The sequence below is a fragment of the Mesorhizobium sp. WSM3864 genome, from assembly GCF_002294955.1.
GTDB lineage: Bacteria > Pseudomonadota > Alphaproteobacteria > Rhizobiales > Rhizobiaceae > Mesorhizobium.
The window spans coordinates 1-55,013 of sequence record NZ_NSGD01000018.1; the positions used below are offsets into that span (position 1 = coordinate 1).

The following is a 55,013-nucleotide window of genomic DNA, read 5'->3' on the forward strand; positions in this document are numbered from 1 at the left end:
TCGTTAGACTGCCTGTCCAAAGAATCCCTTCTCAGGCCAACTTCAAGTCCCAAAAAACCATATGCGATTCCCCTGCCCACAAGGGGGAGAAAAGGCGCCGCGCTGTCCTCGACGCTAGTTGCCAACGCTTAAGATCTACGGGAGCGCTGATGCGGCGCGCTATCTTCCCGCTTGTGGGGGAGAAAGCATTTTCCTGTATTTGCGAGCGGGCTTGTCCCCGAGCAAGTGCTTGGAAAATGCCACAGAGTGGATTTCGTAGGGCGTCACCCGATTACCCCTTCTTCGCGAACGCCCAGACCATCACCGGATACTCCTCGTCGTTGCTCAGGTCCCGCCAGAGCCCGTACGCCCGAACCGGGCCGCCAATATGGGCCCTGGCGCAGGCCTTGTTGCCCCAGCCGAAGGCCTGCACGTCGTCTTCGGCGAAGCCGCCTTCGACCATCAGCTGCTTGAGCCCCGCGGGCGTCCAGCGACTGTAGTCGTGCGGGCGGGCATGCACGCGAAACAGGAAGGGCGTGGCCACCATCGCCCAGCCGCCGGGCCTCACCATGGCGTGGATGTTGGCGGCCGCCGCCAGCGGGCGCTGCACATGCTCCAGCACTTGGTCGGCAATGACGATGGAGTATTGCTCGTCCGTGCGATCCTTGCAGATGTCGAAGTCGGGGAAATCGAGTGACCGGTAGTCCGGGCACATCGCCCGCCAGTAGCGGTTCCAGCCCGGCGAGATCTCGATCACGTCGCGCGACTTGCGGTTGGCCGCCTCGAGGAAGGTCGTGAAGGCCTCGATCTGGCGGATGCGCAGCCAGTTGCGGCTGTCGTAACCGATCAGCCGCTTCACTGCTTGTTTGCTTCGGGTTTTCAGCGCGCCGGCAAGGCTCATTCTCGACCTCCCTCGTGCCCGCCGCATTCGGGTGTGTAGCAACCAGAAGTGCGCAAAAGATGACATGAAGAGGTTATCTCCCCCCGTGTGGGGGAGATGCCCGGCAGGGCAGAGGGGGGCGCTGTCCCGCCGGCTTCTCCATCGTTTCGCTTACCAGTTTCCCGGCCAGGTGTTCTGGCTGACTTCATCGAGAAGCGGCGCTCTACGGCGCCCCCCTCTGTCCTGCCGGACATCTCCCCCACGAGGGGGGAGATTGGCAGCTCCGGCCGCTCCGCCAAACAAGCGAGATCCCCATGACCGATTCCCGCGCCCGCGATATCCTGTCGCGACAGGCCGAACTCGAGACCGAACGCGCCGCCTATGAGCCCGTCTGGGAAGCAGTGGCGGAGTTCTGCGATCCCGATGCGCCCGACATATGGACCGGCCGCCGCACCAGCCGCGGCGAAAGCCAGGCCGAACGGCAGGAGCGGCGCGGCTCTCGCGTCTACGCCAACACCATCAACTCCGCCGCCAACCGGCTCGCCGCCGGGCTGGAAAGCCTAATCATCCCGCAGTCGGAGAAGTGGCACGGACTGACCACCGCCGAGATGGACGATGAGGAGACGGACGAGGAGAAGGAGTGGGCGGAAGCCTTGCGCGATTTCCTGTTCGCGCTGCGCTATTCGGCCAACTCCAACTTCGTGCCGGCGACGCAGGCCTGCCTCAGGAATGTCGTGCGCTACGGCCCGGCCTATCTCTATGCCGAGGAAGGTTTTGGGGGCACGCTGATCCGCTATGCTTCCATTCCCGTGGTCGAGGGTTATCTCAGCCGCAACCGCTGGGGCCAGGTCGACACATTTCATCGCCGCTACGAGCGCACGGCGCGCCAGGCGGCGCAGCTGCTCGGCTACGAGAAATTGCCGGCGCGCATCAAGGCGTTGGTCGACGACCCCGCCAAATGCGAGGGAAAGGTCTCGCTGATCCAGTGCGTCCAGCCGCGCGACGAGCGGCGCATGTATCGCTCCGGCGGCTCCTACCAATATCTCGACGCGGCGTTTGCCTCCTACCACGTCATCGAGGACGAGGAGGAGATCGTGCGCGAGTCGGGCTTCCGCACTTTCCCGGTCTCGATCTTCAACTGGCGCCGCTACGAGGGCGACGCCTACGGCATCTCGCCTTCCATCGAGGCGCTGACCACGGTGCGCGAGGAAAACGCGGTGCGTCGCTCCGGGCTTCGCGCCCTGCAGCAGATCACCGATCCGCCGACGGCGTCCAAGGCCAGGCTCGACTATGTGCCGGTGCTCAATCCCGGCGAAAATTATCCGGGCCTGATCGACGACAATGGCCGGGCGCTGATCCAGCCGATCGCGACCGGCCAGAACCCCAGCTATGCCTTCGACTATGCGGCGAGCCGCGCGGAGGAGATTCGCGACATGATGTTCGTCAATCTTTTCCAGACGCTGGTGCAGAACCCGCAGATGACCGCCACCGAGGCGCTGATCCGCCAGGAGGAGAAGGGCGCGCTGCTCGGGCCGTCGGGTTCGATCATCCAGGCCGGCTTTGCCGCAAATCTCGACCGCGAGCTTTCGATCCTGGAAGACAAGGGCCTCTATGACGAGGACAGCCGCTTCGCGCCGCCGGAGAGTCTTGCCGGCAAGACGGTGCGGCCGACCTTCACCGGCCCGCTCGACGTGCTGCGCCGCTCGGCCGAAGCCCGCGACACCATCCAGGTGGTGACGACCGCCATGCAGATGGCGCAGTTCGATCCCGGCATCATGGACAATATCGACGGCGACGAGGCGCTCCGCGTCGTGCAGAGCGCCGGCCGCAGCCCGCAGCGCATTTTTCGACGCAAGGACGAGGTCGAGGGCCTGCGTGGAGCCAGGGCGCAAGCGCAACAAGCGCAGGCCGGCATGGCCGCGATCGCCACCGCCGGCAAGGTGGCGAAGGACGCCGTTCCGGCGGCAGTGCAAGCGCGCGACAGCGGCCTGCTCGACAGCCTGCAGGCGATGATGCAGGGCGGCCAAGGCGGCGCGGCTGCCGGTGGCGCGGCTGGTGCTCCTGCCGCTGCTCAAGGCGCGATGCCTGCCGGCGCCGCCAATGGTGGCGCATGAGCCGCAAACGCTTTGCCCGCCCATCCGACGCCGGCGGCCCCTTGGCCGCGCGCGCGGCGCTGACCAAAGCCTATCGCCGCGCCTTTTCCGGCGAGGACGGCGAGATGGTGCTCGCCGACCTCACCGCCACCACCGGCCATTATCGCCGCCCGTCCTACGGCGACTGGCTGGCGCGCACCAAGACGCCCGAGGGCTTCGAACTGCACAGTGCGCTGAGCAACGCGCGCGCCGAAGTGGTGCAGCACATCATGGGTTTTCTGATGCTGGAAGATGGCGAGCTCGCCGCACTCGAAAAGGCGGCGCGGGCCGAGGAGAGATGAGGCGCTAGAACTGCCAATCTCCGCCCAAGTGGGGGAGATCAGCAGCTTCGCTCCCACCGCCAATTCTGCAGCGTTGGTGATTGGCGAAAGCATGCATGCAGCCAATCTCCCTCCTTGAGGCCCCTTGAGGGGGGAGATGTCCGGCAGGACCGAGGGGGGTGCCTCGCGCCTGCCTGCCGTGATCTGCCACGCCGCGGTCGCGTCAACGCCAGCCCGGTCGCACGAACCACGTCGCGATCCCTCCGCCATCCGGCTCCACCCGAAACTCACCACCCGCACCGCCAACCGGCCGCCATCCCCGGCGGTCCGTCACTGCACGCGTCTCAAAACTGCCTGGGCAGGAAACAGCCAATGGTCCACGTCATTCCTCTCTCCGTCGCCCTGCGCCGGCTCGATACCGGCAGCGCCGTGCAGTACCCCGACTCCTCGCCGGTAGGCGAGGCGGTCCAGCAGCTTGGCGACCGCTGGCAGGCTGCCGCCGAGCGCTACGAGCAGCGCAAGGCGCAGCAGCAGGCCTTCGACACCGAGATCGCCGCCCGCCGGCTGAACGGCGAGATCGCCAAGGCCGAAGCCGATGCCGTGGTCAATGCGCCCGCCGACGGCGCCGGCCTGCACGAAGCCATGTACGGCCAGGTTAATGCGTACACCGGCCAGGTGGTGAAGACCGGCCTGTTCGACACGCTGTTCGGCAATTTTCTGAAGCAGGCGCCGAGCGAACTGCGTGCCGGCCTCGCAGGCCGCAAGGAAGCGTTACGCGAGGCAGGCTCGATACGCTTGGCACTCCAGCAGATTCAGCGCCGCAAGCAATATGAGCAGGACCAGGTGTCGGAGGTTCACACCGCCGAGCTCAGCAATATCGCGCGGAGCGATCCGAACGACACCGCCGCCTTCGAAGTCTCCCGCCAAGTCGGTCTCGATCTCATCGCCAAGATGGACCTCGACCCGCAGATCAGGCTGCAGGCCGAAGCCGACTGGCGGGCCAGCACCGCGAAGGCGCGGATGCAGGCCCTGATCGCGCAAGACCCGCGCCGCGCCGCCGAGATGCTCAGCGCGGGGAAGGTGGCGAGTGACGGGATGGGCGAGACGGTGCGTTTGCAGCTTGCTGGCGGTGCTCGGAACGAAACAACGGAAGCAAACAGCCAAAAAACGCCGGATGAAATGGTCGCACAGGCGTTCGGCGAACGGCCGTCGCGGAATGACCCAGCAACCATTCCTCTCGACGCCGTCACCTACCTGAAGCCGGGCGACATCGGCGCGCTGAAGGCTCAGGCGAACAACGCCACCGCGGCTCAGATGGTCAGTGCGAATGCGAGGGTCATGTTTGCCGAGCAGAACGCCCCGGCGGTCATCGCCATCACCGGCAGATACCCCGAGGAAGAGCCGACCGAGCAGGACTTCGTCAAGGTCTACGGCGCCGACCTGGGGCCACAACATTTCGAACAATTTCGGATCAAAACCGGTGTCGCCAAAGCCTACTCCGACATGCATGCGGCGCCGAACCAGGCGATCCATGCAGAGCTTCGCGATTCCGAACCTGGACCGAGCGGTTCGCCGGAACAGCGCAAACGCTACGAGATAAAGGCCGGCGCCGCCCAGCTGATCATGGCCGCCCGCGAAGCCGATCCTGTCGCTTACGTCAGCCAATTGTTTCGCGGCGACGCTCCGGACTGGAGCAAGGTCAAGACGCCTGAGGAATTTCAGGCGGCCGTCAACTGGGCCAGGGCTGCCCAGCAGCATCTGGGTTTCAGCACAGTATTGGCCGTTCCGCAGGAATTCTCGGACAGCCTTGGCGCCAGATATGTCGATGACAGCGTGCCGCTGCAGCAGCGCAACATCGAACTGAGCGACATTCTGAAGGCGGTGCGCGACCCCGAGGCGCGCGTCGCATTGGCCGGACAGGTTTTCCAATCCGCTCTGGCTCGCCTCCGCCAGAACGCGGCGGATGATCCGAAGATCACGCCGGCGGAACTGGAAGCCCAGGCAAAGAACCTCCAGTCCGATCTGATCAACATGGCTGCGCATCCGGCACGCGCGCGGTTCGACGCCGGCCCATGGTGGCAAAAGCCGTTCGCCGCCACGAACGACGTCGTCAGGCTGATGGCCAACGGCGCAACTTTCGAACAGGCCGACAAGTTCGCTGCCGGGATGAACTGGCTTTTCTCCGACAAGAGCTACGACGAGCTGCTGGCGGCCAAGCAAGCCGAAACCGAAGACGCCGAGGACCGTGCCGGATCGGCTGCCATAGGCGCAAACCTGCTCGGCGCTTTCGTCACCGGCCATGGTCTTCAGAGCGTCGGCCTTACCTTCACCGGAAGATTCGGAGCTGAGGCTCTCAAGGGCGTGCCGGGCCTGTTCGCGCGAAGCGCGACCGCAGCCGCCGACGGCGCCATGCTCAGTGGCATCGACGCCGCGCTCAACGGGCGGGACATCGTGCGGGAAATGGGCTCCGGCGCGATTTTGGGTGCCGGTGGAAATGCGCTCGCCGAGGGGATTAGTGCTGTCGGCAGCCGGGTCGTGGCAAGGCTCACTGGTGGCCAAACCGAGGTCCCGTCCAATGCAGCGCTGGAGGCTCCGGCTCCTTCACCTTCCGAGAGCATCACAGCGCCTCCAGAGGTCGAGGCCGGAGGTACTATCGCCGGCGTCGATGGATCTACTGCCGGCCACGATCTCCATCTCTACTACATGCCTGAATGGGATGCCGCGCAACGGGCTGCGGCGGATCTCAAAGTTAAGATATTGACCGAAGCCGACACTGTGGTTAGCCGTGCTGTGCGGCTGTTTGGATCGGCGCGTAGGAGGTTTATAGCCGCTGGCAACCAGGTTCTTGCCGGCAGCCATGTGGACCACCGAGTCGATTTGCAGCTTGGAGGTTCAGATACAATCGACAATATGGCTCTGCTTGACGCCAGCGTTAACACAAGTCTCGGGTCTCAAATCAATAACTTGATTAAGAATCTGCCAAAGGGAACTAAAATCAACAAGGTAACTATTGGAGATCGTGATGTTCGAGATATTCCAAAAAAACTTCGAGGTAGATAGCAGGGTCCCGGCGGATTCTGGTAATTCTTCGCTGGACACAAAGGTGGCCGGGCTGAATGAGTTGCTCGCGACCTTCGGCGGCGCGACGTTCCGTCATGGCTTGTATCGAATAATGCGGGCGCAGGACGTCGCGCGATGGAACGCAAGAGTATTGTTGGGCTTCCCCGAATTCTCCGGTCGGATAACTTGCTTTGGCTATGACTGGCAAGGCTCGGCCTTTGCGGTCGACACCGGAAGGCTTGAGCAGGGCGAGCCAGGCGTTTTGATGTTCGAACCGCATACGGCGGAAGCTTTGCAGATACCGTCCAATATCAAGACTTTCCACGACGTCGAGCTCGTGGAGGAGGACGGTGCCGCCTTGGTCCCCGACGGATACGCAGCATGGCGTGAGAGCGGTGGGGCCGAACCGAATTACCAACAATGCGTAGGTTACAAGAAACCGCTGTTTCTGGGAGGTGAGGACACGATCGACAATTTCGAGTTGTCGGACTTGGATGTCTATTGGCACATCATGGGCCAAATCATCGCCAAGGTGAAGGGACTGCCGCCCGGAACACCAGTGCGCGTGTAGGCTTGAACCCCGGGGGGTGGCATGCACGAGGCACCAAGCGCAACCCACAAGCAGACCGTGATAGATACACATAATCATGTTCACCCACAAACCGTGAGGTTGCGTACAACTAAAAATGCAGGTACGGTGACTGAATGCAAGCGAGAGTTGCTAAAGGGCGTAAAATCTGAATAGGCAGAAGAAAGGTATTCGCTGGCCTCTTAGAAACTTTCGAAGCTATCCGCACTTAGACAAAGGGGGATTATATGGGTGCAGGGTCTGCCGCGATGCTGCTCGGGGCGCTCGTTCCGACGTTTTTGCTGAGCCGATTATTGCTATGGGTTACAAAGAGTTGGAACGGTGGCGTGCTGCGCCTGTTGCTGGTGCATATCATTTGCGGCGCGCTCGCCCTTGTCGCCTCTGCTTACGGCTACTCGCATAACGGGGCGCCGGATTGGTCCCACAGCTCCGTCTATATGGTTGCTCAGTTGATCTGGCTGATTGTGGATTTTGTTCGCGGCCGCCGCCGGCAAAGCCAGCCTGCGAGCTGATGGCCCTTAGATTCGCCTTCGCTTCGCCGTTTCAGCGCTCGATAGCGCCAGCATCTCAGGCGCCGGCGCTGCCCCGCCTCTTCGGGGCACCTTCTCCCCGTGAAACGGGGAGAAGGGAAGACCGAAACGATCAATAATCGCCGTTGTAGTACCGGTCGTCGCAGGGCGCGGTGTAGATGCGGCCGTAGCGATCCTGGTAGCGGCAGAGCTGCTCGCCGCGGCGCTGCGGCGTCGTGGCCGAGCCGACGACGGCGCCGAGCAGCGCGCCGCTCGCCGCACCGATGACGGTGCTCTTGGTGTTGCCGCCGATCGCCTGGCCGACCAGCGCGCCGCCGGCGCCGCCGATCAACGCGCCGGTGGTGGCCCGCTGCTGACCCTCGGTCTGCGTCTCGCATCCGGCAAGCGCCGCGGTCATGAGCACCGCCAGAATAGCCTTCTTGATGATCATCTCTAGAACTCCTCTGAAGCCCCGGGACTGACGACAGGGGCGAACGAAGCTGAACTGCGGTCGCATTGCGGCGGAACGGCGGCGGCACCCGCTCACGAAGTGAGTCAGGGTTTCCCGGCTGTTGAAGTTCATGGTTTCCAAACCGGAAATGTTAATGGCAAACAGTAAGATAGCGACGCTCTCTGAATCAGATTGCGAGGCTGCTACGCGGCTTCGTTCCGCATCGCCTGCTTGGCCGCGACGGTCAAAAACCCGGAGCGGCTGTAGCCGTGGCGCTCGGCATAGCGGTCGATTTCGCTGAGCACATCCTCGGGAATTGTAACATTGACACGCACCACCCTAGCCTCCTCGGTCTTGAGCGTGACTAGGATGGCAACACCCGTGCGATTGTTCTTATCGATCATCACGTCCTCGAGGGATGACGGCTCGGGAATGGCCTGGCCATCCTCGACAAGGCCATCGACATGGAAGGCAAGCGCCTCCTCGGCCAGCATGCGGGCCTCGTCGAGGCTTGTTCCAGCCGTGATCACGCCGGGGAAATCAGGGAACGAGACGCCGAAATCGCTGTCGGCGTCCTTGTGGATCAGGCCGATATAGTGTCGCATATTTCTACCTCAGCTTCAGCCAGACTGTTTCTCGATGGATTTCAATGTGCCGATCGGAATGTCGCGCTTGGGGTGCGGCACCGTCACGCGGCCCGGTTTGGTGCGGTGCTTGAGCTGGGCGTGACTGCCCCTTGCGAGCCACCTCGAACCAGCCGTCAGCCTGTAATCTAGCGATAACGTCGGCACTCTTCATGTTGTGTATTGATACACACAATTCAAGAGTGCGTCCAGAGTCTGCGCAGGATGCCCAATCGGCGCTCGCCCTTCGTGTTCGGAAAGCCAAGCAATTGGCTTTCCGTCCGCTGCGCGGACCACGCCTCACCCCCAAGAATGGAGACATGAGATGACCCGAGGACTACCCCGGACCCTTGCGCGCGCCGCCGCCCGCGAGGCCGGCCTTGCCCCGCCGAAGGTCGGCCTGAAGGCCGCGACCAGCGGGCAGGGCGGAGCTTACCGCACCGTCTTCAGCTTCGCCGGCATGCAGGTGCCGGTCGCCGATGCGCTGGCCTATGCGAGCCAGAAGATCTTCGACTTCGCCGACGGCAAGGTGCGCATAAAGGGCGGCACGGCGAGGCTGCAGTTTGCGGTGCTCACTGCCCGCGCCTCGACCATCAACGACAATGCGGCTTTGACCTGGTCGCTGGGCTCAGCGGCCGCGTCCAGCGCCACGCTTTCCGGCACCATGGTCAATGTGCTGGCATCCACCGCCCGCACGCTGGACGGCGTGGGCACCGCGGTCTCCACGGCCTCCACCGCCGACATCGCCGCCGCCGCGACGCTCGACGGCACAACGACGCCGGTCGACCTATATCTCAACCTGGCGTTTGCCACGGGCACCGATATCGACGCCGATGGCACCCTCGCGGTGACGGGGACGATCACACTGCTGTGGGAGAACTGGGGGGATAACGCGTAGGCGCACGAACTGCTGATCTCCCCCCTCGTGGGGGAGATGCCCGGTAGGCAGAGAGGGGCGCTGTCCCGCCGACCTTGCCGTTGACCGTATCTGAACTCATGCAAACAAACGCGACGTCGCGTTCCTTCGCGCCCCCCTCTGGCCTGCCGGCCATCTCCCCCACCTGTGGGAAGATTGGCAGCTTCAGCGCCGGCGCTCCTTCTGGAACTCTGAACAAAGGAATTTAACTCATGACAGATCTGGCAGAGGCCGGGTCCGTGGCTTCGCGGCCGGCGGGCAACCTGGCGACGCCTCCGGCTTCCGGGGACAACGGGTCCGCCCCGACGGCCGGCAAAAGTTGGTTTGACGGTCTTTCCGAAGGCAACCGCAAGCTCGCTGAAGCCAAGGGCTGGACCAAGGCTGAAAGCCTCGATCGGGTTTTCACATCCTATGCGGAGCTGGAGCGGCAGCAGGGCGAAAGCCTGCGCGTTCCCGGCAAGGACGCACCGAAGGAGGAATGGGACAGGTTCCATTCGAGACTCCCGGAGGCGATGCGTCCACTGACCTCGGCCGAGAAGGTCGAATACCGGCGGCCCGACAACCTGCCGGAAAACTTCGCCTATTCGGACGAACTCGCCAATGCCTCGAAGGCCTGGGCGGTCGAAGCGGGTGCAAGCCCCAGAACCGCGCAGGCCTATCACGACCGCTTCGTCGGCTACATGGCCGAGCAGGCTGCTGCCCAGCAGGCGGCACTTTCCCGCTCGGTCGAAGACACCCACGACGAGCTGGTGCGCGACTGGGGGCCGACCGACAGCGACGGCTTTCGCCAGAAGCTGGAGGTCGCGAACCGGGCGATGAAGAAGCTCGGCCTGGTCAACGCCTACAAGCAGAAGGGCATCTTTCTGCCGGACGGCGCGCTGACCGATCCGCAGATCGCCCGGGCCTTCCACGCCATCGGCGAAGCGATGTTCCGCGAAGACACGATCGACGCCGACGGAGCGCCCAGGGGCCAGAACCCCTTCCGGCGCAACGCCGCCGGCGAGCGCAACATTTCGGCCATCTCCGCCCTTGTCAAAAGCGACCCTCAACGCGCCCGGCGGCTGGCCCGCGAGGCCGGTGAGAATCCCGACCTCTGGATGCCCAACAACCCTCTCTGAAACCGCACCTCATCAAACCAGAAGGAAAGAAAGAATGGCAGACGCCTATACCCGCATCGCGGACGCGATCGTTCCGTCCGTCTATGCCCAATACTCGTTCGAGGAGCACGTCCAGTCGCTCGAAATCTACCAGGCCGGGATCCTGTTCTCCGACCCGGCCATTTCCTCGAAACTCTCGATGGGCGGCCGCTCCGTCGACATGCCCGGCTGGAAGGATCTCGGCAACGATCCGTCGGAGCCGGTCAATGACGATCCGGCCGACTCGATCGAGATGAAGAAGATCGGCTCGCGCCGCGAGGTCGCCGCCCGCAACGTGCGAGCCCAGGCCTGGGGCGTTCCGGACCTGACCGCGATCCTTGCCGGCGACGACCCGCAGAAGCTGATCGTGCGCCGCCAGACCGAATACTGGCAGCGCGCCAACAAGCTGACCCTGCTCGGCATCCTGAAGGGCGTGCTCGCCGACAACGTCGCCAATGACGGCGGCGACTTGGTGCGCACCACCGGCGCCTCGATCGTCGACACCGACATCATCGAGGCGGCGTACCTCATGGGCGACCGCGCCGATAAGTTCCGCACCATCTGGATGCATTCCAAGCAGATGAAGGCCCTCAAGCTCGCCGACCTCATCGACTATGTGCCGTCCTCGGAGCAGGGCGGGCCGCTGATCCCCTATTACATGGGCCTGCGCTGCGTGGTCGACGACGACATCCCGGTCGCGGCCGGCGTCTACACGGCGTTCATGTTCAAGGACAAGGCGATCCTGTGGAACGAGCTGCCGGTGAACTCTGAAGGCGGTCCGCTAGAGTTCGACCGCAAGCCGCGCCAGGGCCATGGCGGCGGCGTCACTGAAATGGTGGGTCGCCGGCATTTCGTGGCGCATGTCCCGGGCACGCGCTTTCTCGACGCCTCGACCGCCGGCGAGTTCGCCACCGACGCCGAGCTGGCGCTGGCCGCGAACTGGGACCGCACCGCCTCCAGCGTGAAGAACATGAGCTTCATCGCGCTGAAGACGACGGAGGCGTAACGACCTTTCGACCGCTTGGCGGGGAGGCAATGCTCCGCCAAGCTGGCTCCGCTTGGTCAGCGCTCACAGCAACGATCGTTCTCGAACGATTACCGATGTGCCGACAGCAACCTCTGACTGCAAAAATTCGGTTGTGTTGCGCAAAAAACACATCAACGCTCGGTGGCCGCTGATAGGTTGGGAGTCGGGTTTCACTTTGGGGTTTCGATGCGCTCACTTTCCTTCTTGTTTGCCGGTTTGCTGGCTTTGTTGACCGGGTCCGCAATGGCCGCCGATGCGGTGGCGGGCGCTCCGGCGGAAAGCATCAACTGGTCGGGTGCCTATCTCGGCGGCGTCGCCGGCTACGGCTGGAAGTCCGACAGCTATCATTACTCTGGTAGCTCGGTCGACTTCGATTCCAACGGCTTTGTTGGCGGGTTGACTGCCGGCTACAACTGGCAGCAGGGTCAGTTTGTTTTCGGTGCGGAAGCCGATATCAGCTACGCCGATATGAACAGCAGCGTACTAGAGATTCCCTTCGTGCCCCCGTGCGGCGTCCCAGGCCAAGGGTGCACGGCCAAGGTCGACTGGTTCGGCACCGGCCGCGCTCGCGTAGGCTATGCCTTCGAGAATTTTCTTCCCTACGCCACCGGTGGCCTTGCAGTCGGTCACGTGAAGGGATCGGCCGATCTCGGCGCATGCGGTGCTAGTCCGACTTGCGATTTCAGCGACACACGTTGGGGCTGGACCGCTGGCGCCGGCGTAGAATGGGCGATGAATCAGCAGGTTTCGTTCAAGGCCGAATATTTGCATGTCGACCTTGGCCGGCCGTCCTTCTCGACCAGCAATCCGCCGGATCCGTCGACTGACCGCATCGACTTCGACACCGTCCGCATCGGTATCAACTATCATTTCTAGGGTCCTGACTGGCTTCGGCCGAGCTGCCGCAAACATAGGGGAATTCGCTGGCGCCTGAGGCGTCAGCGTTCCTGGCTCCGCCCGGGCAGGACGCCGTAAAGCGCCGACACGCTGACATTCCGCACGCAATCCAAGCCGCCAGTAGCGGCTTTTTTCATGCCCGGAGTTCCCCATGACTTTTGCTCGACCAAGCCGGACGAGGCGCTGACCCATGGCCATCACCCCGCTCGACATCGCCAACATGGCTTTGGCAGTCCTTGACGAGGCGCCGATCGACAGCCTTGACCAGGACGTCAAGGCGGCCCGCCTGCTCAACCTGCATTTCGACCTCACCCGCGAGGGCGAGCTGGCGAAACATGCCTGGGTGTTCGCCATCCTTTCGGCCTTGGTGCCGGGCTCGGATTCAGGAAGCGGCGACTGCACGCTGAACTATGCCTACGAGTTGCCGGCCGACTGCATCCGCCCGCTGCCGCTGACCGACACCGGCGAGCCGGTCGGCGTGCCGATTTCCTGGCGCCAGGAGGCGGGGCTGGTTTATTCCGATCAGCCGGGACCGCTGACGATCCGCTACATCGCCAACCTCACCGATCCGAACGACTGGGACGCGCTGTTCACCGAAGTGCTGGTGGCGGCTTTGGCCATCAAGGTCGCGCATCCGCTGACCCATAAGGCGGGCATGATCGACATTGCCCGCGCCGCCTATGATCGCGCCCTCGACGCCGCCTTTTCGGCCAACGCCATCCAGCGCGGCGGCCGGCTCTACACCGGCGGCTGGGCAACCCAGCGCGGCGATTTGAGGAGCTTTCGTTAAATGACAGCGCTCTATCCGGTCCAAGACGTCTTCACCCGCGGCGAGATCTCGCCCAGGCTCCATTCCCGCGCTTCGCTTGACCTCTACCGGGCGGCGCTCGCCAAATGCGAGAATTTCGTCACCTTGCCGCATGGCGGCATCCGCGCCCGCGGCGGCACCTATTTCGTCGCCGAGGTGAAGAACTCGGCCAAGAAGACGCGCGGCATTCCATTCATCTTTTCCTCCGATCAGGCCTACTGCCTGGAATTCGGCGATCTCTATATCCGCGCCCGCGATATCACCGTCCAGGTCGACAACGAGATCGGCGCGCTGCCCGCCGGTGCGGTCAAGAAGGAGCTGAAGTCATGGGCAAGGGACTGATCGCCGCCGCCGTCGTCGCAGCGCTCTGCGGCTGCACCACGGCCAAGGGCGGCTTCTGCGCGGTTGCCTCACCGCTGCGTCTTTCCGGCAAGGCCGTCGAGACGCTGTCGGACGAGGAGGCGCGGACGCTTCTCGCCCACAACCGCAAGGGCGAAAAACTCTGTGGCTGGAGGCCCTGATGCACGACATCTTCGATCTGCTCGGCGTCAAGGGCCAAGTGGTGGCCGCCGGGCTCGCCGGCGGGGTGCTCAGGGCACTGTCGCGCCATCGCTACAAGTTGCGCGAGATGATCGCCTCGCCGATCTGCGGCGCCTTGGCCGCCGCCTATCTGACGCTCCCCACGGTCGCTTGGGTCGAGGCCAGCGGCCTGCCGATGCCCGACGCCGCCGACGACACCACCACTCTAGCCGCCGCCTTCCTGATCGGTGTCTCGGCCATGTGGATTTCGGACATCGTTTTCGAGGTGCCGGTGCGGCGCTTCAGGCCCGCACCAGAAGAATGAGCGGCGCGGAATGGGAGCCGTGCCGATCGGTACCGAGCATTGGCGACATCGGCCGGCAAGAATTCTGCCAATCGCGATGAACCAATTCGCGTGGCCATGCGACGCATCGGTGCAAATGAACACCCGTGTATCCATGGAGATTTTCGATGATTGCAATCCTTCGCAATGCACTTCTCGCCGCCCTGGCCGTATCCACCCTGGGTGGATCCGCGATGGCCGGCCAGCAGATCTACGAATGCGACAACACGCCGACCAACAAGCTGTGGGCCGGCCGCTGCTGCGGGGTCGGCGACGCGAATTGCCTCGGTGGTGAAAGCCATGGCCATGACCGGGGCAACAATGGCGGAGGCGACAACGGCAGAGGCGATAAAGGGCCTAAGTGAAGCTCGCGCTCAGCACCGAGGCTCGCCGGTTGGCCGACCGGCGAGCAATCGGCGCAGACTGGGGCACCGTGGTTGGGTTAGTTACCCTGCCAGTCGCCCTTTTCCAGGCGCCTTCCCCGTCGCCTTTTTCAGGCGCCCTTTTCCAGGCGCCCTTTTCCTGCCGCTTGAGCCGCTGGAAGAAGCAGGCCACAATCCCCACTTATGGAGAAATCCAAAGGAGGTTTGACATGGCTTCTTCCGAACGCGCGGTCCTTGCCGGCGGCTGCTTCTGGGGCATGCAGGATCTGATCCGCCGCTTGCCCGGCGTGATCTCCACCCGTGTCGGCTACAGCGGCGGCGACGTGCCGAACGCAACCTACCGCAATCACGGCACCCATGCCGAGGCGATCGAGATCGTCTTCGATCCGACCAAGACCAGTTTCCGCACGCTGCTCGAGTTCTTCTTCCAGATCCATGACCCGACGACCAGGAACCGTCAGGGCAACGATGTCGGCATGAGCTACCGCTCGGCGATCTTCTATACCAGCGACGAACAGAAGCGGGTGGCGGAAGACACCATCGCCGATGTCGACGCCTCGGGTCTCTGGCCAGGCAAGGTCGTCACCGAGCTCGCTCCGGCCGGTGCCTTCTGGGAGGCCGAGCCCGAACATCAGGATTATCTGGAGCGCTACCCCAACGGCTATACCTGCCATTTCGTTCGGCCGGGCTGGAAGCTGCCCGTCCGCGAAAAGGCCGCCGCATCATAAAATTAGGACTGCGCAGCCCTTCATTCAGGATCACGCCCGCCGTGCCGAAAGGCATGGTGGGCTTTTTTGCGTTCTGGGCGCAAGCTCGCACTTTGCCGGCATGCTCCGGCTGGAACAGTAGCCCTTAGCCCTTGGCCCGGCGGTTCTCGTTTTCGTGGCTGCCGATCCAGTGGGCTCGGATGCGGTCGCTGGCTTCAAGGTACGCCATGTCGATGAGGTAGGTCAGAAGCTTTTCGCCATCGGCCTCAGCCTTCTGGCGAAGCTCGCGCAAGATGCCCTGCGCAAACTGCAGGTTTTCCATTTTGCTCGGCTGGTCCATCGGTGCCCCCAATGTCTGCGTGGAAGTTTGGCTGACTATACTTGTACGAAGGTTGTCGGCTCGCTCGCGGCCAGGCGGCGCCCGGTTGCACCTGCGCTCGATCAATGAAGCTGTTGCACATCGCGCGAAAATGTCGATATTTTACGCCCCAAATCGGATGGCGAATATGCATGAAGACGAGGGCAGCACTCCCGACAAGCTGCAAGCCATGCTTGACGTGATTGCCAGGAGCGAGCCCGCGAGCGGGAGCGGACAGGCCGATCTCGGCAGGCTGCAGGCCGATGCCGCCAAGGCCGCCAACGTGCTGATCGAATTCTACGGCGACGCCGCGCTCGAGCGAGCCAAGCTTATCGAGCGCCGCTCGCCCCACTCGCATTTCGCGCGCTTGGTGACGGCCGAGATCGGCAGGCGCGGCAGGCTTCCGCCCAGAAGCTAGCCCGGAACCCGGCCGAGAAACTGACAAAGATCGCCTCAGGACGATTTGCGCCTCCTCGATCTCTCGCCAAGTCTTTGCAGGATCTCTTCCTCGATGTTGTCCAGCAGGTAGGAAAGCATGTCGTCCTCGATCGACTGCGCGATTTCCCTGGCCTGCTCGACATGGTCGTGGATTTCGCGCAGCGAGTGATCCTCGCCCGCGGCATCCTGCGTCAGGTCGATGAACCAGCCGGGATAAAGCGCTGCCTCGCCCATGTCATCGACATAGCACTGGCCGACGGCAAGGATTTTGCGCAGCCCCATCTTTTCCGAGCGGACCTTGTAGACCTCGCGGAAACCTGACCTGCGCTCGATCGCCTTGCGGATCGCCAGCCGAACCCGCGGCCGATCGTCCCGCTCTATGCTTTGCATGCACCGCTCCAGCGGCGCGCCGTGCGAGAACTCCTCGAGCGTCAGGTCGAAATAAGCGGACAGATTCGCGTCCCCATAGACGCGGTCGCGCTTGATGTCCCAGGTCCAAAACCCGTCGATCGGTGGATACCGCATATGCAGGTTGCGGCTGCGTTGAGGCGCCAGTGTCATGAAAACCGCCCCGTTCGGTTTCAGGATTCGCCAGTACTATGTCTTAAAATCAAAAAGAAACAAAGGTGAGTTTTTGTACAAGGCAGGAAAATGATTGGGCCTGCCGCTTGCTTGCATAGCTACGCCGCATAGTTGGCATCATCCAGGAAATACGGATGGTGAAAAATTTTCTCTGGCCGAAACAATTTTCATTTCCGTGTCGCAAATGAAGCCGGTGCTTCACGCGCGAACGAAGCTTTCAAATCTAAGACAACATCAAAAGCTGTGTTCGCCCGGACGCAACGCCTGGCTGGACATACTATCCATCTTGTAAGGCCGGCGCGGCAATGCTGGTGTTGCCTGAGCCGCGCCGGCCGAAGCGGCCTCCAAACGGTTTCGCCGCGCCGGGGATGCTAGCGGCCGCTGCCGCGCCGGCAAACCGACCGTTGGTTGAAAATGCCCGACTTCCAGAAAAAGACAAGGCCCTCGCGCTCAGCGTCCGGTCGTTCAGGGGCATAGGCACCAGCTCGGTGGACCGATGCGTCCTTGCTCTGCGACTTAAGGCTTACTGCCATTCAGCATTTAGGCTGATTTGCGATACGGCTCGCGCACGGTCTCCGGCTCGGCATCATCGGCCGCCGACTCAGCGACGGTCCTGTCACGCTCGAATTGGCTCGCCTCGGGCAGAGGATGCAACCACTGCTCGCGCCGACCGATCCACAATTCGTAGCTGGGCTCAAGCCCTTCGGTCGGTACGACATCCAGGCTGCCGATCATCACCTCGGCCTCGTCCTCGCGGACCGACGGCAAGCGGCTGCCGCAGGTTGGACAGAAGCTTCGCCCGCCATAGGTGCTGGTGATACCCGCGCTTTCGAATGCCTGGCGCGGCCATATGGCAAAAGCCTGATACGCCGATCCGCTGGTCTTGCGGCAGTCCTTGCAATGGCAAAGTCCCACCCTCAGCGGCTCGCCGGTTACCCGGAACTGGACACCGCCGCACAGGCAGCTGCCGCTACGCATGACATCGTTGAACATGGCCGTTCCTCCTGCAGCCGGGACATTGGTGTCACCATCCGCTACAATTCGCATGCTGCCTCAACTGTTCCACAGCGGGGTCGCAACGTCGCTCAACCGGGGAAGTCGAAGACCGGTTCCTCGCAGCGGTAGACGCGGCATGGACCGTCACGAGTCGGAACCGCGACCGACATCGGGACTTCCGGCCAGTCGCACTCATTGCCGAATTGGCGCACGAAACGATCATAAGTGTTGGGCCCGGTGGTCAGCACCGCGGCATGCCGGCGCTGGATCAGCGCCTGCGTCTCGCCACAGGTCATGGCGCGTGTGTCGGGCCGCGCATCGGCGGCGCCCACGGTCCATAATATCGTGCCGGCAACAAGGGCGTTCGTCAGGCTTTTCATCGAGGCGCCAGCTTTCAGTGATCGCTTTTGCGGTACGAATATGGCTCGCCGCCAGAACACCGCAAGGCTTTTGAACAGCAAGACGCCGCCGATGACGATGTCTGCGCAACCGACCTTGTCGCGGTCGGACGGACGGCGAAGCGACGGTCAGCGCGACGTCGGTAAGAACCCGGTCAGGCATTCTGGCCTCCGGATCCGCCGCATTCAAGGCAGACCACACTGTGTCCCGGACAGCTCAGCCGGTGCGTTCCTTCCGGGCAGCAATGGCCGTTGGAGGCGACCCAGCGGTCGCAAATGAAAATTTTCCTGGCGCCATGGCAGCGCCGGCATTCAGCCGAGGGCATCAGATTCTCGTTTGGCGAGACGCGATGCTCCGCTTCAACGACCGCGTTCATCCATTTAGTCCCCAACGACTGGATTGTCGGTCCTGTTTTTCGCAAGACATTACATTAGCTATTCGAGATATAAAAGCCCCGGACGGATGACGAAAGTTTCATCCCTCGACGCTTTCCCTTTGCGCTGCCATTGCTAAAGCTCGTCCGGCAAAGAGCGCCCGAGCAGATTCCGCCGGGCGAGGGCAGGCAACGGGATCCTCCGGCAATGACATGGACCGGCGCGGGAGCGCTTTTCATCCTGGTAGCCACCTATGCCGGCGTTGCCGTCGGCCGTATTCCGGGCTTCAGGCTGGATCGCGCCGGCATCGCGCTGCTCGGTGGCGCCGCCATGATCGCCATCGGCGCGATCGGCATGGAGGATGCCTACCGCGCCATCAATTTCGACACGATCACGCTTCTGCTCGGCATGATGATCGTGGTCGCGCATCTGAAAGTGTCGGGCGCGTTCCGGGCGCTCGGCGGCTTCGCCATTGAGCATGCGCACGCGCCCTTCATGCTGCTCGTCATGGTGACGCTTCTGACCGGTGTGCTTTCGGCCTTTCTGGTCAATGACGCGATCTGCCTGGTGATGGCGCCGATCGTCGTCCACGTCACCCGCGTCATCCGGCGCAACCCGGTTCCCTACCTGATCGCCACCTGCACGGCCTCCAACTGCGGCAGCGTCGCCACCATCACCGGCAACCCGCAGAACATGGTGATCGGCGCGCTCTCGGGCATTTCCTATCCGGCCTTCACGGCGGCGCTCGCGCCGGTGGCGCTGTTCGGCCTTGTCGCCGTCATCGTCATTGTCCGCATCGTCTACCGCGGCGAATTCTCTCGTCCCGCCGAGCTCAGCCCCGAGGTCTATCGCGGCCGCATGCTGCCGGGACAGGTGCTGAAGGCGACCATCGTCTGCGTGGTGCTGGCGATCGCCTTCTTCGCCGGCGTGCCCGTCGCCAAGGCGGCGCTCATTGCCGGCGCTTTCCTGCTCGTCACCCGCGCGATCAAGCCGCACCGCATCTACCGCGAGATCGACGGCCCCCTGCTCTTCATGTTCGCCGGACTGTTCGTGGTCGTGGCGGGCGCCGAGCGCACGCTGCTCACCCCCGACATGATCGCCTGGGCGAAGAATATGGGCCTCGACGATGTGTGGCGGCTCTCCGGCTTCACCGCGGTGCTTTCCAACGTCATGAGCAACGTGCCGGCGGTGCTGGCGCTGAGGCCCTTCATCCCAGGCCTCGAAAACCCCCATCGCGCGTGGCTGGTCGTGGCGATGAGCTCGACGCTCGCCGGCAATTTCACGCTGCTCGGCTCCGTCGCCAACCTCATCGTCGCTGAGCAGGCGAGGGCGGCGGGCAAGGAGCTGTCTTTCGCAGCTTTCTTCAAGGTCGGTTTGCCGCTGACGCTGTTGACGCTGGTCTTCGGCACGGCGTGGCTGGCGCTCACTTCGTAGCCGTTGGAACATGCCCAAGATGATATTGCTCAACTGCGCGACGTCCGTCGAGCCGGCTGTGACGGTGGACACCACGGCGATCACGCCGGAAAACGCCAAGCAGCTGGCGGGGAGAATAGGGCAGGGTTCTGCTGAGAGGTGAGTGCGACAAGGCCCATGGAGCCTTGTTTTTGTTTTCAGGCCCGGTTAAGCCGCCGCGCAATCAATCGAAGGACGACACAAGTGAGCGAACCGACCGTGGCCGAAGCGACCGAAAGCATCTATGCCTCGATCCGCGCGGACAACGCCGACATCGATGCGCATATCGCGACGCTCAAGGCGGCGATGGCGCGGGAAGGGCTGAAACAGGCGGTGTTCGAGCCGGCCAAGCTGGCGCACAACAACCGCGCGGGCCGCAAGCTGATGCAGGCCTATTTCCGCCAGCGCGGCGTGACCGTGACGTTTTCGAGCTAGGGCCGCGCGCCGACCGGGCGCCGCTATTGCGACGAGGCTCCGCAAGGGGCTTTTTTGGGGCGTGGCGGCACCGCGCGGCTGCCTAAGGGCAATCGGCCGATGTGATTGGCTGCCCGAGTTGGCTTCGCTCATGTCGGTACGCGCGGCCGGCCCTTTGCCTGTTCAGGTCAATCGCACGCCGCCACGCTCTTCAGCGCCTGGGCGCGCGAAAGTCTGGGCAAATTCCCGATCCTTCGAACGGCGGCGTAGAACCTTGGATAGTCGCCGGAGCACAAGTCGAACAGGCGAAGAAACGCCGGAACCTGTTCGCCATAGACGGCAGTCGCGGCGAGCTTTGCGTTGTTGATCGGGCTATCGAACCAGGCGTCATAGCCCCGGTATCCGGCCCAGCGCGTATCGCGCATGCGCCGGTAGCGCATCCGCAGCCTGTCGATCGCGGCTGCTTTGGCAGCGGCCATCTGCTGCGGGCTACGCGGACTTCCATAGACTTGCCGCAACTCGTCCCGGGTTTTCGCTATCAGTCCGAGAAAATCGGCGCTGCGCTTGCGATTGGCTTCGTAGCGGCGCAATCCCGCGCGATTGCCGGTGGCGCGGAGCCATTTCCTGACGCCGGTGGTTTCGACCGAAACCGCGAAAGCCTCGTTGAACGCGGAGTCGCCGTTCACATAGATTCTCTGATGCGCCAGCTCATGGAAGATCAAGCTTGCGAGATAGGTGTCGTCCTGACGCAGCATGGTGCTGAGCAGCGGATCGCTGAACCATCCGAGCGTGGAATATGCGGTGACGCCCGAGACGTAAACGTCCAGCCCCTGCCGCTGCAGTTCGGCAGCGCTCTCAGCCGCCGATTTCCGGGAAAAGTAACCCCGGTACGGAACGCAGCCGAAGACCGGAAAGCACCATGTTACGGGCGTGAGCGAGAATTGCGGCGCGGCAAAAACCGCCAAGGTCACAGCGTCCCGGCCGATGTCGACATAGCTGCTGTAACTGCTGTTTTCGGGCAGCGCCAGTTCATCCGTGGCAAAGCGGCGTATGGCGGTCGCCGACGTCAGCTTGACGCGCAATGCCTCCGGCGTTGCGGGGTCGCGGATCAGCTTGCCGACATTCTTGCGCGCCGCCATGATCTCAACATGGCCCTCCAGCGACTGCGCGTAATAGGAAATGCTGGTGCACCCGGCCACGCCGGCCGCCAGGATCGCCGCGGCAAGCAATCGAAAAACGCGCCTCACAGCCTGCCCACCGCCTGTTCGTCTCCCCGTGGAGTAAGTGTCCCCATTTGACCCCGAGTCTCAAACAGGCCCGCCGATCTTCGTCAAGACCTGGTGGGACGTCACGGGTCGGACTTCGGCAGGATCGGCAACGCCTCAGAGCTGACATCGGTGCTGACCAGGTCCATGCCGCTCACGAGATGCAAGGCATCAATCGTCGGCGGCATTCAAGCTTGGAGCACGATGCAGGTATCGAGTCCTGATGCGAAGATGCCAGCCCCTGGCCTCGCCACGACGACAGATAGGGCGTATAGTTGCAGACGGCCGGCTCGGACCTGACACGCCGGCGCATTGAGAGCGGGAGACGTCGCTTCAACTAGGGCGCACTTCCAACTCGGGGGGTGTTCCACGCGCTCTCATCATTGCCCGCCGCGTCCGGCTTCTGCTTTGCGCGATCGCGGTCGCTATTCGCATTTACTCACTGAAGGAGAACTGAGCTTTTCACTGGAGGAGAAGTGATCATGCATTACCTTCCCAGACGTGAATTCATGGTTCGAGGAGGGGCAACCCTCGTGGCGCTGGCGTCCTTTCAATCGCGGATTGCCTATGCTTTTCCAACCCGGGCCGGCGAGGAAGTCATCAAATGGCTCGATCAGCTGCCGCCAAACCCGGTTCCGCAAGTCATCAAAAATCAGTTGGTGTGGGAGGATCTCGATTCCTGGGTGACGCCCAACGACAAGTTCTTCTCAATCGCGCATTTCGACCGGCCGGTCATCGACGAAAGCACGTGGAAGCTCGAAATTGGCGGGTCCGTCAAAAAGCCGACTGCCCTGACGCTCGCCGACATCAAGGCTCGAACGCGCCAGGAAGTCACGTTCACGGTCGAATGTTCGGGCAATACTGGCCTGCCGTTCTTCAATGGCGGGATTGGCAATGCTCGCTGGGCGGGCACGCCGCTCGCCCCGATCCTTATGGAGGTCGGCGTCCTCGACAGTGGCATCGAGATTGTCTTCTGGGGCACCGATAAAGGTGAAATCAAGCGAGCCGACGACGTCAAGTTTACGCAGAACTTTGCGCGCAGCATGTCGCTCGCCGACGCCTTGGACCCCAAAAACATCCTTTGCTACGAGATGAACGGCACTGCCTTGCCTGCCGATAACGGGTTCCCGCTGCGGCTGATTGCGCCGGGCTGGTACGGGATCGCGAACGTGAAATGGCTCAAGCGTATCGAAGTGAGGGACCAACGCTTCGTGAACCAGTTCATGGGACGCGATTATGTCACGCTGCGCGAGGAGGAGCACAACGGAGAGACGGTATGGATGGAAACCTCTGTCGGGAGGGCGCGCCTGAAGTCTGCGCCGGCCCGGGTCACTCATATCGGCAATGATTACCGGATCGTCGGGGCGGCCTGGGGAGCGCCGATCGAGCGGGTCGATGTGAAGATCGATGACGGCCCATGGATGCCGGCGACCATCGACGAAACCGAAAAGGCGGACTTCGCTTGGAAGATATGGTCCGTCGACTGGCCCAAGCCCTCCGCTGGAGAGCACACAGTCACCTCGCGCGCCGTTAGTACCGGAGGGCAGGTCCAACCCGCAATGGACGATCCCATCATTGCCAAGAAGCATACCTACTGGGAAAGCAACGGTCAGGTGACGCGACGCATCGGCATTCACTGACCAGCGGGAAGTCAATAAAACCCTCTCACATCGATGTGACCCCATGCTTTTGGCATGGGGTCATGACGTCGATCGGGCCGGCTGTGACGGTGGCGACCCACGCGGGAGAACGCCTCTGCCGGCGGGTTGAGCCGCCTTATGGCATCATCCTGGCCTGATGGGCGCTCATCGGAGGCATGTTCAGGTTGAGATGGGCCATGATCCAGACCGAGCCGATCACGACCAGCGCGACGATCAGCACGCCGAAGGCGAGCGCCAGCACGTTGTTGGTGTTGTCGGGCCCGGTGGTCAGGTGCAGGAAGAAGACCAGATGCACGCCCATCTGCGCGATCGCCAGCACCACCAGGGCCGAGATCACCGCCGGCTGGTAGATCATGCCGGTCTGCGCGGCGAGGAAAGAGGCGATGGTCAGCAGGATCGCCAGGCCGAAGCCTAGCAGGTAGCCGGACAGCCCTCCCGCCAACTCGTGCTCGCTGATGCGCTCCTCGCCCGGCGCCGAATCGCGGCGGTCGAGTTCCTCGTCGGTCCGGCTGTCGATGTCGCTCATGGCGACGCTCCCAAGAGATAGACCAGGGTGAAGATGGCGACCCAGATAATGTCGAGCGCGTGCCAGAACAGGCCGAAGCAGTGGAGCCGGCGCAGTATTTCCGGCCGGAAGCCCTTCACCCAGAGCTGCGCCATCATGGTCCCGAGCCAGAGCAGGCCGAGCCCGACATGGGTACCGTGGCAGCCGACAAGGGCGAAGAAGGCTGACAGGAAGGCGCTGCGCGAAGGGCCTGCCTGCTCGCTCGCCATCACCGCGAATTCCTGCACCTCCAGGAACAGGAAGGCAGCGCCGAGCAGGCCGGTGACCAGAAGCCAGAACTGGGTGGCGGCCATCGACCGGCGCTGCGTCGCGAGCGTCGCCAGCCCCCCTGTGAAGCTCGATGTGAGCAGAAGCCCCGTTTGCGCCGCAACGCGCGGCAGCTCGAACAGCTCCTTACCGGATGGCCCGCCGGCGGTCGCCGTCGACAGGACCGCATACGCGGCGAAGAAAGCCGAGAACATGATGATGTCGGACAGGAGGAAGATCCAGAAGCCGTAGGCCACCGTGACGAACTTCGAGGCCGGGCCGCCCTGGCCGTGGCCGGTCGCCGAGAGCAGGCCGTGGCCGTGTCCCCCATGACCGTGTCCCCAATGGCCATGCCCGCCGGACCGTCCAACCCGGTAGGGATCGCGCGCCGCGCTGCCGGCCGCTATGTCGCTCATGCCACGCGCTCCCGTCTGCGCAGCCAGGCAAGCTGTGCGGCCCTGCCGTCGCGGTCTATGCGCTCGACTTCCTCCGCGGAGACTTCGTAGTCGCCGTGCTCTCGCCAGGCGAAGACGACGAAAGTGATATAGGCGCCGATGAAGCCGACGATCGCCAGCCACCAGATGTGCCAGATCAGGGCGAAGCCGATCAGCGTGCTGAAGAAGGCGGTGACGAAGCCGGTCGGGCTGTTGCGCGGCATTTCGATCGGCTCATAGCTTTCGTCCTCGCCGGGCCTTTGCTCCTCCATCGCCCGCTGCTTGATGGTCCAGTAGGGTTCCTCGTTCTCGACATGCGGCAGCCGCGCGTAGTTGAAGAAGGGCGGCGGGGAGGATGTCGACCATTCCAGCGAGCGGCCGTCCCAGGGGTCGCCCGTCTCGTCGCGCAATTCGTCGCGATGCCTGATCGAGACGACGAGCTGCGCGACCTGGCAGGCGGCGCCGACGATCATCACCGCTATGCCGAAGGCCGCCACGACCAGCCACGGCGTCCACAGGTCCATGTCGATATGCTGGAGACGGCGGGTCATGCCGAGCAGGCCGACGATATAGAGCGGCACGAAGACCAGCACGTAGCCGGCAAGGGTGAACCAGAACGCGGCCTTGCCCCAGCCCTCATGCAGCCGGAAGCCGAAGGCTTTCGGGAACCAGTAGGTGAAGCCGGCGAAGGCGGCGAACAACACGCCCGAAATGATCACATTGTGGAAATGCGCCACCAGGAAGAGCGAATTGTGCAGCATGAAGTCGGCCGGCGGAACGGCGAGCAGCACGCCGGTCATGCCGCCGATGATGAAGGTGGTGACGAAGCCCAGCGCCCACAGCATCGGCGTGTCGAAGCGCACGCGCCCGCCATACATCGTGAAGAGCCAGTTGTAGATCTTGACCCCGGTGCCGACCGCGATGACCGAGGTGGCGATGCCGAAGGCGGCATTGACGTCGGCCCCGGCGCCCATGGTGAAGAAGTGGTGCAGCCAGACCATGAAGGAGACGATGCAGATGAACAGCGTCGCGGCGACCATCGACCGGTAGCCGAACAGCGGCTTCGATGAAAAGGTCGAGAAGATCTCGGAATAGATGCCGAAGGCGGGCAGCACCAGGATGTAGACCTCCGGATGGCCCCACGCCCAGATCAGGTTCATGAACATCATCTGGTTGCCGCCGGCTTCGTTGGTGAAGAAATGGAAGCCGAGGTAGCGGTCGAGCGTCAGCATGGCGAGCGTGGCGGTGAGGATCGGGAAGGCCGCGACGATCAGCAGGTTGGAGGCGAGCGATGTCCAGCAGAACATCGGCATGCGCAGATAGCCCATGCCCGGCGCGCGCATCTTGAGGATGGTGGTCGCCAGGTTGACGCCGGTGAGCAGCGTGCCGACGCCGGAGATCTGGATCGACCAGAGATAATAGTCGACGCCGACGCCCGGCGAGTAGGTCGTCTCCGACAGCGGCGCATAGGGCAGCCAGCCGGTGCGCGCGAACTCGCCGACGACGAGCGAGATGTTGACCAGGAGCGCGCCGGTCGCCGTCAGCCAGAAGCTCACCGAATTCAGCGTCGGGAAGGCGACGTCGCGGATGCCGAGCTGCAGCGGCACGACGAAGTTCATCAGCCCGATGACGAAGGGCATCGCGGCGAAGAAGATCATGATCGTGCCGTGGGCCGAAAAGACCTGGTCGTAATGCTCGGGCGGCAGGTAGCCCGGCCCGTGGATGGCGAGCACCTGCTGCGTGCGCATCATCACGGCATCGACAAAGCCGCGCAGCAGCATCAGCGCCGCCAGAACGATATACATGACGCCGATGCGCTTGTGGTCGACCGAGGTTATCCATTCGTCCCAGAGATAGGGCCAGTATCCTTTCACCGTGACCCAGATCAGCACCGCGGCGGCCGCCAGGAAGACGACAAGCGCGGCGCCCAGCGGGATGGGCTGATCGAAGGGGATGGCAGACCAGTCGAGCTTGCCGAGCATCGTCATCCTCCCGCTTTCGGCTGCGGCTGTTGGGCAGGCGCCGGCGTCCCGGTCTTGGGCCGGGCCTTGGGGCTTACCTGCGGCTCGCCGGCCGCGGTTTCGGCGGGACCCGGACCGGGCGGCAGCGTCTGGCGCACGATCGCGTCGAACAGGCCGTCCTGCACGACGCCGAACGAGGCCGGCGGCACGTTGATGCTCTGCCGGGCAAGCTCGCCATAGGCGCGGGCGTTGAGCACGCCGCCGGCGCCATGCAGCGAAGAGGCCCAGCGCGCAAATTCGTCCGGCGGGACGGCGCGCACGCGGAAATTCATGTCGGAAAAGCCATCGCCGCTGAAATGCGCCGACAGGCCGAGATAGTCGCCCTCGCGGTCGGCCTGCAGGTTGAGCTCGGTCTGCATGCCGTTCATGACATAGATCATGCTGCCGAGCTGCGGCACGAAGAAGGTGTTCATCACGCTGGCCGAGGTCAGCTTGAAACGTACGGGAACGCCGGCCGGGATGACCAGCTGGTTGACCGTTCCGACGCCCTGGTCGGGGTAGAGGAACAGCCATTTCCAGTCGAGCGCCACCACCTGGATGTCGAGCGGCGGCTGGCTGGAGGCGATCGGCCGGCGCGGGTCGAGATGGTAGGATCCGTAATAGATCAGACCGCCGAGGAAGAGGATGGTGAGCGTCGGGATCGACCAGACGATCAGCTCGATACGCCCCGAATAGGTGAATTCCGGCTCGTAGCGGGCGTTGCGGTTGGAGGCACGGAACATCCAGGCAAACAAAAGCAGCGCCACCAGCGTCGGAATGACGATGACCAGCATGACCGCCAGCGAGTTGAGCAGGATCGTGCGGTTGCCCGCCCCGATCGGGCCCTGCGGGTCGAGCACCCCGCCCGCGCAGCCGGAGAGCGTTGCGATCAGGCCCATCCAGAGCGGCGAGCGGCCTCGCCTCGGTCTAGGGAAGGAAAGCACTGGAACGGATCATGCTTGGCGCGAACGGATCGGCGGGACGTCTTGACTGTGGGCGGCGCGTCGTCGACGCCGCTGGGCCGCGGCGCGGCCGGAAACAGACTTCGCGGCCAGTCCGGCTGGGCCGTGATCCTTCAAAAGCTCGCGCCTGCGAGGGTCGCGTTCTGCGGCAGCTTTCATCTGAAGTCTCCCCGTGTGCAGAGGCACTTCCGCCATATACCGTACGACTGCTGAACACGGCTGCCAACCCAAGCAGTTGCCGCTTGTTCCGCAAAAGGCGGTGTTTTGCCCGATGGCTGGACGGGCCGCGGAAGACATAGGGCGCGGCTCCTGCCTGACCAGACGCCGTCTGGGCATGCTCGCGCTCGCCGATCGCCCGCCAGGATGGTGACAAGGCGCGCGGCGCGTGCATTGTACTGCGCAGGCAATTGCAGCCGACCTGCGGAGGAAGCCTTGTCCGAGATTGCAACCATCCTTTCCATCCTTGGCGTTTTCCTGCTGGGGGCGATGAGCCCGGGGCCGAGCTTCGTCGTCGTCTCGCGCATCGCGGTGGCCGGCGAGCGCACGGATGGCCTAGCGGCGGCGATCGGCATGGGCATCGGCGGCTTCATCTTCGCCATCATCGCGGTCGCGGGCCTGACCGCGCTGCTCGTCCAGGTCGCCTGGCTGGACATTTTCCTGCGCGTCGCCGGCGGCGCCTATCTGCTGTGGATCGGCATAAAGATCTGGCGCGGCGCCAATCAGCCGATCGAGATCGCGAACGATGCCTCGGCGCGCGCCGGCTCGTTCTGGCGGGCGCTGTGTCGCGCGCTTCTGGTCCAGCTTGCCAATCCGAAGACGGCGATCTTCTACGCCTCGATGTTCGCGGCCATGCTTCCGGCCTCGCCGCCGCTCTGGATGCTCTTGGTCCTGCCGCCGCTGCTTTTCCTCAACGAATTCGTCTGGTACGCGGTCGTCGCCTTCGCCTTTTCCTCAAGCCGGCCGCGCGCGGCCTATCTCGGCACCAAGCACTGGATCGACCGCGCCGCCGGCGCCGTGGTCGGCGCGCTGGGGATCAAGCTGATGTGGGAAGGCATGGCCGCCGCGCGGCGGGGTTTTGCCGGGTGAGGTGAGGTCGAGGCCCGAGCGGGCAGGCAACATCTCTCGCCGAGATCGTGAAACCTTCTGATTTTTGAGCCGTTGTCGGCTGATGTCCGAAGCAAAGCTCAAGCCAAGATCGGCCGACGGCGCGCAGCCGCGCGGTGCCGGGAAGTCGCGCCTCGCAAAGACGGGCGCAGCGAAAGCACCCCCGGGCAAGACGCGGCCGGAAAAGTCGCCGCCGGAAAGCTTGCACCCGGAAAGACCCCGCGAAGAGAAGCCGCACCCGAGGCAATCGCTCGAGCAAGAGGAGCCGGCCGAAGCCACGCCGGAGGCCGTCGGCGAGCCGGCGCCGCCGCCGCCGGAATCCGTCGAGCCCGGTCCGAAGCTGACGCCCGAGGAGGCCGAGCAGGCGCGCAGGAAGTACCTCTTTAGGCGGTTCTGGATCAGCGGGCGCGGCTACTGGGGCCGGAATGGCGACAAGCTCGCATGGCCGTTTACGATTGGGCTGCTGGTGCTGATCTGCGTCAATGTCGGCTTCCAGTATGGCATCAATGTCTGGAACCGCGCCTTCTTCGACGCCATCGAGCAGCGCAATGTCCACACCGTCTATATGCTGAGCGCCGTCTTCGTGCCGCTGGTTGCCGGAAGCGCCAGCCTCGTCGTCGTTCAGGTCTACCTGCGTATGACGATCCAGCGCCGCTGGCGCTCCTGGCTCACCACATCTGTCATCGCGCGCTGGCTGGCCAGCGGCCGCTACTATCAGCTCAACCTCGTCGCCGGCGACCACTCGAACCCCGAAGCCCGTCTCACCGAAGATCTGCGCATCGCCACCGAGTCCCCCGTCGATTTCATCTCCGGCGTCCTCAACGCCTTTCTGGCGGCCTCGACCTTTATCGTCGTGCTGTGGACCATCGGCGGCGCGCTCACCTTGCCGCTCGGCCGCGAGAGCATCACCATCCCCGGCTTCCTCGTCGTCACCGCAGTCATCTATGCCGCCATCACCTCGACCTCGATGGTGGTCATCGGCCGCCATTTCGTGCAGCTTTCGGAGCGGAAGAACCAGGCGGAAGCCGAATTCCGCTATACGCTGACGCGCGTGCGCGAAAACGGCGAAAGCATCGCGCTGCTCGGCGGCGAGGCGGAGGAGCGCAGCGGAATCGACCGGAATTTCGGCCATGTGCTGAGGCAATGGGCGCTGCTGACCGGACAGCACATGCGCACCGCGATTGTCTCGCAAGGGTCGATGCTGTTCGCGCCGGTGGTGCCGGTGCTGCTCTGCGCGCCGAAATTCCTCGAAGGCTCGATGTCGCTCGGCCAGGTCATGCAGGCGGCCTCCGCCTTTGCCATCGTGCAAGGCGCGTTCGGCTGGCTGGTCGACAATTATCCGCGCCTGGCCGATTGGAACGCCTCGGCGCGCCGCGTCGCTTCGCTGATGATGTCGCTCGACGGGCTGGAGCGCGCCGAAGAGAGCGAGTCCTTCGGGCGCATCCGGCGCGGCGAGACGCAAAACGGCGCGATGCTCAGCCTGGACGATCTCTCCGTCACCCTCAACGACGGCACCGGCGTGGTCAAGGAGACGAAGGTCGAGATCAACCCGGGCGAGCGGGTGCTGGTCGCCGGCGAATCCGGCACCGGCAAGTCGACGCTGGTGCGGGCCGTCGCGGGCCTGTGGCCCTGGGGCGGCGGCAGCGTCAATTTCCATGCCGGCAAGCGGCTGTTCATGTTGCCGCAACGCCCCTACATCCCGACCGGCACGCTGCGGCGCGCGGTCGCCTATCCGGCCGCCGCCGACAACTGGACGGTGGAGGAGATCGACGCCGCCCTCGACAAGGTCGGCCTCGGCTACCTGCGGGACAGGATCGAGGAAGAGGCGCCGTGGGACCAGACACTCTCCGGCGGCGAAAAGCAGCGCCTCGCCTTCGCGCGCCTGCTGCTGCACGAGCCAGACATCGTCGTGCTGGACGAGGCGACCTCGGCGCTGGACGAGAAGAGCCAGGACAAGATGATGCAGACGGTGATCCAGGCATTGCCCAAGGTCACCGTCATCAGCGTCGCCCACCGCGCCGAGCTGGAAGCCTTCCACAGCCGCAAGATCACGCTGGAGCGCCGCGAGGGCGGCGCGAAACTGGTCAGCGATGTGGAGCTGGCGCCGCGCAAGGGCAAGCGCAACGTGTTCGCGCGGGCGCTGTGGGGGAGCGGAGCGAGAGGAGGCCAGGCCCGCTGAGGCGGCATTAAGGCAAGGGCGGCAAGAGCGTCCCGAGATGGTGATCGGACCGCAGGGGTCGCACTTCCGCCAGGCGGCAACCTTGACGTCACCAGAGGCCCGGTCTGTAATCGCCGCAGGCCAGGGAGAGGCGACCCCATGGAAAAGATCATCCTCGACTGCGATCCGGGGCACGACGATGCCATCGCCATCCTGCTTGCGGCCGGCAACCCGAATATCGACCTTCTCGGCATCACCACGGTTTCGGGCAACCACAATGTCGAGAACACCACGCGCAACGCGCTCTCCGTCTGCACGGCCTACGGCATAAAGGTGCCGGTGGCGAAAGGCTCTCCCGGACCGCTGATCATCGACCAGGTGCTGGCCGTCGAGATCCACGGCGAGACCGGGCTGGACGGCCCGGAGCTGCCGCCCGCCTCGTTCGAGCTCGACCAGCGCCATGCCGTCGACTTCATCATCGAGACGGTCATGGCGCATGAGCCGAAAACCGTCACGCTGGTGCCGGTCGGGCCCTACACCAACATCGCTCTAGCCGTGCGCAAGGAGCCGCGCATCGTCGAGCGGGTGAAGCGGGTCGTCGCGATGGGCGGAAGTTTCACGCGCGGCAACATCACGCCGGCGGCCGAGTTCAACGTCTATGCCGACCCCGAGGCCGCCGACGTGGTGTTCCGCGCCGCTTGGGACGTCACCATGGTGGGGCTCGACCTCACGCACCAGGCCTTGGCCACCCCCGACCTGCAGGACAGGGTGCGCGCCGTCGGCGGGCCGATCGCCAAATTCATCCTCGACATCTGGGAATTCATCGCGACCACGCATGGCGGCCTGCTGCAGATAGCCTATCCCGCCGTCCATGACGCCTGCTGCGTGGCGGCGATGATCGATGCAGGCGTCTTCACCACCGAGAAGGCCGATATCCGCGTCGAGCTTGCCGGACGCTGGACCAAGGGCATGACGGTCTGCAATTTCGAGAAGCTGGGCGGCATGCGCCATTTCGGCGGCACGGCGAGCGAGCAGGTCGATTTCCGCCACACCGTGGCGATGAAGCTCGACCATGCGAAATTCTGCGACCTGATCGTCGATGCGCTCGAGCGCCTCACCAGTCAAAAGGCGTGAGGCGCTCCAGGGGCAAGGCCTAGCCGGCCCTCACAGCAGGAACGATTGCCTGTCGCGCAATGTGGCGCTGATGGCGGCGATGCCGGTCTCGATCTCGCGCTTGTTGGCCAGGATCGCATCGCCGGCCGCACCCTCGACCATCGATCGCAACAGGTCGGCCTGGCCGACCAGCACCGCGTCCTTGTCGGCCAGCGCGATGAGCGTTGCGGCTTCGAGCCGGTAGCGCGGGCGCCTTGCCGCCCTGGGCGACTCTCAAGCCTCCAGGCCGGCGCCGGCCAGGAAGTGGGGGAGAATTGGCCCGGCGAAGCCGAGACGGCCATTTCGACGAGAGCCCGGCGTCGGCATCAGCAACCGGCGCTGGCACGGTGGTGTCCTTGTTCTGTTGCATTTTAGTTGAAACTAATTTGAAAGTTACCCGTTAGCAGCGCGTAGGCGAGCTCAAACTTGCCCTGCTGTCGACAGCTAAGTTGAAAGGAGAAGTCCTAAGCCTTTTTCAGTGCTTGGCGTTGCCGAGACCGCTTTTCTATCATCCGTCTTTCGAGCGGCCTCCAGCCGCGCCGGTCACCGCCGAGGCCGATGCCTGGCAGGGCGAGAAGTCGCCATCGCTCGGCACGCATTCGCGCGACGAAGGCTTCGCAGACCGCTGTCGAGCGGACGCTCGATGAGGAGCCACACAAGGTTGGCCTTGGAACAAAGGTCTGGCCATGAAAAAATACCTAGCAGCCGCACTGGCGATCGCCATCCCGATCGGGCCTGCCTCGGCGCTTGACGTCGGCGTGGGCGGCAAGGTCGGCGGCATCGGCGTGGGCGCCGGGTTGGGCGCCGGTTCGCAAGGCGTGTCGGCGGGCGTGGGCGCCAGTGCCGACGGTGTCGGCGGCGCAAACGTCGGCGCATCGACCGGCGGCGGATCGCTCGGCGTCAATGCCGGCGGCAATCTGGGCAGCACCAGCACAGGCGTGTCGACAAGCGTGGGCGCCGCCGCCGCGGGCGACGATCCTTCCGCCGTCAGCGGATCGGCTGCCTCTGCGCAGAACCCGGCCGCGGTGCCGACAGCCCCTGCTTTGGCCAAGAGCGCGACGCAGACCATTGTGCTGCCTCCAGTGCTGAGGCCCTCCAGATCCGCCGGCGGCGACCTCCGGCGGGGCACCAAAGGCTATCGCATCGCGCCGCTGTCACCTCCGAAGGCGATACGGGGCACGCCGGCCGCCGTGGTGCGCGCCTGTCGCGCCGCGATCACGGCGGCCGCCAAGCCCCTCGGCGCCGTGCGTGTTTACACGGTCAGCGCCGGCCCCTTGCGTCAACGCCGAAGCGGGCTCAACGCGCCGATCGAGGTGCGCATAGACTATGACAGGCGAGGCGGCATCGAAGTGAGGCAGGCGAAAGTCGGCTGTCGCCTAAATGCGAAGGGCACGGTCACCGCGGTGATTTAGGGCAAAGGCAGAACGGCCGTTGCCATCCTTCCTGCCGGTTGCAACCTCGGCGGTTTGGCAATTCCTCGCCCCCACAAGGTGGCGAAGAGATGGCCCGGCAAAGCCGAGCAAGGGAGCGCCATATCCGACAACCCTGCCGACCGCAGGCGCAGACCGCGGCCGGCTGCAGACAAGGCGCCCGCGCTTCGGCTAGAGTTCCGCCGGGCGCAAAAAAATCATCGAAGGGAAGCATCGCGATGAACGAAGTCAGGCCGATCGCCGAGATCGCCAGCTATCACGCCCATATCTACTACGGCGGAGAGGCCGAGCGGCGGCATGCCGAATGGCTGCGCCAGCGCATCGCAGAGCGCTTTCGCGTGCGCCTCGGCAACTGGCGCGACGAGCCGGTCGGCCCGCACCAGCAAGCCATGTACCAGGTCTCCTTCGCGACCGAGATTTTTGCGACGCTGGTTCCCTGGCTGATGCTGAACCATGGCGGCCTAAGCATCCTCATCCATCCCAACACCACCAACCCCAAGCGCGACCACCTTATCGACCCGATGTGGATCGGACGCGCACTGCCGGCGAAGGGCGAGGTGCTTGGCGAGGAGGACGAGGCGGAGGATGCGCTGGAGGTGAATACCGAGCCGACGCTGGGGGTGTGAGGGGGGCGCGGCGATCTCGTCACGATGGCGTGAGGGGCCTCTGGCCGTCGGAGTTGTTGATTGACTGGCCAACCGCGGTGTGGCGAATTCGCGCCGATGGTTCCCTTCGGGGATCAAAAGGGAACGCGGTGCGGAGAAATCCAAAGCCGTGGCTGCCCCCGCAACTGTAAGCGGCGTGCCGTTTTCACGATGCCACTGGCTGCATGGGCCGGGAAGGCGAAAGCGGCGGGAATCCGCGAGCCAGGAGACCTGCCATCATGGACGTCAAAGCAGAACATCGGACGGGGTGATCCGGTGTGCGCGCCTGGCCGGAGGGCGGGGCGAGTTCCCTGCGATGACAGGCAACGTCAAAGGCAGAACCATGCTGATCCAACTATCGAAAATGCTGAACAAAAGCTCGCCGGACCTGAAAGCCAAGCTGATTACAATCTACAGCGCACTCGCCATTCTCAACGTCGGGGCGTGGCTGTGGGCTTTCGTCGCCTTCCACGACAAGCCGACATTGCTTGGCGTCGCTCTCGTCATATACGGCCTGGGCTTGCGCCATGCCGTCGACGCCGACCACATAGCGGCCATCGACAATGTCACGCGCAAGCTGATGCAGAACGGCAAACGGCCGGTCTCAGTCGGCTTCTTTTTCGCACTCGGCCATTCGACGATCGTCGTCATCGTCGCTGCGGCTATCGCGGCGGCAACGTCCCTGCTCGGCCGTTTCCAGAGCCTTCAGGAGATTGGCGGCACGATCAGTACCGGCGTTTCCGCACTCTTCCTGCTCGCCATCGCGGCGATGAACATCGTCATCTTCTTCTCGATCTACAGAAGCTATCGGCGGGTGCGGGCCGGTGGGGCGTTTGTCGAGGAGGATCTGGACCTGCTGCTCAACAATCGCGGCTTCCTGGCGCGCGTCTTCCGCCCGATGTTCCGGCTGGTGTCGCGCAGCTGGCACATGTTCCCACTTGGTTTCCTCTTCGGCCTTGGTTTCGACACCGCGACCGAAGTCGCCATGTTCGGCGTGTCCGCGGCACAAGCGGCCAAGGGCGTGCCGTTCGAAGCCATTCTGGTCTTCCCGGTGCTTTTCGCGGCCGGTATGTCACTGGTCGACACGACCGATGGTGTGATGATGCTCGGCGCCTATGAGTGGGCCTTCGTCAAGCCGATCCGCAAACTGTACTACAACATGACGATCACCCTGGTGTCGGTCCTTGTCGCAGTACTGATCGGCGGCATCGAGGCGCTCGGCCTCATCGGTGACAAGTTTGGTCTGTCGGGCGGCTTCTGGAACGGCGTCGGCACGCTCAACGACAATTTCAACAATCTGGGCTTCGCCATTATCGGCATCTTCATCGCCGCCTGGGCGATCTCCTACGTCGTCTATAAGGCCAAGGGGCTGGATGATGTGGAGAGCGCATCCGCAGCAAAGAATTCATAAGCCGCCGGCGGCGGCTGGCTGCAGCAGGCCAGCCGCATCTCTCTGCCATCAGATCCCGGCGGGCTGCCAGCCTGCCTCCTTGAAGCGCCTCGGCAACAGGAAGCCGACGGCGGCAAAGGCGACGATCGCCAGCCCCGTCAGCGGTGCCCGGCTTGACATTTTTGTTCCCATTTTGTTCACTGTTGGCCAGACAGCAACAGGAGATCGCCGGCCCGTGCGCACGCGCTTCAAAGGCATGCTGAGGACCCGTAGCCCAAGCCTTTGGAAGTGTGACGGAATTCTGCGCTTGGATAAGCCAGGGGTTAAGGCCTGGGATAAGCCCCATAATCCATAAGCCAGAATCCAGAGTCCAAATATCCAGAGTCCAGAACAGAAAAGCTGGCGCTTTTCTGTTCGAAAAAAGGCCGGGAAGGGAAAGCAAAAAAAGGGAGCAGCGCAGGCCAGCGACGTGCGGCGATACGGCAGGCTCGGCGGCGCAGCGGGTCCCCAGGCGTTGTGGCCGGCCGTCGGGTCGGTCTCCTCAGGATGCAGCCGCCCTCACGTCAGCCCGGCGATCTGCTCATCGCCGTCCAGCTCCGCCCCACGGGCGACAACCACGTTGGCGAGCGGCGCCGAGAGCGTCCAGCGAACGAGGCCGGGCAGCCGTTCCATGGAGGCGCTGCCGGAGAGGCTGGTGGGGACGACGCGCTGGAGAACGACGCTGCCGAAGCCTTTGTGCGGCTTGGCATCGGCGGCCGCGGCAGGTTCAGAAAAATGTTCCTCCCAGACCAGCTCGAAATCGCTGCCTTCGGGGGCCGGGGCTACCCGCCAGTCCATCCGCACGGTTCCGGCGTCGCCGGCCAGGGCGCCGTATTTCGTCGCGTTGGTGCCCAGCTCATGCAGCGCCATGCCGATGTTCTGCACCGCGTTCAGCCGCAGCGTCACGTCCGGTCCGGATGGCGAGATGCGCTCTTCGTGTCCGAACGGCCGCAGATGTTCGCGCACAAGGTCGGCCATGCCCGCGCCGCGCCAGTCGTTGAGCACCAAGAGGTCGTGCGAGCGCGACAGCGCCATGATGCGTTCGCGGATCTGGTGTTCGAACGCGCGCGGGTCCGTCGCGCGTTTGCTCGTCTCGCGGATCATGGAAAGGATCACGGCGTACTGGTTTTTGACGCGGTGGTTCACCTCGCGCATCAAGAGTTGGATCTGCTGTTCGCTCGCCCGTTTTTCGGTGATGTCGGCGGCCATGCCGAACCATTCCAGGATGCTGCCGGTGTCATCGATGATCGGGATTGCCCGTGAGGTGGTCCAGCCGGCGGACCCGTCGGCGCGCCGCACCCTGTGCTCGAGCTCGAACACGCCGCGCTCCATGATGGCGCGCTCGATCGCCGCCTGGATGCTCGCCTGGTCTTCCGGGAACAGGTATTCGTCGCGCCAGCGGATCGCCGGCCCCTGAGCGCTCGACAGGAAGCCGCGGCCGTCCAGCTCATGCATTTCCTGCCAGTCCGGGCTCATCCGATAAACCACGTCGGAGCTGGCATTGACCAGCGCGCGAAACCGCTGCTCGCTTTCGCGCACCTTTGCTGCCGCCAGCACCCGGGCCGTGGTTTCCGAAACGATGCAGAGCACGGCTTCAACCGTGCCGTCCTGCGCCCGCACCGCGGAATAGGAGATGTCGAAATACACCGTCTCGCCGACCAGGCCGGACAGTTCGATGTAGAAAGGCCGGTCCCTGGCCGAGAACGTTTCGCCGGTTTCGAGAACGCCGCGCAGCAGCGGCTCGAGGTCGGTCCAGAGCTCGGACCAGTTTTCCTCGGCGGGGCGGCCGAGCGCCCGCGGATGCTTGTCGCCGATGGTCGGCGCGTAGGCGTCATTGTAGAGCGCGACAAACTCCGGCCCGCAGAAAAGCACGATCTGGGCTTCGGCGGCGAGCATCAGGTCGACCGTCGTCCTCAGGCTGAGCGTCCATGTCTCGATCGGCCCGAGCGGGCTTTCCGACCAGGGATATTCACGAATGAATCGCGCCATCTCGCCGTTTCCGCGAGGCCACGATTCACGGAAAAGCCCGTCAGCCATAGGCGCATTAACGCGCGACGCCGTTTATGTATCCGTCTCCGTCACGCAAAATTTTAGCCATCGTGAATAGACCCCTGGCTGCCGGTCCGCCTGAGGAATATTTCGGGCGCAGTTTCGTTAGTTCCTCATACGATGCCGTTTGAGGCAAAGTGCATATGTCCCGCAATCACGCATTGAAGCCGCCAGAGCGGCCGGCTCTGGCCCAACGGAGGTACCAGAGATGAAAACGGCTGTTTCGACCTCTCTTTCGAGACGAAGCGTCGTCGCCGTGCTGGCGGCGGCGGCCGCGTCGACCGCCATATTGCCCGCCGGCGATGCGCTGGCGCAGACCAAGCAGACCGCGCCGGACAAGAGTCTATACGATCGGTTGGGAGGCGTGTTCGCCATCGCAGCCGTGGTCGATCACTTCAGCGACGCCGTCGTGAAAAACCCCATCGTCGGCAAGAAGTCCAAGAACCCGCAACTGCGCAAATGGCACACCAAGAACCTCGAACGGCTGCCGGGCCTCAAGTTCATGCGTACGCTGTGGGTGTGCGATGTTTCCGGCGGCCCCTTCAAGTTCGTGGCCACCGAGCCGGGCGCGACGCCGCTCGGCCTCGAGGAGGCCCACAAGGAGCTGAAGATTTCTCCCGCCGAATTCGACGAGGTCGCAGCGGAACTGGGGCGGACGCTCGACCGCTTCAAGGTTCCGAAAGCCGAAAAGACCGAGGTCCTGGAAGCCTTTGCCGCGCACAAGGATGAGGTCACTGCCGGCGCTGTCAAAAAGGGGTGAGGCTCAGCGCGAATCCGGCGAACAGGCGAGGGCGGTCGCCGCTCCGCCTATCCACCCGCCAGCCGCGGCAGCAGGAAAATCTCCGCCCCCGGCGGCAGTTCCTTCGACCACGTGTCGCGATAGATGGTCCCGTCGATCGCGACCGCGATGCCGCGATCGAGCAGGGGTTCGAACGCGGGATGCTGTTCCGCAAGCTTGCGGAACAGCTCCCTGATGTCCTTGGCCTCGATGTCGAGCTTGTCCTTGCCTCCGGCGGCGGCGCTGAGCGAGCCCCAGAGCGTGACTTGGACCATTATCGCCTGATCCTCATTGGACCCTGACGTGAGCTGAAAACCGCTTCGCACTTTTCAGCATGCTAGCCTTCCCGTTCGGCCTCGAGCGCTGCAAGAATCCGCGGCGGCGACATCGGGATGTGGCTCATGCGCACGCCCACCGCGTTCGACACCGCATTGGCGATCGCCGCCAGCGGCGGCACGATCGAGGTCTCGCCGACGCCGCGCACCCCGTAGGGGTGGTTGGGGTTGGGGATTTCCAGGATCTGCGTGTCGATCATCGGCAGGTCGGAGCAGACCGGGATGCGGTAGTCGAGGAAGCCCGGGTTCTGCAGGCGGCCGTCCTTGCCGTAGATATACTCCTCGTTGAGCGCCCAGCCGATGCCTTGCGCGGCACCGCCTTGGTACTGGCCCTCGACATAGGTCGGGTGCACCGCCTTGCCGGCATCCTGCACCACCGTGTAGCGGATCACCCTGGTCGAGCCGGTTTCGGGATCGACCTCGACGTCGCAGATATGGGTGGCGAAGGAGACGCCCGCGCCGTCGGCGACGAGCTCGCTATGGCCGGCGATCGGCCCGCCGGTCTTGCCGGACTGTGCGGCGATCTCCTTCAGCGACAGCTTGCCGAGATTGCCGTGCTTCTCGCCCTTGGCGACCGCATGGCCTTTTTCCCAGGCAACGTCGTCGACCGAGATGTCCCACATCTGCGCGGCGCGCTCGCGCAGCACCTTGATGGCGTTGCGGGCGGCCGAGATGGTCGCCATCGAGGAGGAGAAGGTGCCGCGGCTGCCGTCGGTCATGTCGTTGTAACCGAGGCTGGAAGTGTCGGCTACGATCGCCTTGACCTGGCTGTAGTCGATGCCGAGCTCTTCCGCCGCCACCAGCGACAGCGACGCACGGGAACCACCGACGTCGACCGTGCCGACGGCGAGCGACACCGTGCCGTCCATGCCGATGTTCAAGTCGGTGCAGGTCTGGCCGCCGAAGTTGAACCAGAAGCCGCAGGCCATGCCTCGGCCTTGGTTCTGAGCCAGCGGCGCGCGCATATGCGGGTGCTCCTTGACCGCCTCGAGCGTCGGTCCGATGCCGATCGGGCCGTAGACCGGGCCGTAGGAGGCGCGGGTGCCTTCCTGCGCAGCATTCTTGATGCGGAACTCGACTGGGTCGATACCGATCTCCTTGGCGAGCTCGTCGACAGCGCTTTCCACCGCGAACGCCGCCATCGGCGCCGAAGGCGCGCGATAGGCCGCGGTCTTCGGCCGGTTGACCAGCACCTCGTAGCCGACGGTCTTGACGTTCTCCAGCTTGTAGCAGGCGAATGCCGTCATGGCGCCGATCTCCGCCCACATGCCGGCATAGGGGCCGCAAGTGTAGCGCAGCGTCGCTTCGGCGGCGGTGATGGTGCCGTCCTTCTTCGCGCCGATCTTGACGTCGATCGAGGTGGCGCTGGTTGGCCCCGAGGCGCGGAACACTTCGTCCCGGGTCATCACCAGCTTCACCGGGCGGCCGGCCTTGCGCGACAGGGCCAGCGCCACCGGCTCGGCCCAGACATGGGTCTTGCCGCCGAAGCCGCCGCCGATCTCGGAAGAGGTGACGCGCAGCTTCGAGACTTCGAGGCCGAGCAGCTGGGCGCAATGCTGGCGATAGACGAAATGGCCTTGCGTGCAGACCCAGAGATCGGCCGTGCCGTCGGAATTGACGCTCGCCACGCAGGCATGCGGCTCGATATAGCCCTGATGCGTCTGCTCGGTCTTGAACGAGCGCTCGACGACGAAATCGGCCTGGGCAAAACCCTGGTGGACGTCACCATGGCCGTATTGCGTGCGCTTGGAGACGTTGGACGGCTTGACCGGCTTTTCCTCCAGCCCCTCGGTGAAGATGGCGTCGTTGATGAGCGGGGCGTGGTGCTGCATCGCCTCGTCGACATCGGTCACATGCGGCAGCACCTCATAGTCGACCTCGATCAGCTTCAGCGCCTGCCTGGCGGTGCGGGCGTCGATCGCCGCCACCGCGGCCACGGCATGGCCGTCATAGAGCGCCTTCTTGCGCGCCATGCAATTGTCGAGGGTGTCGAACATGCCGGCATCGCCATCGGTCAGGTCCGGCAGGTCTTTCGCCGTGATCACCGCCTTCACGCCGGCGAGCTTTTCGGCCTTCGACGTGTCGATCTTCTTGATGATCGCGTGGGCGTGCGGGCTGCGAAGCACGCGGCCGACCAGCTGCCCGGCCATGTTGAAGTCGGCGCCGTAGCGGGCGCGTCCCGTCACCTTGTCGACGCCGTCGGGGCGGAGCGGGCGCGTGCCGACGGATGAGAAGCTGCGTCCCGAGTAGCGCGGATCGAAATTCATCTCAGGCTCCCTTCATCACGTTTGCCGCGTCCTGGACGGCGCGCACGATCTTGTCATAGCCGGTGCAGCGGCAGAGATTGCCGGCGAGCCCGAAGCGGATTTCCTCCTCGGTCGGGGAGGGGTTCTTCTCGAGCAGATCCTTCGCCGCAATCAAAAAACCTGGCGTGCAGATGCCGCATTGCAAGGCGGCGTGCTCGAGGAATTTCTGCTGCAGCGGATGCAGCTGGTCGCCATGCGCCATGCCTTCGATGGTCTCGATCTGGCGGCCTTCGGCCTCGGCGCCGAGCACCAGGCAGGAGCACACCAGCCGGTTGTCGACGATGACGCTGCAGGCGCCGCAGTCGCCGGTCCCGCAGCCTTCCTTGGCGCCGGTCAGTCCCAGCCGGTCGCGCAGCACGTCGAGCAGCGTCTCGTCCGGCTGGCAAAGATATTCGACGTGATCGCTGTTGATTGTCGTTGAAACCGCTACACCGGCCATCATTTGCCTCCTGCACGCTCATAGGCGGTGGTGGCGACACGCTTCGCCAGCACACCCGCAACTTTCCGTCTGAATTCGATGGTGCCGCGCTTGTCGTCGATCGGGCGGCAGGCGCCCGCGCAGATCTTGGCGAGCCGCTCCAGCGTCGCCTCATCCAGCTTCGAGCCGACGAGCACCTCGGCCGCCTCCTCGACCAGCAGCACCGTGGGCGCCGCGGCGCCCAGCGCCACGCGGGCCGACTTGATCGCGCCCGCCTCGCCGAGCGTCAGGTTCACGCCGGCGCTGACCACGGCGATGTCCATCTCGGTGCGCGGAATGAAGCGCTGATAGGCGTCGCCCGCATTTGGCGCGCGCTTGTCGAGCAGGATCGCCTCGATGATCTCGCCCTTGGCGAGCGAGGTACGGCCCGGTCCGGTCGGCACGGCTTCCACGGGGATCGTGCGCCTGCCGTTCGGCCCGGCAACCACGGCCTTGGCGCCGGCAGCCACCAACGCCGGCACGCTGTCGGCGGCGGGCGAGGCGTTGCAGAGATTGCCGACGATTGTGCAGCGTCCCTGCACCTGCTTCGAGCCGATCAGCTTGGCCGCCTCGACGACGCCTGGCCAGGCCTTCTTCAGCGCCGCGTTCTCGCCGAGCACCGCGCAGGGCACCGCGGCGCCGATGCTGAAGCCGTCTGCCGTTTCCTTGATTTCGCTAAGGCCCGCTATCGCCTTGATGTCGACGATCAGCTCGGGCTCGATGAAGCCGCCCTTCATCCTCACCAGAAGGTCGCTGCCTCCGGCAAGGATCGCGGCCGGGCCGGCCGCGCTGGCCAACAGGCCGGCGGCCTCTTCTATTGATTGCGGACGTATGTAGCGCATCGTCTCCCCTTGGTGGTCATGATCAGATCGACCGTTATAAAGACTCTCCTTATAATGACCATCCGCTTCCTGCATTGCACCACCTAAGTCAGGCGCATTGCCCTAATTCCTACCCCTAAATTTTCTAAGCCTAGCCGCTAGGACTACTCGTTTGCGCCCGGCCGGCCAAGCCTCCACCATGCCCTGACGAGCCGGACATCGCATCCGGCAACAGGGAGGCTTCGATGACCGCTCTTGCCCGCAGGCCCTGGGTTCCCGCCCATTGCGAGGATTTTATCCAGGCGCTGGCGACCGCCACAAGCGGGCAGGGGAACGACGCCGTGCTCGCCGCGATAGAGGGCGGCATCGCGCTCAACCGGCAAATCCACGAGGCCGACTGCATCAACCTCAATCCGGCGACCAATGTGATGAACCCGAAGGCGGAGGCCGCGCTTGCCGCCGGGCTCGGCTCGCGTCCGTCGCTCGGCTATCCCGGCGACAAATACGAGATGGGGCTGGAGGGCGTCGAACGCATCGAGGTCATCGCCGCCGAGCTTGCGGCGCAAGTCTTCGGCGCGAAATACGCCGAAATCCGCGTCCCTTCCGGCGCCATCGCCAACCTCTACGCTTTCATGGTCGCGGCGCGGCCGGGTGACGCCATCATCGCGCCGCCGCCGGCCATCGGCGGCCATGTCACGCATCATGCGGCGGGCTGCGCCGGTCTGTGCGGGCTGGAGATCCATGCCGCGCCCGTCGATGCCGGCGGCTACACGGTCGATGTCGAGAGGCTCCGCGCACTTGCCCTTGAGATCCGGCCGAAGATGATCACCATCGGCAGCAGCCTCAACCTGCTGCCGCATCCCATCCAGGAAATCAGGGCGATCGCCGACGAGGTCGGTGCGCTGGTGCTGTTCGATGCCGCGCATCTTTGCGGCATGATCGCCGGACAGGCCTGGCAGCAGCCGCTGGAGGAGGGCGCCCATCTGATGACGATGAGCACCTATAAGAGCCTCGGCGGGCCGCCTTCGGGGCTGATCGTCACCAACGACGCCGAGATCGCCGAAAAGCTCGACCGCATCGCCTTTCCCGGCATGACCGCCAATTTCGATGCCGCCAAGGCCGCCGCCCTGGCCATCACCATGCTCGACTGGAAGGCGCATGGCCGCGCCTATGCCGCCGCCATGACCGGCACCGCCAAGGCGCTGGCGAGCGCGCTGGCTGAGCGCGGCCTGCCGGTGTTCTCGACCGCGAAGGGGCACACCGCCTCGCACCAGTTCGCCATCGAGGCGGCGGAGTTCGGCGGCGGCCAGGCGGCAAGCGAAGCGGCTGAGGCGTGCGAACATCCTCACCTGCGGCATCGGCCTGCCGGTCACGGCGGTCGATGGCGACATGAACGGCCTGCGCTTCGGCACGCCGGAGATCGTGCGCTGGGGCATGACGGAAAAGTACATGCCCGAGCTTGCCGCCCTCATCGCCAGGGGACTGCGTGGCAACGATGCCGTGGAGGATGTCGCGGCGGATGTGAGTGCATTCCGGCGCCGGTTCACGAAGCTTCATTTCGTCGGCTGAGCGCCTGAACCCGCGGGCAGGGAGCCCGCTTCGTCAAAAAAAAGGGGCCGCGGGCGAGAAGCCCGCCTTCTTCAACAAAGGGGAATGACCATGCGCATGATTCTGCGATTGATGACTGCTGCCCTGATGGCCGCCGCCGCCGGCGTCGCCAGGGCGGATATCGTGCTCGGCGTCGCCGGCCCGATGTCGGGGCCGAACGCCGCCTATGGCGAGCAGTACCGCGTCGGCGTCGAGACGGCGATCCAGCGCATAAACGCCAATGGCGGCGTGCTCGGTCAGAAGCTCAGCGTCTCGGTCGGCGACGATGTCTCCGACCCCAAGCGCGTGTCGGTCGCCAACAAGTTCGTCGCCGACGGCGTGCACTATGTCGTCGGCCACTACAATTCCGGTGTCACCATTCCGGCCTCGGAGATTTATGCGGAAAACGGCGTGCTCTTCGTCACGCCCACGGACACCAACCCGATGGTGACTGAGCGAGGCCTATGGGACGCGTTCCGGGCCTGCGGCCGCGACGACCAGCAGGGCATCATCGCCGCGAAATTCGTGCTCGAGCGTTTTGCCGGCAAGAAGGTCGCGATCGTCGACGACAAGTCGACGGCCGGCAAGGGCCTCGCCGACGAGATGGCCAAGGCCTACAATTCCGGCGGCGGCAAGGAGGTGCTGCGCGAGGAGATCAACCCGGGCGAGAAGGACTACAGCGCGCTTGTCGCCAAGATCAAGGAGTCGGGCGCCGACCTTGTCTATTACGGCGGCCAGCACACAGAGGCCGGCCTGATCGTGCGCCAGATGCACGACCAGGGCGTCAAGACGGTCCTGATGGGCGGCGACGGCATATCCAACAGCGAGTTCGGCGCCATCGGTGGCGATGGCGCGGCCGGCACGCTGATGACGTCCTTCCCCGATCCGGCGAGCTTTCCCGAAGCCAAAGACGCGGTCGCCGACCTGAAGGCGAAGAATGTGCCCACTGAAGCCGTCACGCTCTACGCCTATGCCGCCACCCAGATCCTCGCCGAGGCGATCGCCAAGGCCAAGGTCGACGACCCGAAGGCGGCGTCCGAGTATCTCCATTCGGGAGCGGCTATCCCGACCGTGCTTGGCACCATTTCCTATGACGACAAAGGGGATATCAAGCAGCCGGGCTTCGTCGTATTTGAGTGGCGGAAGGTCGACGGCAAGCTCGCTCCGGTGGCCCTCAAATAGACTTGAGGTCCTGGAGGCGAGCGCAGGCGGTCGCCGTTCTTTCGCTCGAAGCATTGCCGCGCCCTCATGGCAGGCGGCGCGGCATTGGGAAAGCTGCAGATGGCCGTCAATCCGCCGCGACCGCGCATGCCGCCGCTCACCGCCCTCAGGGCCTTCGAGGCGGCGGCACGCCATGAAAGCTTCGCCAAGGCGGCGGACGAACTCGGCGTGACCCCCGCCGCCGTCTCGCATCAGGTGAAGGCGCTGGAGGCTTGGCTAGGCGCTCCGCTTTTCGTGCGTCACGCGCAAGGCCTGCACCTCACCGATGCTGGGCGTTCGGCGCTACCCTCGTTTTCCACCGCCTTCGACGCCCTGGGGCTCGCCGTCCAGGAATTGCGCATCTCGGCGCCCCGGCCGCAGGTCAGCGTTGCGGCATTGCCTTCGATCGCGCAGCTCTGGCTGGCGCCGCGGCTGCCGGCCCTACGCGCGGCGCATCCGGCGCTGCGCCCCTCCATTCATGCGCTGGAAGAGCCGCCGGACTTCCGGCGCGAGCCTTTCGACCTCGCTATTTTCCTCACCAGATCGGGCGCCGGCCGATCTTTCAAGCTCTGCGACGACGTCATCTTTCCTGTCTGCGCGCCGGCGCTGGCCAGGCAATTGAAGACGCCGGCCGATCTTTCCTCGCAGTTCTTGCTCTGGGATACCACCTGGACGGAGGATTGGAGCCTTTGGTTCGAAGTCGCCGGCGTGAAAGGCCCGTCGATCGAGACGGGTTCCGAATTCTCGCTTTACAGCATGGCTGTGCAGGCCGCCGTCGACGGCGCCGGCGTTTTGATGGGCCATGAGGCGCTAGTGTCGCGCGCTCTTGCCTCCGGCTCGCTGGTGGCGCCGTTTCCCGAATTGCGCGTGCCGACCGGCCGCGCTCTCTCGATTCTCGCACCGGACCGTCCGCCCGCGCCCGCCGCCACCATGATCGACTGGCTGCTGGCAGAGGAGGGGGCAGCGCGCGGCTGAGGCCGCCGGACTCGCCCGTCGCGGTCCACGGGGTCAGGATGCCGGGCGGGGTCTATGCCGCTGCCATCCGCGCCCGCACCAGCGTCGCGGCGGCGTGGCCGGCGGCCGTGATGTAGTCGGGATTGTGGTGGATCAGCATGCTGGAAAAGGCGCCGTCCATCAGAAGCACGATCTCGCGCGCCAGCATCTTCGGCTCGCGCACGCCATGGCTAGAAAGCTCGCCCGCCAGCCATTTCTCGAAATTGCTCTTATGGCGCGAGCCCGCCTTCACCGCCGGATGGCCGGGCATCGCGGCGAGTTCGGCGGCCGTGCGCAGGAAGCCGCAGCCCTTCCATTTGACGTGCCGAGCCACGCGCGCCAGATGGGTGAAGATCGCCGCGACCTTCTTGTCCGCGCCGCCTTGCGCCGCCTCGAACCAGCCGGCCATCTGCTTGAGGTTCGGCTGGTCGCGGCTGTCGAGATAGGCCGTGATCAGCTCGTCCTTGCTCTTGAAGTGGTAGTAGAGCGTGCGCTTGGTCAGCCCCGCCTTTTCCGCCACGGCATCGACGCTGACGCGGCCGATGCCTTCGGCATAGAAGAGTTTTGCCGCCGCGTCGACGAGGCGTTTCCTGGTTGGATTGGGCTTCTCGGTCATCCGTCAAGTATACCGACTAGTGAATATACAAACAAGCCGGAAGCTGATCCCTTGCAGCCGTTCCACAGAGCAATTCCAGGAAAATGCGCAGCGGTTTCCGTCCGGAATTGCGGAGAAAAACGAACGGCTAAGGAGAAAACTATGACCGAGCCCGTGCTTTGCGAAATCCGCGACCGCGTCGCGGTGCTGACGCTCAACCGCCCCGAAAAGCTCAATGCCCTGAATTACGACCTTATCGACCGCCTGCTGGCGATCCTCGACAGGATAGAGACCGACGATGCCGTGCGTGCCGTGATCCTCACCGGGGCAGGGGAGCGCGCCTTCTCGGCCGGCGGCGACATCCACGAATTCGCGTTGAGCGTGGCCGAAGGCACGGATGTCGCGCTGCGCGATTTCGTCATGCGCGGCCAGCGGCTGACGGCGCGGCTGGAAGCGTTCCGCAAGCCGGTCATCGCCGCCGTCAACGGCCTTGCCTTCGGCGGTGGCTGCGAGATCACCGAGGCGGTGCCGCTGGCGGTCGCCAGCGACCGCGCCCTGTTCGCCAAGCCCGAAATAACGCTCGCCATGCCGCCGACCTTCGGCGGGACGCAGCGCCTGCCGAGGCTTGCCGGGCGCAAACGCGCGCTCGAACTGCTGCTTACCGGCGAGCCTTTCTCGCCCGCGCTGGCGCTGGGGCTCGGGCTGGTCAACAAAGTCGTGCCGCATGAGGAGCTGATGCCCGCCGCGCTCGATCTTGCGAACCGCATCATCCGCCATTCGCAGGCGGCGGTGGCTGGCATTCTCACCGCGGTGGCGCGCGGCATCAACCTTAGCATCGCCGAGGGCCTGCTGGTCGAGGCCGAGCAGTTCGCCCGCATGGCCCCGACCGCCGACCTCGGCGAAGGGCTCAGCGCCTGGATCGAGCGGCGCCAGCCCATCTATGACGGCTCATGGACGCACGTCACCCGGCTCAGCGAGGCACGGCGCGCCTCGCTTCGGCGCGATCCCGCGGCGGATTAGGGCGCCGCGTTGAGGCGACCCTTCATGTTGGGGTGGAAGCGGCAGAAATAGTCGACCGCTCCCGCTTGCTTGAGCGTGATCCTGCCTTTCGATTTCGGCGGGATCATCACCTCCCAGCCGCCCTTCACTGTCGCGGTGTGGGCGATGACGTCCTTGTTCACCCACTCGATCGTGTCGCCGACCTTGGCCTCGACGCTCGCCGGCGAGTAGACCAGCCTGTCGATGGTCACCTCGATGGTGGCGGCGAGCGCCGGCGGCGCGACAAGCGCCAGCGCCAGCGAGCCGAGCAGCGATAATGCGCCCGCCCTCATTTCAGCGTGCCGGCGACATGCTCGGCATGCTGCTCATGTCCCTGGAAGATTTTCAACCCGGTCTCCAGCAGGCTCTTCAGCTCGGCATTGCTGGCCGAAGGAATGAGCAGGGTTTCGAGCGCGCCGTTGACCTGCTTGTGATAGGCGACCTCGTTCTCGATATAGGCCTTGTCGAAGGCAGTGCCCTCGAGCTTTGCCAGCTTGGCGCGCTCTTCCTTCGCCGCCTTGGTCAGCGCCTGGCTGGTGGCGTTGTCTTCCGGCTTCACCTTCAGCTTCTTCACCAGGTCGAGAGCCTGCTTGTTCACCGCCTCGTGGTCGCGCTCCATATCCTTGGCAAAGTCGACGACCTCCTTGGTTTTCGACTTCTGGATCGCCAGCTTCGCCGCCTCGATGTCGAGCACGCCGGCCGTGTAGGCGATATGGGCGATCTGCGGGTCGGTCGGCTTCTCGGCGGCCTCAGCCAGCGGCGCTGCGCTGACGAGGAGGAAGGCTGCGAGGGCTGCGGTCGGTCGGATAAACATGGCATCTCCTTCGCCCGGCACAGAGGCACCGGGCTCCATTCTGGGTTGACGGCCATTGGATGCGGGAGAGGGCGAAACGTTCCCGGGAAAAGTCGCGGGACACACATGTTGGACATTGCATGTTGGAGATTGGCCGAAAAGCTCATCCGCGATGCCTCTCCTCAACGCGGGCTTCGCGAAATCTGAACGCGCCTCAGCCCTCGAAGCCGAGCCTCTTCATCACCGCCCGCGTCAGCCGTTCGCAGCGCCGGCCGGCGAAAGGAAACGCGTCGAGCAGCACCGGGCCGATCTCGTCGTCCAGCGCCTTGCGCACCAAGGCACGCGCCCGATGCAGCCTTGTCTTCACCGTTTCCGGCCTGATGCCGAGCAGGTCGGCGGTTTCCTCGATACTCAATCCCTCGATGACGCGGGCGACGAAGACCGTGCGATAGACATCGGGAAGGCTGTCGGTCGCCCGCTCGACAAGCCCGAGGATCTGCCGCTGCGCCATTGTCCGCTCCGGATCGTCGCCAGGGTTCAAGTCATTTGAATTCAACGGAAACCGGATGATCTGCGCCTCAGGGTTTTCAGGCATCGACACGATGCGTTTTCTCTTGCGCAGCCGGCCGAGCGCCTCGTTGATGACGATGCGCGACAGCCAGGTCGAGAGCGAGGCATCGCCGCGGAAGCTGTCGAGGCTGGCGAAGGCGCGCATATAGGCTTCCTGCACGATGTCCTCGGCCTCGGCGTCGTTGCGCACCACGCCGCGCGCGATGCGGTAGAGCCGCTGGTTGTGCGTCTTGATGATGAAGCGGAAGGCGCCGGGGTCCCGTGCCAGGGCCCGGCGCACCAACGCCATCTCGCCGGCCTCCGCCGCCGAAACCGCGGCGGCCTGACTTGCTGACTTCATCATCGCGCCCCGATCTCCCAACAGGCATTACATCCGGGCAATTGGACGCGCCTGCCGGCAAAAGGTTCCCGGATTTTCCCGATCCAGTCGCGCGCTATGCTACAGCTTTCAGCGCCGGCCTGTCTGCAGCCTGCGCGCGGGCGGCGGCGGCAAGCAGATCGGTCTGGGTGATGAGTCCGAGAATATGCCGTCCGGCGTCGACGATCACCACCGCATGGCTGCGCCCGTCGGTCAGCAGCGGCAGCAGGCTCATCGCCGGCGTCTCGGGCGAGGCCGTGCCGGCCTTCGACATCACGCCCTTCACGGTGTCGGTCGCTTGCGTCAGTTCGCGCAGGCCGACGGCGCCGACCAGCCTCGCCTCGGCGTCGACCACCGGCAGGGTGCGGATATTGTGGTCGAGAAGCTGCTTGCGCGCCTCGTCGGCGGTGGCGTTCTCCGACATCGAGATCACGTCGCGGGACATGATGTCCCGGCAGAGCAGCGTCCGATGCGCGCGCACCATCGCCTGCAGCTCGACCTGGCGCAGCAGCCTTTCGATGTCGTCACGGTCGATGTCGAAGGTCTCGTCGAGTGCCGCCAGGGCGGCATCGACATCCTCGGGCCGGAAGCCGACGCGCTCCGCCGGCGGCCGGTCGGCTGTGCCGTGGCTGTTGGCGGCAGGCTGAGGCACATGCGGATAGTTGCGCCGCGACAGCTTGTGGAACAGGAAACCGAGCGTCACCAATATGATCGAGTTCAGCGCTACCGGCACGAAGGGAAACAGGAAGCCGGCGCTGATCACGGCCGGCCCGCCAAGCACGCCGGTGAGGGCTGCTGCACCGCCCGGCGGATGCAGCGAGCGCGTGAAAGACATGGCTGCGATCGCCAGCGCCACCGCCAGCCCGGAGGCGATCACCGGGTTGTGCACGAAATGCGCCACCGTCACGCCGACCAGCGCGGAGATCGTGTTGCCGCCGATGATCGACCAGGGCTGCGCCAGCGGGCTCGACGGCACGGCAAAGAGCAGCACGGCGGACGCGCCCATCGGCGCCACCAGCATCGCCACATGCGGTCCGTTGCCCATGGCGAGCCCGCTGATCACGCCGGTCAGCGCGATGCCGATGGTCGCGCCGATGCAGGCAAGCAGCCGCTCGCGCAGCGTCGCGCCGGCAAGGATCGGAACGAAGAGGCGGAACGCCATGGCAGCCCCAGGTCGAATGGCTTGAACTGTCGAATGGTGGAATTTGCGCTGCCCGCAATGCCGCCGAAGCCACGGATTTGGAAGCCAAACCAATCCGTATATTCGCGGCTGGAGAGAATATTATTGCAGCGCGGATCGCCTGCGACATGCTGCCAGCGGCCTCGGCTTTCTCAATCGCGCCAAGGTCTTACGGCCGTCCGCGGATTCAGTTTGGCAACGGCTCTAGCCCGTCGCTCAGGCCTCGGCCGCGGCGGCGAGGCCGCGCTGAAGGTCGGCCTTGAGGTCCTCGACGTCTTCCAGCCCGATCTGCAGGCGGATCAGCGGCCCGGCATAGGAGCCCTTGGCGATGGTGCGGTCCCCCAGAAAGACCGGCACGGCAAGGCTCTCATATCCGCCCCAGGAGTAGCCGAGGCCGAAGATGGTCAGCGCGTCGAGGAAGGCGTGCTGCGCCTTCTGTCCGCCGCCATTCAGAACGATCGAAAAGACGCCGCTCGAGCCGCAGAAATCGCGCTTCCAGAGCGCGTGGTCGGGATGACTCGGCAGCGCCGGATGCAGCACCTGCGCCACGCCCGGTTGCTCCTCCAGCCAGCGCGCGATTTCGAGCGCGCTCTTCTGGTGATGCTCCAGCCTCACCCCCATGGTGCGCAGGCCGCGCAGCGTCTGATAGATGTCGTCCGGGCCCGAACAGCAGCCCAGCGTGCAGAACCCTTCATAGAGCTGCTTCCAGCAAGCCTCATTGGCCGAGACCAGGCCGAGCAGCACGTCCGAATGGCCGGCCGGGTATTTGGTTGCCGCATGGATCGAGATGTCGACGCCGTGGTCGAGCGGCTTGAAGTAGAGCGGCGTCGCCCAGGTGTTGTCCATCATGACGATGGCATTTGCCGCATGCGCCGCCTTGGCGATCGCCGGAATGTCCTGCACCTCATAGGTGTTCGATCCCGGCGACTCGGTGAACACCACCTTGGTGTTGGGCTTGATCAGCGATGCAATTCCGGCGCCGATGCGCGGATCGTAATATTCGACTTCGATGCCGAGTCGCTTCAGCATGGTATCGGCGAAATTCCGCGTCGGGTGATAGACCGAATCGACGATCAAAACATGGTCGCCGGCCGAGACGAAGGTGAGCAGGGGAATCGTCACCGCGGCCAGTCCCGACGGCACCGCGATCGTGCCGGCCGAGCCTTCCAGCGCATCGACGGCGAGCGTGAGCGCATCCATCGTCGGTGTGCCGCGCGTGCCGTAGGTGTATTTCTGGCTTCGCGAGGCCATCGAGGCGGCGTCGGGGTAAAGCACCGTCGAGGCATGCACGACCGGCGGATTGACGAAGCCGAAATAGTCGCGCGGGTTATTGCCGGAATGGGCAAGCCGCGTGTTGATGCCGATGTTGCTGCCGTCTGTCGCCATAGTTCGTCGCTCGTCGCCCATAGTTCGTCGCTCGTCGCAGTGTGTCAGGGGCTCAGCCATAGAGCGGTGGAACTGGTCGCGCAACCGCTGCGAACCCGCCAAGCGATGGTGTTTGGCTGGGCCAAATGAGAGGTCGCCGGCTCACCTTTCGTGCCCCTTGCAGGCCTCCGGCGACGATGCGCCGGAGGCAGCCCGGCGCGCCTTTCTTCGCTACGAATCACGCCAGTCCTTCCATTGCCGCCAACAAGTAGTAAGAGGCGGGAGTTCAGGTAATGGCCAAAATTTCGATGGCGCCGGACTTGCCGGTCCCGGCTGCAGCTCTTCACCAATTTGCGAGCGCTTTTGGCTGCAATTCGGTGATTTGCGGCAATCGGTTTTCAAACGTGTCGCAATTCGGTCATTTCCCTTGACCTCACAGGAATAATCGCCTTCGATGCGTTTCGTGAATGGGAGGCAGTGCATCGGCGAAACGATGCGGGTCCGGGAGCGGGCCTAAGTGGGAGCTGCATTCACAAACGAAAAAAGATCAAGCGTCGCCTGCAATTAGGGGCGCCTGTAACAGAAAAGGGTCTGTGGGTCATGAAACACATTGCATTGGGCATGCTTGGCGCCGCCGCGCTCGGGCTCATGGCGTCCGCCGCTTCGGCCGGCACGCTCGACACCGTCAAGCAGAAGGGCTTCATCCAGTGCGGCGTCTCGACCGGCCTCGCCGGCTTCTCGGCGCCGGACGACAAGGGCGACTGGAAGGGCATCGATGCGGATTTCTGCCGCGCCGTCGCGGCCGCCGTCTTCGGTGACGGCTCCAAGGTCAAGTTCACGCCGCTCAGCGCCAAGGAGCGTTTCACCGCCCTGCAGTCGGGCGAGATCGACATCCTGTCGCGCAACACCACCTGGACGAGCAACCGCGACAGCGCGCTTGGCCTCGATTTTGTCGGCGTCACCTACTATGACGGCCAAGGCTTCATGATCAACGCCAAGAAGCTGCCGGGCGTGAACTCCGCGCTGCAGCTTTCGGGCGCCGCGGTCTGCGTGCAGAGCGGCACCACCACGGAGCTCAACCTCGCCGACTACTTCAAGAAGAACAAGATGGAGTACAACCCCGTCGTGTTCGAGAAGCTGGAAGAGGTCAACGCCGCCTATGATTCCGGTCGCTGCGACGCCTACACCACCGACCAGTCCGGCCTCTACGGCATCCGCCTGACGCTCTCCTCGCCCGCCGACCACGTCGTGCTGCCCGAGATCATCTCCAAGGAACCGCTCGGCCCGGCCGTGCGCCAGGGCGACGATCAATGGGCCCATATCGCGCGGTGGACGTATTTCGCGCTGCTCAACGCCGAGGAAGCCGGCATCACGCAGGCCAATGTCGAGGAGATGAAGTCGTCGACCGATCCGAACATCCAGCGCCTCCTCGGCACTGAGCCCGATGGCAAATACGGCGCCGATCTCGGCCTCTCCAACGACTGGGTTGTCAACATCATCAAGGCGGTCGGCAACTACGGCGAAATGTTTGAGCGCAATGTCGGCTCGGGCAGCCCGCTCAAGATCGCGCGCGGCATCAACGCTCTGTGGACGAAGGGCGGCCTGCAATATGGTCCGCCGGTTCGCTGATTGAAATGTGATCCGGGAGGCAGGTCGTCTGCCTCCCGGTTTCTCTTTTCAGGGGATCGTCTATGGCTTCGCAGGAAATCCTTCGGCAGGAGCCGGGTCGCGGCTCCTTCATCAATGACCCGAAAATACGCGCCCTGTTCTTTCAGACGCTGGTCGTAATTCTTCTGTTCGTTTCGATCTGGTGGATCGTCAACAACGTCATCGAGAACCTCCAGCGCCTTCATATCGCTTCAGGCTTCCAGTTCCTCAGGAACAGGGCCGGTTTCGATATCTCCGACACGCCGATTGCCTATACGTCGGACGCAACCTATGGCCGTGCGCTCATCGTCGGCTTGCTCAACACAATCATCGTTGCCGCCGCCGGCATCGTCCTCGCCACCATAGTCGGCTTCATCATTGGCATCGGCCGGCTATCGCAAAATTGGCTGATCCGTAAGATCTGCACGGTCTATGTCGAGATCTTCCGCAATATCCCGCCGCTGCTGGTCATCTTCTTCTGGTATTCGGGCGTGCTCGCGGTGCTGCCGCCGCCGCGCGAGAGCTATCACCTGCCGTTCGGCTCCTTCCTCAACCAGCGCGGCTTCTATTTTCCGCGCGGTGTCTGGGGCGACGGCTCCTGGCTGGTTCTGGTCGCTTTCGTCGTGGCGCTCGCCATGGCGTGGTTTGTCGCGCACCGGGCGCGCCAGCGGCAGATGGCCACCGGCCAGCAATTTCCGGTGTTCTGGACCTCGGTCGCCCTGATCGTCGGCCTGCCCGTGCTCGCCTTCCTGCTCGCCGGCATGCCGCTTACCTTTGACTTCCCGAAGCAGTCGACCTTCAATCTGACAGGCGGATTTCAGATCAAGCCTGAGTTCCTGTCGCTCCTGCTGGCGCTTTCCTTCTACACGGCCGCCTTCATCGCCGAGATCGTGCGCGCCGGCATCAAGGGCGTCAGCAAAGGCCAGAGCGAAGCGGCGGCTGCACTCGGCCTACGCTCCGGGCCGATCCTGCGCCTGGTGGTGATCCCGCAGGCGATGCGCATCGTCATCCCGCCGCTTACCAGCCAGTATCTGAACCTCACCAAGAACTCTTCGCTGGCGATCGCCATCGGCTACCCCGATCTCACCGCCACCGCCGGCACGGTGCTCAACCAGACCGGCCAAGCGGTCGAGGGCGTGTTCCTCATGATGATCGCCTATCTGGTGCTGAGCCTCGTCACCTCTGCAGTGATGAACGTGGTCAACGCCAGAATGGCGCTGGTGGAGAGGTAGAGCCATGCAGGAACACGACATGTCCTGGGTGCGCACCGAGATGACGCTGGCGCAGCCGGCGCCTCCTGGCGAGCGCGGCGCCTATGCCTGGGTGCGCAAGAACCTGACCGCCTCGGTTGGCGACACTATCCTGACCATCCTCGGCATCGCCATAGTCGCCTGGATCCTGCCGCAGGTCATCAACTGGGCCTTTATAAACGCAGTGTGGACCGGGCCGGACCGCACGGTCTGCGCCACCGTCTCGCAAGGCGGCATCCAGCCCGACGGCTGGACCGGCGCCTGCTGGGCTTTCGTCAACGCCAAGTTCGGCCAGTTCATGTTCGGCACCTATCACATCGAAGAACGCTGGCGGCCTATCCTGGTCGCCATCCTGTTCGTGGTGTTGCTGGTGCCTATGCTGATCCCG

The 55,013-nt window shown here is 64.4% G+C and carries 57 protein-coding genes, 1 pseudogene and 1 riboswitch (1 of these 59 running past the window's edge); of the genes and pseudogenes, 33 read left to right on the forward strand and 25 right to left on the reverse strand.

Going from position 1 to position 55,013, the window contains the following annotated elements; all coding sequences use genetic code 11:
- Positions 1-271 precede the first annotated feature (271 nt).
- Positions 272-880: a methyltransferase domain-containing protein gene (locus CK215_RS25250; RefSeq protein WP_066999347.1), complete on the reverse strand. Its 609-nt coding sequence runs from the start codon at positions 878-880 to the stop codon at positions 272-274.
- Between the two features lie 293 nt (positions 881-1,173).
- Between CK215_RS25250 and CK215_RS25255 the strand changes: the two genes are divergently transcribed.
- From CK215_RS25255 to CK215_RS25275, 5 genes are all read left to right on the forward strand, one after another.
- Positions 1,174-2,973, forward strand: coding sequence for a portal protein (locus CK215_RS25255; RefSeq protein WP_095832516.1), 1,800 nt, complete (start codon positions 1,174-1,176; stop codon positions 2,971-2,973).
- Positions 2,970-3,293 (forward strand): hypothetical protein, encoded by a 324-nt coding sequence (locus tag CK215_RS25260; protein WP_095832517.1) that lies wholly within the window; start codon positions 2,970-2,972, stop codon positions 3,291-3,293. The genes CK215_RS25255 and CK215_RS25260 overlap by 4 nt, the downstream gene beginning before the upstream one ends.
- 351 nt (positions 3,294-3,644) lie before the next feature.
- A complete protein-coding gene (locus CK215_RS31650; RefSeq protein ID WP_210201690.1) occupies positions 3,645-6,332 on the forward strand; it encodes a hypothetical protein in 2,688 nt (895 codons plus the stop codon).
- Positions 6,295-6,903, forward strand: coding sequence for a T6SS immunity protein Tdi1 domain-containing protein (locus tag CK215_RS25270; protein WP_066999434.1), 609 nt, complete (start codon positions 6,295-6,297; stop codon positions 6,901-6,903). The genes CK215_RS31650 and CK215_RS25270 overlap by 38 nt, the downstream gene beginning before the upstream one ends.
- A 245-nt stretch (positions 6,904-7,148) precedes the next feature.
- Positions 7,149-7,433 carry a hypothetical protein gene (locus CK215_RS25275; RefSeq protein WP_095824476.1) on the forward strand — a complete coding sequence of 95 codons (285 nt, stop codon included), beginning with the start codon at positions 7,149-7,151 and terminating at the stop codon, positions 7,431-7,433.
- Positions 7,434-7,563: 130 nt separating this feature from the next.
- On the opposite strand, the gene CK215_RS25280 is transcribed toward CK215_RS25275, so the two are convergent.
- The 3 genes and pseudogenes from CK215_RS25280 to CK215_RS25290 form a co-directional block, all read right to left on the reverse strand.
- Positions 7,564-7,881 carry a YMGG-like glycine zipper-containing protein gene (locus CK215_RS25280; RefSeq protein WP_066999331.1) on the reverse strand — a complete coding sequence of 106 codons (318 nt, stop codon included), beginning with the start codon at positions 7,879-7,881 and terminating at the stop codon, positions 7,564-7,566.
- 203 nt (positions 7,882-8,084) lie between these two features.
- The gene (locus tag CK215_RS25285; protein WP_095778290.1) at positions 8,085-8,486 is read right to left on the reverse strand and encodes a type II toxin-antitoxin system HicB family antitoxin; all 402 of its coding nucleotides are present in this window, start codon (positions 8,484-8,486) and stop codon (positions 8,085-8,087) included.
- Between the two features lie 15 nt (positions 8,487-8,501).
- Positions 8,502-8,679: pseudogene (locus CK215_RS25290) on the reverse strand (type II toxin-antitoxin system HicA family toxin).
- A 150-nt stretch (positions 8,680-8,829) separates the two neighbouring features.
- Between CK215_RS25290 and CK215_RS25295 the strand changes: the two are divergent.
- The 10 genes from CK215_RS25295 to msrA all read left to right on the forward strand — a co-directional run bounded on the left by CK215_RS25295 (position 8,830) and on the right by msrA (position 15,261).
- Positions 8,830-9,402 (forward strand): hypothetical protein, encoded by a 573-nt coding sequence (locus CK215_RS25295; protein ID WP_095778291.1) that lies wholly within the window; start codon positions 8,830-8,832, stop codon positions 9,400-9,402.
- 230 nt (positions 9,403-9,632) lie between these two features.
- Positions 9,633-10,538: a hypothetical protein gene (locus CK215_RS25300; protein ID WP_095832518.1), complete on the forward strand. Its 906-nt coding sequence runs from the start codon at positions 9,633-9,635 to the stop codon at positions 10,536-10,538.
- A 34-nt stretch (positions 10,539-10,572) separates the two neighbouring features.
- A complete protein-coding gene (locus tag CK215_RS25305; RefSeq protein WP_095778293.1) occupies positions 10,573-11,562 on the forward strand; it encodes a Coat protein in 990 nt (329 codons plus the stop codon).
- Between the two features lie 162 nt (positions 11,563-11,724).
- Positions 11,725-12,459, forward strand: coding sequence for an outer membrane protein (locus CK215_RS25310; RefSeq protein WP_141245528.1), 735 nt, complete (start codon positions 11,725-11,727; stop codon positions 12,457-12,459).
- 211 nt (positions 12,460-12,670) lie between these two features.
- The gene (locus tag CK215_RS25315; protein ID WP_095778295.1) at positions 12,671-13,270 is read left to right on the forward strand and encodes a hypothetical protein; all 600 of its coding nucleotides are present in this window, start codon (positions 12,671-12,673) and stop codon (positions 13,268-13,270) included.
- Complete coding sequence (locus tag CK215_RS25320) at positions 13,271-13,630, forward strand: hypothetical protein (RefSeq protein ID WP_245418798.1); 360 nt, start codon at positions 13,271-13,273, stop codon at positions 13,628-13,630.
- Positions 13,615-13,809, forward strand: a complete 195-nt coding sequence (locus CK215_RS25325; RefSeq protein WP_095778306.1) for a hypothetical protein — start codon at positions 13,615-13,617, stop codon at positions 13,807-13,809. The genes CK215_RS25320 and CK215_RS25325 overlap by 16 nt, the downstream gene beginning before the upstream one ends.
- Positions 13,809-14,132 carry a hypothetical protein gene (locus CK215_RS25330; RefSeq protein ID WP_095832519.1) on the forward strand — a complete coding sequence of 108 codons (324 nt, stop codon included), beginning with the start codon at positions 13,809-13,811 and terminating at the stop codon, positions 14,130-14,132. Before CK215_RS25325 ends, CK215_RS25330 begins: the two co-directional genes overlap by 1 nt.
- A 146-nt stretch (positions 14,133-14,278) precedes the next feature.
- Positions 14,279-14,515 (forward strand): hypothetical protein, encoded by a 237-nt coding sequence (locus CK215_RS25335; RefSeq protein WP_095832520.1) that lies wholly within the window; start codon positions 14,279-14,281, stop codon positions 14,513-14,515.
- Positions 14,516-14,742: 227 nt separating this feature from the next.
- Positions 14,743-15,261 carry a peptide-methionine (S)-S-oxide reductase MsrA gene (msrA, locus tag CK215_RS25340; protein WP_095778309.1) on the forward strand — a complete coding sequence of 173 codons (519 nt, stop codon included), beginning with the start codon at positions 14,743-14,745 and terminating at the stop codon, positions 15,259-15,261.
- A 124-nt stretch (positions 15,262-15,385) separates the two neighbouring features.
- Here msrA and CK215_RS25345 read toward each other — a convergent pair whose 3' ends face one another.
- On the reverse strand, positions 15,386-15,580 hold the full coding sequence (locus CK215_RS25345; RefSeq protein WP_095778310.1) for a hypothetical protein: 195 nt from the start codon (positions 15,578-15,580) through the stop codon (positions 15,386-15,388).
- A 166-nt stretch (positions 15,581-15,746) separates the two neighbouring features.
- On the opposite strand from CK215_RS25345, the gene CK215_RS25350 reads away from it, so the two are divergent.
- Complete coding sequence (locus CK215_RS25350; protein ID WP_095802591.1) at positions 15,747-16,016, forward strand: hypothetical protein; 270 nt, start codon at positions 15,747-15,749, stop codon at positions 16,014-16,016.
- A 35-nt stretch (positions 16,017-16,051) separates the two neighbouring features.
- Here the strand turns inward: CK215_RS25350 and CK215_RS25355 are convergent, their stop codons facing one another.
- From CK215_RS25355 to CK215_RS25365, 3 genes are all read right to left on the reverse strand, one after another.
- Positions 16,052-16,597, reverse strand: coding sequence for a hypothetical protein (locus CK215_RS25355; RefSeq protein WP_141245529.1), 546 nt, complete (start codon positions 16,595-16,597; stop codon positions 16,052-16,054).
- Between the two features lie 561 nt (positions 16,598-17,158).
- The gene (locus CK215_RS25360) at positions 17,159-17,611 is read right to left on the reverse strand and encodes a GFA family protein (protein ID WP_095832523.1); all 453 of its coding nucleotides are present in this window, start codon (positions 17,609-17,611) and stop codon (positions 17,159-17,161) included.
- 92 nt (positions 17,612-17,703) lie between these two features.
- Positions 17,704-17,994, reverse strand: a complete 291-nt coding sequence (locus tag CK215_RS25365) for a hypothetical protein (protein ID WP_095802588.1) — start codon at positions 17,992-17,994, stop codon at positions 17,704-17,706.
- Positions 17,995-18,594: 600 nt separating this feature from the next.
- On the opposite strand from CK215_RS25365, the gene CK215_RS25370 reads away from it, so the two are divergent.
- Both CK215_RS25370 and CK215_RS25375 read left to right on the forward strand, forming a co-directional pair.
- On the forward strand, positions 18,595-19,821 hold the full coding sequence (locus CK215_RS25370; protein WP_095832524.1) for an anion transporter: 1,227 nt from the start codon (positions 18,595-18,597) through the stop codon (positions 19,819-19,821).
- Positions 19,822-20,043: 222 nt separating this feature from the next.
- On the forward strand, positions 20,044-20,274 hold the full coding sequence (locus tag CK215_RS25375; protein WP_067325155.1) for a hypothetical protein: 231 nt from the start codon (positions 20,044-20,046) through the stop codon (positions 20,272-20,274).
- Between the two features lie 167 nt (positions 20,275-20,441).
- Here the strand turns inward: CK215_RS25375 and CK215_RS25380 are convergent, their stop codons facing one another.
- A complete protein-coding gene (locus tag CK215_RS25380) occupies positions 20,442-21,500 on the reverse strand; it encodes an aminopeptidase (protein ID WP_095832525.1) in 1,059 nt (352 codons plus the stop codon).
- A 500-nt stretch (positions 21,501-22,000) separates the two neighbouring features.
- Between CK215_RS25380 and CK215_RS25385 the strand changes: the two genes are divergently transcribed.
- Entirely contained in the window at positions 22,001-23,158 is a 1,158-nt protein-coding gene (locus CK215_RS25385) for a sulfite oxidase (protein ID WP_095832549.1), read from the forward strand.
- Between the two features lie 136 nt (positions 23,159-23,294).
- On the opposite strand, the gene cyoD is transcribed toward CK215_RS25385, so the two are convergent.
- The 4 genes from cyoD to cyoA are packed head-to-tail and all read right to left on the reverse strand — an operon-like array spanning position 23,295 to position 27,323.
- Positions 23,295-23,705, reverse strand: a complete 411-nt coding sequence (gene cyoD, locus CK215_RS25390) for a cytochrome o ubiquinol oxidase subunit IV (protein ID WP_095832526.1) — start codon at positions 23,703-23,705, stop codon at positions 23,295-23,297.
- On the reverse strand, positions 23,702-24,406 hold the full coding sequence (locus tag CK215_RS25395; protein WP_067325148.1) for a cytochrome (ubi)quinol oxidase subunit III: 705 nt from the start codon (positions 24,404-24,406) through the stop codon (positions 23,702-23,704). Before CK215_RS25395 ends, cyoD begins: the two co-directional genes overlap by 4 nt.
- Entirely contained in the window at positions 24,403-26,406 is a 2,004-nt protein-coding gene (gene cyoB / locus CK215_RS25400) for a cytochrome o ubiquinol oxidase subunit I (protein WP_170950379.1), read from the reverse strand. Before cyoB ends, CK215_RS25395 begins: the two co-directional genes overlap by 4 nt.
- Before the next feature lie 2 nt (positions 26,407-26,408).
- Positions 26,409-27,323 carry a ubiquinol oxidase subunit II gene (gene cyoA / locus CK215_RS25405; protein ID WP_095832528.1) on the reverse strand — a complete coding sequence of 305 codons (915 nt, stop codon included), beginning with the start codon at positions 27,321-27,323 and terminating at the stop codon, positions 26,409-26,411.
- Between the two features lie 549 nt (positions 27,324-27,872).
- Between cyoA and CK215_RS25410 the strand changes: the two genes are divergently transcribed.
- From CK215_RS25410 to CK215_RS25420, 3 genes are all read left to right on the forward strand, one after another.
- Positions 27,873-28,472 (forward strand): LysE family transporter, encoded by a 600-nt coding sequence (locus CK215_RS25410; protein WP_245418802.1) that lies wholly within the window; start codon positions 27,873-27,875, stop codon positions 28,470-28,472.
- An 82-nt stretch (positions 28,473-28,554) separates the two neighbouring features.
- Positions 28,555-30,669 carry an ABC transporter ATP-binding protein/permease gene (locus CK215_RS25415; protein WP_095832529.1) on the forward strand — a complete coding sequence of 705 codons (2,115 nt, stop codon included), beginning with the start codon at positions 28,555-28,557 and terminating at the stop codon, positions 30,667-30,669.
- A gap of 138 nt (positions 30,670-30,807) precedes the next feature.
- A complete protein-coding gene (locus CK215_RS25420) occupies positions 30,808-31,782 on the forward strand; it encodes a nucleoside hydrolase (RefSeq protein WP_095829067.1) in 975 nt (324 codons plus the stop codon).
- A gap of 30 nt (positions 31,783-31,812) precedes the next feature.
- Here CK215_RS25420 and CK215_RS31430 read toward each other — a convergent pair whose 3' ends face one another.
- Positions 31,813-31,956, reverse strand: a complete 144-nt coding sequence (locus CK215_RS31430; protein WP_156752689.1) for a hypothetical protein — start codon at positions 31,954-31,956, stop codon at positions 31,813-31,815.
- Positions 31,957-32,486: 530 nt separating this feature from the next.
- Here CK215_RS31430 and CK215_RS25425 point away from each other — a divergent pair.
- The 3 genes from CK215_RS25425 to CK215_RS25435 all read left to right on the forward strand — a co-directional run bounded on the left by CK215_RS25425 (position 32,487) and on the right by CK215_RS25435 (position 35,285).
- A complete protein-coding gene (locus CK215_RS25425) occupies positions 32,487-33,212 on the forward strand; it encodes a hypothetical protein (protein ID WP_095832530.1) in 726 nt (241 codons plus the stop codon).
- A gap of 236 nt (positions 33,213-33,448) precedes the next feature.
- On the forward strand, positions 33,449-33,856 hold the full coding sequence (locus CK215_RS25430) for a DOPA 4,5-dioxygenase family protein (protein ID WP_095832531.1): 408 nt from the start codon (positions 33,449-33,451) through the stop codon (positions 33,854-33,856).
- A gap of 80 nt (positions 33,857-33,936) precedes the next feature.
- A riboswitch (cobalamin riboswitch) is annotated at positions 33,937-34,128 on the forward strand.
- Between the two features lie 89 nt (positions 34,129-34,217).
- Positions 34,218-35,285, forward strand: coding sequence for a HoxN/HupN/NixA family nickel/cobalt transporter (locus tag CK215_RS25435; protein ID WP_095832550.1), 1,068 nt, complete (start codon positions 34,218-34,220; stop codon positions 35,283-35,285).
- Between the two features lie 537 nt (positions 35,286-35,822).
- On the opposite strand, the gene CK215_RS25440 is transcribed toward CK215_RS25435, so the two are convergent.
- On the reverse strand, positions 35,823-37,199 hold the full coding sequence (locus tag CK215_RS25440; RefSeq protein WP_210201691.1) for an HWE histidine kinase domain-containing protein: 1,377 nt from the start codon (positions 37,197-37,199) through the stop codon (positions 35,823-35,825).
- Between the two features lie 409 nt (positions 37,200-37,608).
- Here CK215_RS25440 and CK215_RS25445 point away from each other — a divergent pair, with 409 nt between their 5' ends.
- Positions 37,609-38,112, forward strand: coding sequence for a group 1 truncated hemoglobin (locus tag CK215_RS25445; RefSeq protein WP_245418799.1), 504 nt, complete (start codon positions 37,609-37,611; stop codon positions 38,110-38,112).
- A gap of 47 nt (positions 38,113-38,159) precedes the next feature.
- On the opposite strand, the gene CK215_RS25450 is transcribed toward CK215_RS25445, so the two are convergent.
- The 4 genes from CK215_RS25450 to CK215_RS25465 all read right to left on the reverse strand — a co-directional run bounded on the left by CK215_RS25450 (position 38,160) and on the right by CK215_RS25465 (position 42,070).
- The gene (locus CK215_RS25450) at positions 38,160-38,405 is read right to left on the reverse strand and encodes a MoaD/ThiS family protein (protein ID WP_066997117.1); all 246 of its coding nucleotides are present in this window, start codon (positions 38,403-38,405) and stop codon (positions 38,160-38,162) included.
- Positions 38,406-38,467: 62 nt separating this feature from the next.
- Positions 38,468-40,732: a xanthine dehydrogenase family protein molybdopterin-binding subunit gene (locus CK215_RS25455; protein WP_095832534.1), complete on the reverse strand. Its 2,265-nt coding sequence runs from the start codon at positions 40,730-40,732 to the stop codon at positions 38,468-38,470.
- Position 40,733: 1 nt separating this feature from the next.
- A complete protein-coding gene (locus tag CK215_RS25460) occupies positions 40,734-41,210 on the reverse strand; it encodes a (2Fe-2S)-binding protein (protein ID WP_095832551.1) in 477 nt (158 codons plus the stop codon).
- Positions 41,210-42,070 carry a xanthine dehydrogenase family protein subunit M gene (locus CK215_RS25465; RefSeq protein WP_066997123.1) on the reverse strand — a complete coding sequence of 287 codons (861 nt, stop codon included), beginning with the start codon at positions 42,068-42,070 and terminating at the stop codon, positions 41,210-41,212. Before CK215_RS25465 ends, CK215_RS25460 begins: the two co-directional genes overlap by 1 nt.
- 224 nt (positions 42,071-42,294) lie before the next feature.
- Here CK215_RS25465 and CK215_RS25470 point away from each other — a divergent pair, with 224 nt between their 5' ends.
- From CK215_RS25470 to CK215_RS25480, 3 genes are all read left to right on the forward strand, one after another.
- Positions 42,295-43,626 carry an aminotransferase class I/II-fold pyridoxal phosphate-dependent enzyme gene (locus CK215_RS25470; RefSeq protein WP_210201692.1) on the forward strand — a complete coding sequence of 444 codons (1,332 nt, stop codon included), beginning with the start codon at positions 42,295-42,297 and terminating at the stop codon, positions 43,624-43,626.
- Positions 43,627-43,702: 76 nt separating this feature from the next.
- The gene (locus CK215_RS25475) at positions 43,703-44,818 is read left to right on the forward strand and encodes a branched-chain amino acid ABC transporter substrate-binding protein (protein ID WP_095832535.1); all 1,116 of its coding nucleotides are present in this window, start codon (positions 43,703-43,705) and stop codon (positions 44,816-44,818) included.
- 99 nt (positions 44,819-44,917) lie between these two features.
- Positions 44,918-45,811 carry a LysR family transcriptional regulator gene (locus CK215_RS25480; RefSeq protein WP_245418800.1) on the forward strand — a complete coding sequence of 298 codons (894 nt, stop codon included), beginning with the start codon at positions 44,918-44,920 and terminating at the stop codon, positions 45,809-45,811.
- Between the two features lie 52 nt (positions 45,812-45,863).
- Here CK215_RS25480 and CK215_RS25485 read toward each other — a convergent pair whose 3' ends face one another.
- Complete coding sequence (locus CK215_RS25485; protein ID WP_066997130.1) at positions 45,864-46,445, reverse strand: TetR/AcrR family transcriptional regulator; 582 nt, start codon at positions 46,443-46,445, stop codon at positions 45,864-45,866.
- Positions 46,446-46,586: 141 nt separating this feature from the next.
- Between CK215_RS25485 and CK215_RS25490 the strand changes: the two genes are divergently transcribed.
- Positions 46,587-47,444, forward strand: coding sequence for a crotonase/enoyl-CoA hydratase family protein (locus CK215_RS25490; protein WP_095832536.1), 858 nt, complete (start codon positions 46,587-46,589; stop codon positions 47,442-47,444).
- Here CK215_RS25490 and CK215_RS25495 read toward each other — a convergent pair.
- The 5 genes from CK215_RS25495 to CK215_RS25515 form a co-directional block, all read right to left on the reverse strand.
- Positions 47,441-47,755, reverse strand: coding sequence for a cupredoxin family copper-binding protein (locus CK215_RS25495; protein WP_066997135.1), 315 nt, complete (start codon positions 47,753-47,755; stop codon positions 47,441-47,443). The genes CK215_RS25490 and CK215_RS25495 overlap by 4 nt on opposite strands.
- Complete coding sequence (locus CK215_RS25500; protein ID WP_095832553.1) at positions 47,752-48,276, reverse strand: DUF4142 domain-containing protein; 525 nt, start codon at positions 48,274-48,276, stop codon at positions 47,752-47,754. Before CK215_RS25500 ends, CK215_RS25495 begins: the two co-directional genes overlap by 4 nt.
- A gap of 193 nt (positions 48,277-48,469) precedes the next feature.
- The gene (locus CK215_RS25505) at positions 48,470-49,165 is read right to left on the reverse strand and encodes an RNA polymerase sigma factor (protein ID WP_095832554.1); all 696 of its coding nucleotides are present in this window, start codon (positions 49,163-49,165) and stop codon (positions 48,470-48,472) included.
- 94 nt (positions 49,166-49,259) lie between these two features.
- The gene (locus tag CK215_RS25510) at positions 49,260-50,345 is read right to left on the reverse strand and encodes an HPP family protein (RefSeq protein ID WP_095832537.1); all 1,086 of its coding nucleotides are present in this window, start codon (positions 50,343-50,345) and stop codon (positions 49,260-49,262) included.
- A 234-nt stretch (positions 50,346-50,579) separates the two neighbouring features.
- Entirely contained in the window at positions 50,580-51,749 is a 1,170-nt protein-coding gene (locus tag CK215_RS25515) for a cystathionine beta-lyase (RefSeq protein WP_095832538.1), read from the reverse strand.
- A gap of 579 nt (positions 51,750-52,328) precedes the next feature.
- On the opposite strand from CK215_RS25515, the gene CK215_RS25520 reads away from it, so the two are divergent.
- The 3 genes from CK215_RS25520 to CK215_RS25530 form a co-directional block, all read left to right on the forward strand.
- On the forward strand, positions 52,329-53,357 hold the full coding sequence (locus CK215_RS25520; RefSeq protein ID WP_066997146.1) for an amino acid ABC transporter substrate-binding protein: 1,029 nt from the start codon (positions 52,329-52,331) through the stop codon (positions 53,355-53,357).
- 62 nt (positions 53,358-53,419) lie between these two features.
- Positions 53,420-54,607: an amino acid ABC transporter permease gene (locus tag CK215_RS25525; RefSeq protein ID WP_095778333.1), complete on the forward strand. Its 1,188-nt coding sequence runs from the start codon at positions 53,420-53,422 to the stop codon at positions 54,605-54,607.
- A gap of 4 nt (positions 54,608-54,611) precedes the next feature.
- Positions 54,612-55,013 carry the 5' end (the start) of an amino acid ABC transporter permease gene (locus CK215_RS25530; protein ID WP_066997152.1) on the forward strand. 756 nt of this gene lie beyond the right edge of the window, so the window shows 402 of its 1,158 coding nt (coding positions 1-402); it begins with the start codon at positions 54,612-54,614; its stop codon lies beyond the right edge, outside the window.

Bases quoted from the DNA above. Each gene is read 5' to 3' on its own strand.
- CK215_RS25430 (WP_095832531.1), top strand. From the start codon at position 33,449: ATGAACGAAGTCAGGCCGATCGCCGAGATCGCCAGCTATCACGCCCAT.
- CK215_RS25395 (WP_067325148.1), bottom strand. From the start codon at position 24,406: ATGAGCGACATAGCGGCCGGCAGCGCGGCGCGCGATCCCTACCGGGTT.
- CK215_RS25525 (WP_095778333.1), top strand. From the start codon at position 53,420: ATGGCTTCGCAGGAAATCCTTCGGCAGGAGCCGGGTCGCGGCTCCTTC.
- CK215_RS25325 (WP_095778306.1), top strand. From the start codon at position 13,615: ATGGGCAAGGGACTGATCGCCGCCGCCGTCGTCGCAGCGCTCTGCGGC.
- CK215_RS25425 (WP_095832530.1), top strand. From the start codon at position 32,487: ATGAAAAAATACCTAGCAGCCGCACTGGCGATCGCCATCCCGATCGGG.
- CK215_RS25455 (WP_095832534.1), bottom strand. From the start codon at position 40,732: ATGAATTTCGATCCGCGCTACTCGGGACGCAGCTTCTCATCCGTCGGC.
- CK215_RS25330 (WP_095832519.1), top strand. From the start codon at position 13,809: ATGCACGACATCTTCGATCTGCTCGGCGTCAAGGGCCAAGTGGTGGCC.
- CK215_RS25465 (WP_066997123.1), bottom strand. From the start codon at position 42,070: ATGCGCTACATACGTCCGCAATCAATAGAAGAGGCCGCCGGCCTGTTG.
- CK215_RS25520 (WP_066997146.1), top strand. From the start codon at position 52,329: ATGAAACACATTGCATTGGGCATGCTTGGCGCCGCCGCGCTCGGGCTC.
- CK215_RS25495 (WP_066997135.1), bottom strand. From the start codon at position 47,755: ATGAGGGCGGGCGCATTATCGCTGCTCGGCTCGCTGGCGCTGGCGCTT.
- CK215_RS25300 (WP_095832518.1), top strand. From the start codon at position 9,633: ATGACAGATCTGGCAGAGGCCGGGTCCGTGGCTTCGCGGCCGGCGGGC.
- CK215_RS25480 (WP_245418800.1), top strand. From the start codon at position 44,918: ATGGCCGTCAATCCGCCGCGACCGCGCATGCCGCCGCTCACCGCCCTC.
- CK215_RS25420 (WP_095829067.1), top strand. From the start codon at position 30,808: ATGGAAAAGATCATCCTCGACTGCGATCCGGGGCACGACGATGCCATC.
- CK215_RS25295 (WP_095778291.1), top strand. From the start codon at position 8,830: ATGACCCGAGGACTACCCCGGACCCTTGCGCGCGCCGCCGCCCGCGAG.
- CK215_RS25370 (WP_095832524.1), top strand. From the start codon at position 18,595: ATGACATGGACCGGCGCGGGAGCGCTTTTCATCCTGGTAGCCACCTAT.
- CK215_RS25335 (WP_095832520.1), top strand. From the start codon at position 14,279: ATGATTGCAATCCTTCGCAATGCACTTCTCGCCGCCCTGGCCGTATCC.
- CK215_RS25360 (WP_095832523.1), bottom strand. From the start codon at position 17,611: ATGTTCAACGATGTCATGCGTAGCGGCAGCTGCCTGTGCGGCGGTGTC.
- msrA (WP_095778309.1), top strand. From the start codon at position 14,743: ATGGCTTCTTCCGAACGCGCGGTCCTTGCCGGCGGCTGCTTCTGGGGC.
- CK215_RS25285 (WP_095778290.1), bottom strand. From the start codon at position 8,486: ATGCGACACTATATCGGCCTGATCCACAAGGACGCCGACAGCGATTTC.
- CK215_RS25255 (WP_095832516.1), top strand. From the start codon at position 1,174: ATGACCGATTCCCGCGCCCGCGATATCCTGTCGCGACAGGCCGAACTC.
- cyoB (WP_170950379.1), bottom strand. From the start codon at position 26,406: ATGCTCGGCAAGCTCGACTGGTCTGCCATCCCCTTCGATCAGCCCATC.
- CK215_RS25515 (WP_095832538.1), bottom strand. From the start codon at position 51,749: ATGGCGACAGACGGCAGCAACATCGGCATCAACACGCGGCTTGCCCAT.
- CK215_RS25460 (WP_095832551.1), bottom strand. From the start codon at position 41,210: ATGGCCGGTGTAGCGGTTTCAACGACAATCAACAGCGATCACGTCGAA.
- CK215_RS25485 (WP_066997130.1), bottom strand. From the start codon at position 46,445: ATGACCGAGAAGCCCAATCCAACCAGGAAACGCCTCGTCGACGCGGCG.
- cyoA (WP_095832528.1), bottom strand. From the start codon at position 27,323: ATGGGCCTGATCGCAACGCTCTCCGGCTGCGCGGGCGGGGTGCTCGAC.
- CK215_RS25435 (WP_095832550.1), top strand. From the start codon at position 34,218: ATGCTGATCCAACTATCGAAAATGCTGAACAAAAGCTCGCCGGACCTG.
- CK215_RS25510 (WP_095832537.1), bottom strand. From the start codon at position 50,345: ATGGCGTTCCGCCTCTTCGTTCCGATCCTTGCCGGCGCGACGCTGCGC.
- CK215_RS25475 (WP_095832535.1), top strand. From the start codon at position 43,703: ATGACCATGCGCATGATTCTGCGATTGATGACTGCTGCCCTGATGGCC.
- CK215_RS25250 (WP_066999347.1), bottom strand. From the start codon at position 880: ATGAGCCTTGCCGGCGCGCTGAAAACCCGAAGCAAACAAGCAGTGAAG.
- CK215_RS25315 (WP_095778295.1), top strand. From the start codon at position 12,671: ATGGCCATCACCCCGCTCGACATCGCCAACATGGCTTTGGCAGTCCTT.
- CK215_RS25470 (WP_210201692.1), top strand. From the start codon at position 42,295: ATGACCGCTCTTGCCCGCAGGCCCTGGGTTCCCGCCCATTGCGAGGAT.
- CK215_RS25260 (WP_095832517.1), top strand. From the start codon at position 2,970: ATGAGCCGCAAACGCTTTGCCCGCCCATCCGACGCCGGCGGCCCCTTG.
- CK215_RS25385 (WP_095832549.1), top strand. From the start codon at position 22,001: ATGCATTACCTTCCCAGACGTGAATTCATGGTTCGAGGAGGGGCAACC.
- CK215_RS25305 (WP_095778293.1), top strand. From the start codon at position 10,573: ATGGCAGACGCCTATACCCGCATCGCGGACGCGATCGTTCCGTCCGTC.
- CK215_RS25365 (WP_095802588.1), bottom strand. From the start codon at position 17,994: ATGAAAAGCCTGACGAACGCCCTTGTTGCCGGCACGATATTATGGACC.
- CK215_RS25490 (WP_095832536.1), top strand. From the start codon at position 46,587: ATGACCGAGCCCGTGCTTTGCGAAATCCGCGACCGCGTCGCGGTGCTG.
- CK215_RS25450 (WP_066997117.1), bottom strand. From the start codon at position 38,405: ATGGTCCAAGTCACGCTCTGGGGCTCGCTCAGCGCCGCCGCCGGAGGC.
- CK215_RS25410 (WP_245418802.1), top strand. From the start codon at position 27,873: ATGAGCCCGGGGCCGAGCTTCGTCGTCGTCTCGCGCATCGCGGTGGCC.
- CK215_RS25280 (WP_066999331.1), bottom strand. From the start codon at position 7,881: ATGATCATCAAGAAGGCTATTCTGGCGGTGCTCATGACCGCGGCGCTT.
- CK215_RS25350 (WP_095802591.1), top strand. From the start codon at position 15,747: ATGCATGAAGACGAGGGCAGCACTCCCGACAAGCTGCAAGCCATGCTT.
- CK215_RS25440 (WP_210201691.1), bottom strand. From the start codon at position 37,199: ATGCTCGCCGCCGAAGCCCAGATCGTGCTTTTCTGCGGGCCGGAGTTT.
- CK215_RS25415 (WP_095832529.1), top strand. From the start codon at position 28,555: ATGTCCGAAGCAAAGCTCAAGCCAAGATCGGCCGACGGCGCGCAGCCG.
- CK215_RS25320 (WP_245418798.1), top strand. From the start codon at position 13,271: ATGACAGCGCTCTATCCGGTCCAAGACGTCTTCACCCGCGGCGAGATC.
- CK215_RS25505 (WP_095832554.1), bottom strand. From the start codon at position 49,165: ATGAAGTCAGCAAGTCAGGCCGCCGCGGTTTCGGCGGCGGAGGCCGGC.
- CK215_RS25500 (WP_095832553.1), bottom strand. From the start codon at position 48,276: ATGTTTATCCGACCGACCGCAGCCCTCGCAGCCTTCCTCCTCGTCAGC.
- cyoD (WP_095832526.1), bottom strand. From the start codon at position 23,705: ATGAGCGACATCGACAGCCGGACCGACGAGGAACTCGACCGCCGCGAT.
- CK215_RS25275 (WP_095824476.1), top strand. From the start codon at position 7,149: ATGGGTGCAGGGTCTGCCGCGATGCTGCTCGGGGCGCTCGTTCCGACG.
- CK215_RS31650 (WP_210201690.1), top strand. From the start codon at position 3,645: ATGGTCCACGTCATTCCTCTCTCCGTCGCCCTGCGCCGGCTCGATACC.
- CK215_RS25270 (WP_066999434.1), top strand. From the start codon at position 6,295: ATGTTCGAGATATTCCAAAAAAACTTCGAGGTAGATAGCAGGGTCCCG.
- CK215_RS25345 (WP_095778310.1), bottom strand. From the start codon at position 15,580: ATGGACCAGCCGAGCAAAATGGAAAACCTGCAGTTTGCGCAGGGCATC.
- CK215_RS25355 (WP_141245529.1), bottom strand. From the start codon at position 16,597: ATGACACTGGCGCCTCAACGCAGCCGCAACCTGCATATGCGGTATCCA.